The 57,671-nt window shown below is 38.4% G+C and carries 58 protein-coding genes and 3 riboswitches (2 of these 61 running past the window's edge); of the genes, 17 read left to right on the forward strand and 41 right to left on the reverse strand.

What is annotated here, in order from left to right:
• The 5 genes from ACO1DI_RS25830 to ACO1DI_RS25850 form a co-directional block, all read right to left on the reverse strand.
• Positions 1-257, reverse strand: the beginning of a protein-coding gene (locus ACO1DI_RS25830; protein WP_140451585.1) for a 6-phospho-beta-glucosidase. The gene continues 1,060 nt to the left of window position 1, outside the view; the window shows 257 of its 1,317 coding nt (coding positions 1-257); the start codon lies at positions 255-257; its stop codon lies off the left edge, out of view.
• Between the two features lie 16 nt (positions 258-273).
• On the reverse strand, positions 274-540 hold the full coding sequence (locus ACO1DI_RS25835; protein ID WP_115653189.1) for a hypothetical protein: 267 nt from the start codon (positions 538-540) through the stop codon (positions 274-276).
• Between the two features lie 54 nt (positions 541-594).
• On the reverse strand, positions 595-1,896 hold the full coding sequence (locus ACO1DI_RS25840) for a PTS sugar transporter subunit IIC (protein ID WP_014461298.1): 1,302 nt from the start codon (positions 1,894-1,896) through the stop codon (positions 595-597).
• An 80-nt stretch (positions 1,897-1,976) separates the two neighbouring features.
• Positions 1,977-2,282, reverse strand: a complete 306-nt coding sequence (locus ACO1DI_RS25845) for a PTS sugar transporter subunit IIB (RefSeq protein ID WP_013082023.1) — start codon at positions 2,280-2,282, stop codon at positions 1,977-1,979.
• 14 nt (positions 2,283-2,296) lie between these two features.
• Positions 2,297-3,151 carry a MurR/RpiR family transcriptional regulator gene (locus ACO1DI_RS25850; protein WP_423145732.1) on the reverse strand — a complete coding sequence of 285 codons (855 nt, stop codon included), beginning with the start codon at positions 3,149-3,151 and terminating at the stop codon, positions 2,297-2,299.
• Between the two features lie 216 nt (positions 3,152-3,367).
• On the opposite strand from ACO1DI_RS25850, the gene ACO1DI_RS25855 reads away from it, so the two are divergent.
• From ACO1DI_RS25855 to ACO1DI_RS25865, 3 genes are all read left to right on the forward strand, one after another.
• Complete coding sequence (locus tag ACO1DI_RS25855) at positions 3,368-4,918, forward strand: glycoside hydrolase family 10 protein (RefSeq protein ID WP_014461300.1); 1,551 nt, start codon at positions 3,368-3,370, stop codon at positions 4,916-4,918.
• A gap of 89 nt (positions 4,919-5,007) precedes the next feature.
• Positions 5,008-5,499 carry an NUDIX hydrolase gene (locus ACO1DI_RS25860; RefSeq protein ID WP_423145733.1) on the forward strand — a complete coding sequence of 164 codons (492 nt, stop codon included), beginning with the start codon at positions 5,008-5,010 and terminating at the stop codon, positions 5,497-5,499.
• A gap of 142 nt (positions 5,500-5,641) precedes the next feature.
• Positions 5,642-5,824: a CsbD family protein gene (locus tag ACO1DI_RS25865; protein WP_014461302.1), complete on the forward strand. Its 183-nt coding sequence runs from the start codon at positions 5,642-5,644 to the stop codon at positions 5,822-5,824.
• Between the two features lie 31 nt (positions 5,825-5,855).
• On the opposite strand, the gene ACO1DI_RS25870 is transcribed toward ACO1DI_RS25865, so the two are convergent.
• The 3 genes from ACO1DI_RS25870 to ACO1DI_RS25880 all read right to left on the reverse strand — a co-directional run bounded on the left by ACO1DI_RS25870 (position 5,856) and on the right by ACO1DI_RS25880 (position 7,477).
• Positions 5,856-6,515, reverse strand: a complete 660-nt coding sequence (locus ACO1DI_RS25870) for a haloacid dehalogenase type II (protein WP_423145734.1) — start codon at positions 6,513-6,515, stop codon at positions 5,856-5,858.
• Positions 6,516-6,643: 128 nt separating this feature from the next.
• A complete protein-coding gene (locus ACO1DI_RS25875) occupies positions 6,644-7,117 on the reverse strand; it encodes a hypothetical protein (protein WP_014461304.1) in 474 nt (157 codons plus the stop codon).
• Between the two features lie 192 nt (positions 7,118-7,309).
• Positions 7,310-7,477 carry a hypothetical protein gene (locus ACO1DI_RS25880; protein WP_014461305.1) on the reverse strand — a complete coding sequence of 56 codons (168 nt, stop codon included), beginning with the start codon at positions 7,475-7,477 and terminating at the stop codon, positions 7,310-7,312.
• 148 nt (positions 7,478-7,625) lie between these two features.
• Here ACO1DI_RS25880 and ACO1DI_RS25885 point away from each other — a divergent pair, with 148 nt between their 5' ends.
• Positions 7,626-8,075, forward strand: coding sequence for a staygreen family protein (locus ACO1DI_RS25885; RefSeq protein WP_045293206.1), 450 nt, complete (start codon positions 7,626-7,628; stop codon positions 8,073-8,075).
• Positions 8,076-8,101: 26 nt separating this feature from the next.
• On the opposite strand, the gene ACO1DI_RS25890 is transcribed toward ACO1DI_RS25885, so the two are convergent.
• The 6 genes from ACO1DI_RS25890 to pgsB all read right to left on the reverse strand — a co-directional run bounded on the left by ACO1DI_RS25890 (position 8,102) and on the right by pgsB (position 14,487).
• The gene (locus ACO1DI_RS25890; RefSeq protein ID WP_423145735.1) at positions 8,102-9,664 is read right to left on the reverse strand and encodes a gamma-glutamyltransferase family protein; all 1,563 of its coding nucleotides are present in this window, start codon (positions 9,662-9,664) and stop codon (positions 8,102-8,104) included.
• Between the two features lie 123 nt (positions 9,665-9,787).
• A complete protein-coding gene (locus ACO1DI_RS25895; RefSeq protein WP_014461308.1) occupies positions 9,788-9,991 on the reverse strand; it encodes a CapE family protein in 204 nt (67 codons plus the stop codon).
• Between the two features lie 20 nt (positions 9,992-10,011).
• Positions 10,012-11,574, reverse strand: coding sequence for a gamma-glutamyltransferase family protein (locus ACO1DI_RS25900; RefSeq protein WP_423145736.1), 1,563 nt, complete (start codon positions 11,572-11,574; stop codon positions 10,012-10,014).
• A gap of 28 nt (positions 11,575-11,602) precedes the next feature.
• Positions 11,603-12,799 carry a CapA family protein gene (locus ACO1DI_RS25905; RefSeq protein WP_013082012.1) on the reverse strand — a complete coding sequence of 399 codons (1,197 nt, stop codon included), beginning with the start codon at positions 12,797-12,799 and terminating at the stop codon, positions 11,603-11,605.
• A 40-nt stretch (positions 12,800-12,839) separates the two neighbouring features.
• Complete coding sequence (gene pgsC, locus ACO1DI_RS25910; RefSeq protein ID WP_013055707.1) at positions 12,840-13,289, reverse strand: poly-gamma-glutamate biosynthesis protein PgsC; 450 nt, start codon at positions 13,287-13,289, stop codon at positions 12,840-12,842.
• Between the two features lie 16 nt (positions 13,290-13,305).
• Positions 13,306-14,487 carry a poly-gamma-glutamate synthase PgsB gene (gene pgsB, locus ACO1DI_RS25915; protein WP_014461310.1) on the reverse strand — a complete coding sequence of 394 codons (1,182 nt, stop codon included), beginning with the start codon at positions 14,485-14,487 and terminating at the stop codon, positions 13,306-13,308.
• 908 nt (positions 14,488-15,395) lie between these two features.
• Between pgsB and ACO1DI_RS25920 the strand changes: the two genes are divergently transcribed.
• The 5 genes from ACO1DI_RS25920 to ACO1DI_RS25940 all read left to right on the forward strand — a co-directional run bounded on the left by ACO1DI_RS25920 (position 15,396) and on the right by ACO1DI_RS25940 (position 17,670).
• On the forward strand, positions 15,396-16,049 hold the full coding sequence (locus tag ACO1DI_RS25920) for a hypothetical protein (protein WP_028407688.1): 654 nt from the start codon (positions 15,396-15,398) through the stop codon (positions 16,047-16,049).
• Positions 16,050-16,132: 83 nt separating this feature from the next.
• Complete coding sequence (locus tag ACO1DI_RS25925; RefSeq protein ID WP_014461312.1) at positions 16,133-16,723, forward strand: TetR/AcrR family transcriptional regulator; 591 nt, start codon at positions 16,133-16,135, stop codon at positions 16,721-16,723.
• Positions 16,724-16,765: 42 nt separating this feature from the next.
• Entirely contained in the window at positions 16,766-17,107 is a 342-nt protein-coding gene (gene sugE / locus ACO1DI_RS25930) for a quaternary ammonium compound efflux SMR transporter SugE (protein ID WP_014461313.1), read from the forward strand.
• A gap of 1 nt (position 17,108) precedes the next feature.
• Entirely contained in the window at positions 17,109-17,423 is a 315-nt protein-coding gene (locus ACO1DI_RS25935; protein ID WP_013055702.1) for a DMT family transporter, read from the forward strand.
• A 73-nt stretch (positions 17,424-17,496) separates the two neighbouring features.
• Positions 17,497-17,670: a twin-arginine translocase TatA/TatE family subunit gene (locus ACO1DI_RS25940; protein ID WP_013055701.1), complete on the forward strand. Its 174-nt coding sequence runs from the start codon at positions 17,497-17,499 to the stop codon at positions 17,668-17,670.
• A gap of 28 nt (positions 17,671-17,698) precedes the next feature.
• Here the strand turns inward: ACO1DI_RS25940 and ACO1DI_RS25945 are convergent, their stop codons facing one another.
• The 8 genes from ACO1DI_RS25945 to ACO1DI_RS25980 all read right to left on the reverse strand — a co-directional run bounded on the left by ACO1DI_RS25945 (position 17,699) and on the right by ACO1DI_RS25980 (position 24,327).
• Complete coding sequence (locus ACO1DI_RS25945) at positions 17,699-19,231, reverse strand: diguanylate cyclase domain-containing protein (protein ID WP_243548838.1); 1,533 nt, start codon at positions 19,229-19,231, stop codon at positions 17,699-17,701.
• A gap of 366 nt (positions 19,232-19,597) precedes the next feature.
• Entirely contained in the window at positions 19,598-19,825 is a 228-nt protein-coding gene (locus tag ACO1DI_RS25950; protein ID WP_014461317.1) for a helix-turn-helix domain-containing protein, read from the reverse strand.
• A 4-nt stretch (positions 19,826-19,829) separates the two neighbouring features.
• On the reverse strand, positions 19,830-19,976 hold the full coding sequence (locus ACO1DI_RS25955; RefSeq protein WP_013055696.1) for a YvrJ family protein: 147 nt from the start codon (positions 19,974-19,976) through the stop codon (positions 19,830-19,832).
• Positions 19,969-20,580, reverse strand: a complete 612-nt coding sequence (locus tag ACO1DI_RS25960; protein ID WP_014461318.1) for a sigma-70 family RNA polymerase sigma factor — start codon at positions 20,578-20,580, stop codon at positions 19,969-19,971. The genes ACO1DI_RS25955 and ACO1DI_RS25960 overlap by 8 nt, the downstream gene beginning before the upstream one ends.
• 270 nt (positions 20,581-20,850) lie before the next feature.
• Positions 20,851-21,294, reverse strand: a complete 444-nt coding sequence (locus ACO1DI_RS25965; RefSeq protein WP_013055693.1) for a TlpA family protein disulfide reductase — start codon at positions 21,292-21,294, stop codon at positions 20,851-20,853.
• Between the two features lie 119 nt (positions 21,295-21,413).
• Positions 21,414-21,956 carry a peroxiredoxin gene (locus tag ACO1DI_RS25970; RefSeq protein ID WP_014461319.1) on the reverse strand — a complete coding sequence of 181 codons (543 nt, stop codon included), beginning with the start codon at positions 21,954-21,956 and terminating at the stop codon, positions 21,414-21,416.
• Between the two features lie 573 nt (positions 21,957-22,529).
• Positions 22,530-23,516: a Gfo/Idh/MocA family protein gene (locus tag ACO1DI_RS25975; RefSeq protein WP_014461320.1), complete on the reverse strand. Its 987-nt coding sequence runs from the start codon at positions 23,514-23,516 to the stop codon at positions 22,530-22,532.
• A 178-nt stretch (positions 23,517-23,694) separates the two neighbouring features.
• Positions 23,695-24,327: an NAD(P)-dependent oxidoreductase gene (locus ACO1DI_RS25980; protein WP_423145737.1), complete on the reverse strand. Its 633-nt coding sequence runs from the start codon at positions 24,325-24,327 to the stop codon at positions 23,695-23,697.
• 423 nt (positions 24,328-24,750) lie between these two features.
• On the opposite strand from ACO1DI_RS25980, the gene ACO1DI_RS25985 reads away from it, so the two are divergent.
• The gene (locus ACO1DI_RS25985) at positions 24,751-24,948 is read left to right on the forward strand and encodes a cold-shock protein (RefSeq protein WP_013055689.1); all 198 of its coding nucleotides are present in this window, start codon (positions 24,751-24,753) and stop codon (positions 24,946-24,948) included.
• A 47-nt stretch (positions 24,949-24,995) separates the two neighbouring features.
• Here the strand turns inward: ACO1DI_RS25985 and ACO1DI_RS25990 are convergent, their stop codons facing one another.
• Positions 24,996-26,321: an amidohydrolase family protein gene (locus ACO1DI_RS25990; RefSeq protein WP_223260296.1), complete on the reverse strand. Its 1,326-nt coding sequence runs from the start codon at positions 26,319-26,321 to the stop codon at positions 24,996-24,998.
• A gap of 508 nt (positions 26,322-26,829) precedes the next feature.
• A riboswitch (purine riboswitch) is annotated at positions 26,830-26,931 on the reverse strand.
• 211 nt (positions 26,932-27,142) lie between these two features.
• Positions 27,143-27,244: riboswitch (guanidine-I (ykkC/yxkD leader) on the forward strand.
• A 63-nt stretch (positions 27,245-27,307) separates the two neighbouring features.
• Here ACO1DI_RS25990 and ACO1DI_RS25995 point away from each other — a divergent pair.
• The 5 genes from ACO1DI_RS25995 (at position 27,308) to atzF (ending at position 35,739) form a co-directional block, all read left to right on the forward strand.
• Positions 27,308-28,657, forward strand: a complete 1,350-nt coding sequence (locus ACO1DI_RS25995) for an APC family permease (protein WP_221780543.1) — start codon at positions 27,308-27,310, stop codon at positions 28,655-28,657.
• A gap of 124 nt (positions 28,658-28,781) precedes the next feature.
• Positions 28,782-28,886: riboswitch (guanidine-I (ykkC/yxkD leader) on the forward strand.
• A gap of 47 nt (positions 28,887-28,933) precedes the next feature.
• Positions 28,934-29,671, forward strand: coding sequence for an urea amidolyase associated protein UAAP1 (locus tag ACO1DI_RS26000; protein ID WP_115653180.1), 738 nt, complete (start codon positions 28,934-28,936; stop codon positions 29,669-29,671).
• 20 nt (positions 29,672-29,691) lie between these two features.
• Positions 29,692-30,345 carry an urea amidolyase associated protein UAAP2 gene (locus ACO1DI_RS26005; protein WP_115653179.1) on the forward strand — a complete coding sequence of 218 codons (654 nt, stop codon included), beginning with the start codon at positions 29,692-29,694 and terminating at the stop codon, positions 30,343-30,345.
• A gap of 16 nt (positions 30,346-30,361) precedes the next feature.
• Positions 30,362-33,973 (forward strand): urea carboxylase, encoded by a 3,612-nt coding sequence (uca, locus tag ACO1DI_RS26010; protein ID WP_423145738.1) that lies wholly within the window; start codon positions 30,362-30,364, stop codon positions 33,971-33,973.
• Positions 33,974-33,987: 14 nt separating this feature from the next.
• Positions 33,988-35,739, forward strand: coding sequence for an allophanate hydrolase (gene atzF / locus ACO1DI_RS26015; protein WP_423145739.1), 1,752 nt, complete (start codon positions 33,988-33,990; stop codon positions 35,737-35,739).
• Between the two features lie 252 nt (positions 35,740-35,991).
• Here atzF and ACO1DI_RS26020 read toward each other — a convergent pair whose 3' ends face one another.
• The 8 genes from ACO1DI_RS26020 to ACO1DI_RS26055 form a co-directional block, all read right to left on the reverse strand.
• The gene (locus tag ACO1DI_RS26020; RefSeq protein WP_208732694.1) at positions 35,992-36,867 is read right to left on the reverse strand and encodes a sugar phosphate isomerase/epimerase family protein; all 876 of its coding nucleotides are present in this window, start codon (positions 36,865-36,867) and stop codon (positions 35,992-35,994) included.
• Positions 36,868-36,958: 91 nt separating this feature from the next.
• On the reverse strand, positions 36,959-38,407 hold the full coding sequence (locus ACO1DI_RS26025; RefSeq protein ID WP_208732695.1) for an aldehyde dehydrogenase family protein: 1,449 nt from the start codon (positions 38,405-38,407) through the stop codon (positions 36,959-36,961).
• A 151-nt stretch (positions 38,408-38,558) separates the two neighbouring features.
• Entirely contained in the window at positions 38,559-39,515 is a 957-nt protein-coding gene (locus ACO1DI_RS26030; protein WP_208732696.1) for a hydroxymethylglutaryl-CoA lyase, read from the reverse strand.
• A complete protein-coding gene (locus ACO1DI_RS26035; protein ID WP_423145740.1) occupies positions 39,515-40,723 on the reverse strand; it encodes a CaiB/BaiF CoA transferase family protein in 1,209 nt (402 codons plus the stop codon). Before ACO1DI_RS26035 ends, ACO1DI_RS26030 begins: the two co-directional genes overlap by 1 nt.
• A gap of 124 nt (positions 40,724-40,847) precedes the next feature.
• On the reverse strand, positions 40,848-42,152 hold the full coding sequence (locus ACO1DI_RS26040; protein WP_209368338.1) for an MFS transporter: 1,305 nt from the start codon (positions 42,150-42,152) through the stop codon (positions 40,848-40,850).
• 637 nt (positions 42,153-42,789) lie between these two features.
• Positions 42,790-43,686: a shikimate dehydrogenase gene (locus tag ACO1DI_RS26045; protein ID WP_014461333.1), complete on the reverse strand. Its 897-nt coding sequence runs from the start codon at positions 43,684-43,686 to the stop codon at positions 42,790-42,792.
• A gap of 485 nt (positions 43,687-44,171) precedes the next feature.
• Positions 44,172-44,780, reverse strand: a complete 609-nt coding sequence (locus tag ACO1DI_RS26050; protein ID WP_406866654.1) for a DedA family protein — start codon at positions 44,778-44,780, stop codon at positions 44,172-44,174.
• 235 nt (positions 44,781-45,015) lie between these two features.
• A complete protein-coding gene (locus ACO1DI_RS26055) occupies positions 45,016-45,996 on the reverse strand; it encodes a zinc-binding dehydrogenase (protein ID WP_014461335.1) in 981 nt (326 codons plus the stop codon).
• Between the two features lie 171 nt (positions 45,997-46,167).
• Here ACO1DI_RS26055 and ACO1DI_RS26060 point away from each other — a divergent pair, with 171 nt between their 5' ends.
• Positions 46,168-47,049 (forward strand): LysR family transcriptional regulator, encoded by an 882-nt coding sequence (locus ACO1DI_RS26060; RefSeq protein WP_014461336.1) that lies wholly within the window; start codon positions 46,168-46,170, stop codon positions 47,047-47,049.
• Positions 47,050-47,303: 254 nt separating this feature from the next.
• Here ACO1DI_RS26060 and ACO1DI_RS26065 read toward each other — a convergent pair whose 3' ends face one another.
• The 4 genes from ACO1DI_RS26065 to ACO1DI_RS26080 all read right to left on the reverse strand — a co-directional run bounded on the left by ACO1DI_RS26065 (position 47,304) and on the right by ACO1DI_RS26080 (position 50,784).
• Positions 47,304-48,338, reverse strand: coding sequence for an AI-2E family transporter (locus tag ACO1DI_RS26065; protein WP_423145742.1), 1,035 nt, complete (start codon positions 48,336-48,338; stop codon positions 47,304-47,306).
• Positions 48,339-48,506: 168 nt separating this feature from the next.
• Positions 48,507-49,160, reverse strand: a complete 654-nt coding sequence (gene bluB / locus ACO1DI_RS26070) for a 5,6-dimethylbenzimidazole synthase (protein ID WP_034269758.1) — start codon at positions 49,158-49,160, stop codon at positions 48,507-48,509.
• Positions 49,161-49,624: 464 nt separating this feature from the next.
• A complete protein-coding gene (locus ACO1DI_RS26075) occupies positions 49,625-50,044 on the reverse strand; it encodes a hypothetical protein (protein ID WP_014461339.1) in 420 nt (139 codons plus the stop codon).
• A gap of 101 nt (positions 50,045-50,145) precedes the next feature.
• On the reverse strand, positions 50,146-50,784 hold the full coding sequence (locus ACO1DI_RS26080; RefSeq protein WP_423145743.1) for a DUF1643 domain-containing protein: 639 nt from the start codon (positions 50,782-50,784) through the stop codon (positions 50,146-50,148).
• A 383-nt stretch (positions 50,785-51,167) separates the two neighbouring features.
• Here ACO1DI_RS26080 and trhA point away from each other — a divergent pair, with 383 nt between their 5' ends.
• Positions 51,168-51,818, forward strand: a complete 651-nt coding sequence (gene trhA, locus ACO1DI_RS26085; RefSeq protein WP_013055671.1) for a PAQR family membrane homeostasis protein TrhA — start codon at positions 51,168-51,170, stop codon at positions 51,816-51,818.
• A gap of 42 nt (positions 51,819-51,860) precedes the next feature.
• On the opposite strand, the gene ACO1DI_RS26090 is transcribed toward trhA, so the two are convergent.
• The 6 genes from ACO1DI_RS26090 to treC all read right to left on the reverse strand — a co-directional run.
• Positions 51,861-53,048 (reverse strand): NRAMP family divalent metal transporter, encoded by a 1,188-nt coding sequence (locus tag ACO1DI_RS26090; protein ID WP_140451597.1) that lies wholly within the window; start codon positions 53,046-53,048, stop codon positions 51,861-51,863.
• Positions 53,049-53,057: 9 nt separating this feature from the next.
• Positions 53,058-53,813 carry a LamB/YcsF family protein gene (locus ACO1DI_RS26095; RefSeq protein ID WP_140451598.1) on the reverse strand — a complete coding sequence of 252 codons (756 nt, stop codon included), beginning with the start codon at positions 53,811-53,813 and terminating at the stop codon, positions 53,058-53,060.
• A 12-nt stretch (positions 53,814-53,825) separates the two neighbouring features.
• Positions 53,826-54,824 (reverse strand): biotin-dependent carboxyltransferase family protein, encoded by a 999-nt coding sequence (locus tag ACO1DI_RS26100; protein WP_140451599.1) that lies wholly within the window; start codon positions 54,822-54,824, stop codon positions 53,826-53,828.
• Positions 54,814-55,536 (reverse strand): 5-oxoprolinase subunit PxpB, encoded by a 723-nt coding sequence (gene pxpB, locus ACO1DI_RS26105; RefSeq protein ID WP_140452025.1) that lies wholly within the window; start codon positions 55,534-55,536, stop codon positions 54,814-54,816. Before pxpB ends, ACO1DI_RS26100 begins: the two co-directional genes overlap by 11 nt.
• A gap of 348 nt (positions 55,537-55,884) precedes the next feature.
• Positions 55,885-56,601: a trehalose operon repressor gene (treR, locus tag ACO1DI_RS26110; protein ID WP_423145744.1), complete on the reverse strand. Its 717-nt coding sequence runs from the start codon at positions 56,599-56,601 to the stop codon at positions 55,885-55,887.
• 88 nt (positions 56,602-56,689) lie between these two features.
• Positions 56,690-57,671, reverse strand: the 3' portion of a protein-coding gene (gene treC, locus ACO1DI_RS26115) for an alpha,alpha-phosphotrehalase (RefSeq protein ID WP_042992292.1). It continues 704 nt past the right edge of the window; 982 of the gene's 1,686 nt are visible here — the last part of the coding sequence; the start codon falls outside the window, past its right edge — the gene reads right to left on this strand; it ends in the stop codon at positions 56,690-56,692.

Below are 57,671 nucleotides of genomic sequence, written 5' to 3' on the forward strand. Positions count from 1 at the left end.
ACTCTAAGCTGTGTCGTTACAAAATCAGCATTCATTAACGCTTTTTTTCGATCAAGCGTTAAATGAATTTCCATATCAACACCTGCTTTTTTGACCATTCTTCTAGCAAGTGCTCCTACAATTTCAAGCTTCTCTTTTCCTTCTTCAACATCTACAAGCCATAGCTCTCGAATTGGAAGCTCATTATATCGTTTAATAAACCCTTCGACCAATTCCGGTGTATAGCTTGATCCTCCCCCTATTGTCACTACTTTCATTTTTTGACCCTCCTTGTTAAAAAACGGCTAAATATGTAACGGCTGTGCACCCTGCCCCTAGCAAAACAAAGCGTATACAAACAGCGGTTTTAGATAAAGCTGCGGTTGAAAGCCGAATAGAAATAAATGTTGTAAGCAAAGCTGCTGACAGACTTGTAATGACAAATAAACTATGCTGTGCTGACAAACCAGCATACTGCAGCAGAGGTGTAAAAATAACGTTACAAAGAACCATGGTTAATAGAAATAAAAACACTGTTTTATAACGAAACCGAACAAACATTGACCCTCACTCCTATTAAAGAGATAGAAGCCAAACAAGTTGGCTTCTCTTTCTTTACATTTGAACTGAACTATCGGATGGTGTAACCGTTGCTTCATCGCTTTTTTCCATTTCAACCATTTTTCGGTCGTACATTTTAAAGAACGGAAGATAAATGACAACAGAAATAGCAATATTGATAACGACTAGCACAACCGCCCGCCAGTCTCCTCCGGTTGATAGATAAGCTCCGATTGGCGCCGGTAGCGTCCAAGGAACCATTACGTAGGTTGGAGTAATAAGACCTGTCGCCGTTGCTGCATACGAAATAATCGTTGTAATAATTGGGATGATGATAAATGGAATAATTAAAATAGGATTTAAGACAATTGGCAGACCGAAAATAATTGGTTCATTAATATTAAAAACCGCTGGAATAAAAGATGTTCTAGAAAGCGCTTTCGAATACTTAGATTTTGAGAAAAACAGCATCGCTAAAACAAGGCCCAGCGTTGCTCCAGATCCTCCAATCCACACAAACCACTGAAAGAACGTTTCAGGTGCAATATACGGAAGTGTGGAAGCTCCGTCTGCCACCGCTTCAGCATTTTTCGCTAAGTACACTTCCCATACAGGCCGTGCCACTGTCCCAACAACAGAGACGCCGTGTATTCCAAATGACCAGAAAAACGTAATTAAGAAAACCGGTATTAACACTCCTGCTAAACTATCTCCGGCTTCCACAAGCGGAGCAACTAGTTTATCAACTAAATGGTGAAGATCGATACCTAAAACAATCGTAATAATCGTCATAAGTACAACAACAATCGCAACCGGTATTAGTGCTTCGAAAGACCTCGATACCGAAGGCGGCACTTGTTCCGGCATTTTAATGGTGACATTTTTTGCTTTACAAAACCTGAGAATCTCGACCGATAAAATCGATACAATCATCGTTACAAATAAACCGTGACCTCCCAGATTGGCCATTGGAAGCATAAACCCTTCTTCTTCAATCAGCTTTGGAGTCAGCGTAAGAAGTAGTGCAGCTACTGCAATTTGTGCTCCTGACAGCGGATCGAGATTATAGCTTTTGGACAAGTTATACCCTATCCCAAAGGCTATATATAAAGACATAATAAACATCGTTACTCGATACGGTATTAAAATGTTGGCGCTGTTGTCAGCTGCCCATTTCGCAATTGTGCTATCTTGAGGCACAGGCGGAAATGCTAGAATCAAGAAAAAACTTCCGATAATGATAAACGGCAAAGCGGAAATAACACCATCACGAATGGCTTGAAGATGCCGCTGTTCTGATAACCTGGCCATGGGTCCCGATAAATTGTTCTCTAAAAACGACACAAATTTGCTCATATACCCTTTCCCCCTCTATATTCTCCCCTTGTGTAATAAATCCCCTATTTATTTAAAAAGCAGGAATACACCTGCTTTCCTCAGCTAACGAGCTGTTGAACCGTTTTATAAAGCGTCGGACCTCCAAGCGGCGTATAAGCCTGCGGCGGAATGGGCCCGCATGGAACAGAAGCTTTATCCGCTTCCGCTTTCACTGCGTTAAACCGGTGACGAATCTGCGGTGCAACCATTACAACGTCCCAGCCCTTTTGAATTTCCTCTGCCACTTCATTTGTCCCAATTGCCAGCACTTCCATATCCGTTCCGTGCTTTTGTGCTTCCGTTTTTAATGCTTTTACCACAATTGAACTTGACATTCCTCCAGAACATACAAACAATACCTTCATGTTCTCGTTTCCCCCTACCTCTTTATTTTTTGAATTACATTATGTGTATCGATTATGCGTTCAAACACTTGATTGCCTTTTTGAATACATAACCGTATAAACATCGCATCTACAATGGCTAACTGAGCAATACGAGCGCTCATCGTTCCAATTCGAATATGCTGCTCTTCTACTGAAATAGTCAGCAGAATATCAGCTAATCTAGAAGCTGGCGATGAGCCGTGCTGCGTTAGCAAAATAACCGCTGCTCCTTTATCTTTGGCTATTTGCATCAGTTCCACCACTTCTTTTGTTTGACCAGAAGTTGATACTACAAACAGCACATCATCTTTTGTCATATTCGTAGCCATCACCATTTGAACATGACTGTCTAATGAAAACAGCGCTGAAATATCAATTCGAAGCAGTTTATACTGAGCATCTAGTGCAACCACTGATGACCCTCCTGCTCCGTATAAAAACACTCGTTTCGCTCCATGAATAGCTTCCGCAGCTGCATCAATTGCAGAAGAGCTCACTAATCGACTTGTGTTCACCAGTGCGCTCATACTTTTGCTCATGACTTTTTCAAGCACAGCTTCGGTATCGTCTTCAAAATTAACCGGAAGATTCGGCAGCTGCTCGTTATTCACCTTATGGGCATCTTTTGCTAATTCAATCTTTAATTCTTTAAAACTATTGATCCCTACACGCTGACAAAAGCGGATAATCGTAGCTTCGCTGCACTGACACTGCTTAGCTAGCTGTTTGGTCGTTAAGTTCAACGTGGTCGTAGGATTTTCTAACACGTAATCAGCTACTCTTCCTTCAGCAGGACTGTAATGATTCATTTGTGCATCGATTAAAGTAAGTACGGAAAATTGGCGCATGAATTCCTCCATCGTTAAGTAACGTATTTCTAAAATATTCTTTAAATTACCATTATTATATTTTTTCTGAAGTTTAATTTCAATATTTTTCTGATATTTTTAAAACTTTATTTTATTTTTCAGAATATTTTATTAAAATCTATTGTGAATATAACGACCGCATGCTATATTATGAAAGAAATTTTATCTCAACCAAAAAAAGAAGGAGGAACGAACATGCATATTAAAAAATGGGTTGGAGGCATCTTGTTTTTACTGCTGTTTTGTTCGAGCACATTACCTGCTAAAGCAGACGTACCTACTACGTATCAAAAACGGGAGCTTCGAGCGGCTTGGATTGCAAGCGTATACAATATTGACTGGCCTTCTCAGCCTGGTCTTCCCGTTGAGCAGCAGAAAAAAGAGTTTACTTATTTGCTAGATGAAGTACAAAAGATGGGGATGAATGCTGTGGTCGTTCAGATTAAACCTACCGCTGATTCCTTTTATCCCTCAAAATATGGCCCGTGGTCAGAATATTTAACCGGTACACAAGGAAAAAATCCCGGCTACGATCCTCTGGCTTTTATGGTGGAGGAAGCACACAAGCGCAACTTAGAATTCCACGCATGGTTTAATCCTTACCGTATTACAATGAATCATACCGATTTAAACAAACTTGCCGATAATCATCCTGCCAAACAACATCCTGATTGGGTCGTCTCCTACGGAAAACAACTCTACTACAACCCAGGTATTCCAGAAGTGAAAAATTTTATTATTGAAGAAGTGCTCGAAGTCGTAAGAAACTATGATATTGATGCTGTTCATATGGACGACTATTTTTATCCTTACAAAATTGCAGGTCAAACGTTTCCAGATCAAAAAACATATGAAACCTACGGTGCTCAAACGTTTTCGAATATTGAAGACTGGCGACGTGACAATGTTAACCAGCTTGTTCGAGATTTAAATACGTCTATTAAAAAAACAAAATCATACGTGAAGTTTGGCATCAGTCCGTTCGGCGTATGGCGAAACATCGCTAATGATCCAACCGGCTCTGAGACGACTGCTGGACAAACAAACTACGATGATTTGTATGCAGATACGCGTACATGGATTCAAAATGGATACATTGATTACATCACTCCGCAAATTTATTGGAATATCGGATTTGAACCCGCTGCTTACGATACGCTGCTCAACTGGTGGAGAGATGAAGTTCGCGGAAAGCCAGTCCACCTCTATATTGGACAAGCTGCTTACAAAATTAATAACAACGCAGTGGAAGCTTGGTCTGATCCCGATGAGTATCCAAGGCAAATTGCTCTGAATCACCAGTTTCCAGAAGTACAGGGGAGCATGCATTTTAGCCTGAAAGATTTGAACCGAAACCCGCTAGGAATAAAGGACAAGCTGCAAAACGATATTTATAAACATCCTGCTCTTATTCCGTCAATGCCTTGGCTTGATGATACGGCTCCAAAAGCACCAAAATTAAAAAACGCGGGCCCTCATACAAAAGAAGCAGCGTTTGAAATTCGAGATCACCAGCAGAATGATTCCGCATATTATGCCATTTATCGCTTCCAAGGCAATAAAAAAGGCGATATTAACAACGCAGAAAACTTGCTGACAACCGTTCGAAAAACAGGAGAAAAACAATTGTTTGTAGATCAAAACGCACTCAAAAATCAAACATACACATATGTTGTAACCTCTGTTGACCGTTTGCATAACGAAAGTGCTGTTTCCCGTACACTTACTGTAAAAGCATCTCATTAAAAAAGGTTCTATAGCAAAATGTATGGTAGGATAAAGAAATCAAATGATGCTTTATCAAGCCATTCTGTTATAGAAAGTAGTGAAAAAAGATGGAAGCAAACTATGATCGCGCCTTTGGCGTATATGGAATTTGTATGCGAGATGACAAGCTGCTTGTTATTCGAAAAAATAGAGGCCCCTATATTCATCGCTTTGATTTGCCAGGCGGACAGCTAGAACACGGCGAAACATTAACAGATGCGATGAAAAGAGAATTTAGTGAAGAAACAGGCTTTGAAATTACTATTATTTCTCAAGCGGGTACAACGGATTTTCAGTATCCCTGTAAGTGGAAAGAATTTACCCATGTACATCACATTGCCGTTTTTTATCACGTAGACATTGCCGGCGGTGAGCTTGTTTCCAACCCCGTCCAGTTTGAAGGACAAGATTCTTTAGAAGCATTGTGGATCGCACCGCAGGAACTTAACATTGATAATGCTTCTCCTCTTGTTCTAAAAGCAGTGGAATCTTTAAGCTTATTATCATGGCCTTATCAATCTCAGATTTATGATGAATGGGAACTTAAAACCTCCGAATGATGATAGTGACTAAACAGTACTTCTTGAATATGGCAGGCTTAGCTTCTGTTTAAGGCCAAAATCAGAAAATATGTTTAATTTCTTTCTAATGGTGGAATAGACAAGTAACACTACTTAATCACTAATAGAAAGGAAGATTAAAATGAGTAAAGGTTTAGGAGATAAAGTTAAAGGAAATGTATCAAAAGCTAAAGGTGAAGTAAAAGATCAAGTCGGAAATGCAACGAATAACCGCGACCTTCAGCGTGAAGGAAAAGCTGAGAAAGCAAAAGGAAATGCTCAAAAAGCAGTAGGCGAAACAAAAGATACATTTAGCAATAAATAAAAAAAGGACGAGCTTAATGCTCGTTCTTTTTTTATTTAATAAGCTGATTTAAGCTTTTAATGATTACGTTTGGCTGCAACTCTTTATGCTCAGCTACATTTTCTTTTCGGTTAACCCAAGCCGCTGCGAACCCGTAGTTTTTAGCACCGGCAATATCCCATGTATTCGATGACAGAAACAATACTTCTTCTCTTTTTGCATTCATTTTATTTTTTGCATAATGATAGCTTGCCATTGTAGGCTTGTACTGTTTGATTTCGTCTATGGAAATAACATCTTCAAATAAATGATTCATATTGTGATAAGAAACAAGCGGATCAATCATGTGCTTAGGACCATTCGTAAAAATAGCCAGACGATATCCTTTTTCTTTTAAATAGGCGAGCACCTCTTTGACCTCATCGTAGACATTCAGCTTCATGTAAGCACTCATCAGCATTTTTTCTTCATGTTCCGTTAAATCAATATCATTTGCTTCTGCTGCATATTTCAGGGATTGATTTGTTAATGTATAAAAGTCAACGTATCGTCCCATCAGCTGATATTGCATTGCATATTCAATTTGCTTCAAACGCCATAAATGGCTAATACTTTCTCCTCGTTCCGGATACAGCTTATCACACGTTTCAATAACGGTATGTACATCAAACAGTGTTCCATATGCATCAAATAAAATCGTTTTAAATTTCATCTGTGTTCGCCTCCTTCTTTCATTTTACCCACTCGTAAAAAAACATAACGTTTTTTCTGTTAAAAAAGAGGCATATTACCAGCTGAGGTATGCTCATTTCTTATGAAGATAAAAAACAGCAGGCTCTCCTACTGTTTATAATCCCACACGACTTTCCATTCTCCTTTTTCACGAACAGCATACACTTTCTGCACCAAATCAAAGTTTCCATATTTCCCTTTATACGTTTGGATAACGGTCATTTCGTAAACAACAGGAAACGCTTTACGATCATTTTCCATCTTCCAGCTCTTTCTTTTTTCAACATCTTCAATGGAATACGTAAAAGTGTCTACTCCGAAATGATTGAGAAATACGTGTGCTCGATCTTGTATGTATGCACCTTTTGTCCACTTCTTTTTCATGGACGAATGAAAAAGGTTCCATGATTCCGAAAAGTTCCCTTCCTGTTCTAGCGTATAAAATTCTTTTACAGCAGATTTGGCTTGATGACTCGGAGAAAAGAATGTAAATTGAAATATCCAAACTCCCAGCGCAATCACAGCAAGAAACACAGCTACTCCTAAACTTCGCTTCAAAAGCAGTGTTTTTTTTCGATACAAGTAAAAAGCCCCTTTATCAAAAATGCAGTATACAACAGCTTATTCAATATCAGGGCTTTTTAGTATTGCCGGACTAAACTTATCCGGCATATCTTTAAAAAAGGGATTGAGACATAAACATAAAAGATCCGAACGATTCATCGTTCGGATCTTCCTTCAACTAAAATACGTTTGTCACAGTCTCTTTCTGCGCTATACAATGTGAAAAGCCATTTGCATGGCTGCTAAAAAGCCCACGAACACAAGGCCCGTCACGAGACCCTCTTTCCAATCTGGCCGGTCCCCTCGAACAAATTTAGCAATATCATACGATAGCATGGCTGCTAAAAAAATCGTTAAAACAATATACAGCGGCTCCATCTTCTATCACCCACTATTTCTTTTCTTCAGTGTAACAACTTTTTCATAAGTATGCATGTAAGAAAAGCAGCTTAAAATTCTTGACGAATGTGTGAAATTTCTCTTTTTTATGCATAAACTACTTAAAAGCGTGAAAGGAAGATGCCCTTTGTCTGCTTTTAATCCTCAGCAATTTAGCGTCACATACCGGCAAGGAAGCACGCCCACCTTTCCTTTTATTGGGCGACGCTATACGCTCACACATTCTGAACAAACAGACGATTTATTTCTTTGGATCGACGAAAAGTTTGCTGTTGATCAATTAAATGAGCAGCGAAATGAGCTTTTTGCCGAATGGCTCCACAAAGACGGTGTTGATACGCTGTATGTATACGTATTTATTGGAAATGAACAGACGGAAAAGTCTGTGCAAGCCATACGTTATGCTATTTTCAAACAAGAAATGCCTTACTTACTAAAAGCATTGCGCTACGGTGATGCCACCTTTTTCAACGCTCACCCTGCTTTAGATCGTTCCCCCATTTACGTACATTTTCATTCCAGTGACAAAGAATTTCATTCCATTCGATATTTTCAAACGCCTTCTCACTATGCCTAAGCATATGAGAAGGGGTCTTTACTTAGTTAATCTCCTGTTTTCCAAACCCCATTTCTTCTAGGGTCTCCCGCTCCTTCCATTTGTTTATCTTGAAAATTAATGATTAACGCTTGGATACCTCCATAAAAGACGTCGCTTTCCTTTGTTTCTATTCGAAACGCAGAAGGAATATTTTTTGTATTTAAATCGGGCTCTACATAAATAGTCGAATCGTCAAAAATAAATCGCGGTTCGTTTACAGCTTCTTGAAGCGGTTCATTTCCTGCGAGGTTTTTAGACAGTACCTGAGTTAAAATTTGAGGAATCCGCGTTCCGCCCGGAGAACCTATTCCCATCGCCCACTCGCCTTTTTCTCTTATAATAGTTGGAGCCGTAAAGGTTCTTGCTCTTTTTCCTGGCTCGCGATTATTCGGTTCTTTGCTTCCAAACGTATCAGCATTGTTATTAAGAAAAAATCCGTCAACTTGTTCGCCTGTACCAAAGAAGTTACTTAACGTATTGGTTGTAGATACGACGGTTCCTTCTGAATCAATAACTACAAAATGTGTTGTACTTTCGTGTTCTTCATCGCCTTCACCTGAAGAGCGTGTCGGGTGATTGACCAAGTTTGTGATATAATCATCACTAACTAACTCACTTGAGTTTTGATTATGAAAGTCAGGATCGCCGATTTGTTTTAACCGGTCGGAGTAAGCTGCTTTTTTAATTCTGTTCATCGTTTCGTAATAGTCTTTGTCAGGCATTGTTTCAAGATTTTCTTTCTCTGCCATTTTTAACATTTGAATCAGCGTAATTCCAGAAAAAGGCGGAGGCGCCGAAATAACTTCCGTTCCATTGTAAGCAGAAACGACAGGCTTGGTTTCTGTCACTTGATAGGAAGATAGGTCTTTTTTAGAAATAGGCGTTGCATCAGCAAGATCTTGTGCCAAATCCCCTTTATAAAAAGCAGATGCACCTTCTCGCTGAATTTTGATTAGCGTTTTAGCAAGCACTGGCTGCGACAGCGTTTCTCCTTCTTCGATTGCTTCTCCCTTCGGATAAAAAGCAGATAGATCATCCACATCCATCCTTCCTCTAGAATAATACAATCGCGAAGATAAAAGAGAGTCTACTTCAAACCCTTTTTCAGCGTATTCAACAGCCGGCTGAATTAAATCACTCATTGATTTTGTGCCATACTTCTGCTGAATATACTCCATACCAGCAACAAATCCCGGCACGCCGTTTTTACCGCTCATAGAAGTTGGAGCGGTTTCCCGGTAATCGATAAAGGTAGCAGGCTGATCTTTTTTAGCAATCAGCATACCTCCACCTCCGCCAATTCCGGATCCAAAAGGTTCGACTACATTGAGGGCATACGAAATAGCAATGGCCGCATCTACTGCATTCCCGCCTTCTTTTAATACGTCCATCCCTACATTTGCTGCCAGAGAATTAGAAGAGCTCACACCATAAGAATGATTATTATTTTTTTTAAGCAGCTTTTCAGGACTAAGGTCTGTACTTGATTGAGTCATAAAGAAAACGGCTATAACGCCGATTAACAACAAAACAGCAACAATATTAAATAATAGTAATTTTTTATTCACACATTCCCCTCCATTTTTACTCATATGTATATTTTGTGAAGCGCTTTCATTTTTATCCATAAAATACATTGAACACAAAAAAGACATCGCCCCGGACGATGCCTTTTTATTACTATATATGTTTTATTTCCCAGACGCTGCTGCAGCATCATTTACTGCATCTGTAGCAGCTGATTTTGTTTGTTCAATCATTTTTACGTTATTTTCAATTTTTTGCTGTTCATCCGTTGAAAGAGTAGCTGGATGTTTTAAAGCTCCAAGTCCTGCTACTACTCCTGCTACAATAGCAATTGGTCCTACAATCCCTACGATTCGTTTTGCGATCATTTTCTATTCCTCCAATTAAGTTAGTCTGTACTTTTTTCCCATAAACCGTGGCGGCGCGGATCAGCGTCACCTTGAATTTTGTTTTTCTTTAAGTCTTTCACAAGTGCTTGAACGCCTCCGTAAAACATCGCGTTATCATTGTTTTTTAAGTCATAGCCGTACGTTTTTAAACCATCTTTAGTTGACTGTTTAAGCTTAGCTTCTGAATAAAACTTATGAGAATCAAAAATGACACGCTTGTTTTCTACTGCGTTTTTAATGGAATCTTTGTCTTCAAAATAATCCCCAATTACTTGCGTTAATACTTGAGGAATGCGATTTCCTCCCGGTGTGCCAATGGACATTACCCATTCATCACCTTCACGAATAATGGTAGGGGCTGTAAATGTTCTTGGACGCTTACCAGGTTGACGCTTATTAATTCCTTCTCCAAACGTATTGAGCGTATTATTTAAAAAGAATCCATCTACATATTCACCGCTGCCGAAGAAATTACTCAGCGTATTTGTTGTTGATACAACGGTTCCATCACCGTCCATAACAACAAAATGAGTGGTACTTTCATGTTCTTCGACGTCGCTTACTTTGGTGTGATCTGTTTCAGTATTATTTAATTTATTACGAAGTAAATGCACGTAATGATCGTCGATCCAATCATTTGGCGTTTCTTTTATAAAAGCCGGATCAGCAATTTTTTTCAAGCGGTCTTGATAAGCTACTTTTGAAATTTGACCAAGAAAATGATAATAAAGACTAGGATGCGATTCCTTCAGCTTCCAAATATCTTCTTGATCCGTCATTTTTAACATTTGAATGAGCGTAGCACCGGCAAAAGGAGGAGGTGCTGAAATAATTTGATGACCTTTATAATTCGTCGATAGAGGTTTGCGCTCAACAGGCGCATACTTTCGCAAGTCTTTGTGACTTACTTTTGTTTCTTCTGTAATATCGTCTGCAATTTCCCCTCTATAAAAAGCATTTGGTCCTTCTTCCTTAATCTTTTGCAGCGTGTTCGCTAATTCATGCTGTTTGGCAATTTCACCTGTGTTAATGGCGTCCTTATCTGGATAAAAGCTAGGAATTTCATCTTCATTCACATTATCTTTGTATGAAACCAGCCTATCGTGCAAATCTTTGTCCACTTTATACCCATTCTCAGCATAGTTAAGGGCCGGGTCGATTAGTTTGCTCATCGACATAGATCCGTAGTGGTGCTGAATATAATCCATACCAGCAACGAACCCTGGTACGCCAATCTCATCTTCTTTATCATTCTTAGGTGCAATTTCTCGGTAGTCAATAAATGTTGGAGAGGCATCTGCTGGATCAATCAGCATTCCGCCGCCTCCCCCAAGTCCTGATCCGTACGGTTCCACAACACCAAGCGTGTAGGAAATGGCGATAGCTGCATCAACTGCTGTACCGCCTTGTTTAAGGATTTCCATACCTACTTTTGTGGCGCGAGGATCTGAAGTACTTACTGCATATTCTTGTTTTGGAAACATAAATTGATAAACACATACACCTACTATGAGTGAAAAGATGACAATGGAAACAATAATCGTATTACGTTTATTTATCATCTTTTACCTCCTCTGTGTATGACGGCTATTAGTTAGCTTGCGCTTCGTTCTTTTTGCGCTCCTCTGCATGTTTTATAATGCGAGAATGATCTAAGTTTAATTCAAACTTGTTTCGTTCTTTTTCTAACAGCTCAGGGTTTGAAGAAAATTTGTTTAAATCGTTATAAATACGCTTCATGCGCCAAGGGTTATCCGTTGGAGTTGGTGTACCTGCTTTAATAACCATTGGAATAACATCAATTTTAGCTTGGCCCTGCTTGTTTAAATGATACTGAACCATCGCTGTATTTTTTGTACTTGACCATCCTTGGTCAAAAATAAAGTTTCCTAGGCTGTAGAAAATAACCGAACCTTTATATACATCATATGACTGTAGAACGTGCGGATGGTGACCAATGATAATGTCCGCACCAGCGTCTACCATCGCTTTTGCTAGTCCTTCTTGACGAGGACTTGGCTGTGCATCGTATTCTTCACCCCAGTGGGCATTTACTACAACTAAATCAGCATTTGCTTTCGCTTGCTGGATCGTGCTGAAAATAAGATCCGGATCTGCTTTTAAAATACCTGGGTTGTTTTTTCCAGCGGACATTCCGTCTGAATGTACATCCGTAAATCCTACGGTTGCAATGCGGATACCGTCAGCATCTTTATACGAAATATGCTTTGCTTCTTCAGAGTTACGGCCAGCACCAACAAAATCTAATTTGTTTGCTTCAAAAGTAGAGATCGTATCTTCTAACCCTTTTGCACTGTAGTCCATTGAATGGTTGTTCGCTAAGTTTAATACGTCGAAACCTGCATTTTTAACAGTCGCTAGATCAGCAGGCTTACTATATAAATGAATACCTTTTTCCATTGCTTTATATGAATCTACGTCATTTGTTAAAATCGGCGTTTCGTAGTTCCCGCTTACGTAATCCGAATTTTTAAAGAACGGCTCCACGTTGCGGAATACAAAATCTTCTCCGTAGCGTTCAGTTACTTCTCTTACATGGCGACCCATCATAATGTCTCCGACCATAGTCATCGTTAAATCATTATTGGCCTCTGGATTAGCCGTCTCAGGGTTTTCAAGAGCATCCGAACGCTCCATCCATCCTGAAAGAGCTAAAATTACGATTAAAATTGGCGTTAAGATAAGAGCTTGCTTGCCCGTTGTAGGCTTTGTTTTCTTTATAAACATCAATACTTTTTCTTGAAAGTTTAATTTTTTCTCTTTCAACGCTTTCACCTTCCTTTACCAGCTGCGGTTTGTTTGTGTATTAAAATAAATAATAAACTTGCATAATTCCAAATGTTACACCACTTAATAGAACCGTTGTTCCAACTGTTAAAGGAAGACCTTGCTTTTGCATTGTATTTGCAATTAAGCCCGGTACAATGATACCAATTCCGCGTAATTCAAACACTTCAAACGGCAAGATCGGGAAGAAATAATCAAATGCAACTTTAATCACAATACCCGTAATTAACATCGCTGTAAATTTGCGACGTCCATATAAAATAACTACTTTTGAGATTCCGTACACGACAATAACATACGTTAAAATACTAATTAAGAAAATCATTAAAATGGTAATTGGCTGATCAAATACAAGAGCTAAATACCCAGGTACGATAAGACCTGCTGGCAATACGCCCGTTTTTTCTGTAAAAATTAAGCTTAGTGTAACCCCTAACACAAGGGCAATATATAAATCTGATCCGAACATGAAATGGCCTCCTAGATTAAACTGCTTTTCTCATCTTTTTCATTTCAATAATAGCTTCAACAAGCGGCTCGGCTGAACCGTGGATATTTCCGACACCATATACAATACGATCTTTTAAATAAGGCTTCATGCGCTCTAAAATTTCTTCTGTAGAAGCGCCTTCCATATCCCAGAATTCTTTTGTTGGCAATTCGCCTCTTTGGTGTGCAGCAGCGATTGGTGAGGTCGTCTGACCAATTGCAATCATTACGTCCGCTTCAATGTATGGCATTACATCTTCAGCAAATTGCTCCGTGCGATCTACACGGTCCGGACGGCAGTTCATAATGACAATAGGAAGCTTTTCACTATAGTTCATTGAATCTACACGTTCCCAAATACGAAGCGTGGAAGAAGCGTCGTTGGCAGCAAATCCATTCACTAAAAATGCTGGATTTTTTTCATCGCCAAATGTTGTAATTCTCATAGCTCCTGGATCAGGCTGGGCATTTAACATTCCTCTCATCGCTGTTTCAGCATCGATGCCAAGTGCTTCTGCTACTGCTAAACCGATGGAAGCATTATCAGGGAAAACCATATAATCAAATTCACGTAAATACGCTTCAGATACTTTATCATTGTCAGCTACAATAACCTTCGTGTTGCGCTCTGCAGCTATTTTTTTATAGTATTCCAAATATGGGCCTTCAATCGTAACAAGGTGGCCATCATAAGGAATAGTAGCAGTGAACGCTTGAGCAACTTCATCTAGAGTTGGACCCATTACATCCATGTGATCTTCTAGTACGTTTACAATAACGCCTACCTTGGCTTGAATCAGCTGATTTTGGAATGTGATTTGATAATCAGGCTGTACCGCCATACATTCACAAATAAGAGCTTCCGCGCCAATATCGGCAACTTCATTTACCACTCGTCGCTGTTCTCCAATGTTCGGACCTTCTTTACGACGAATAATTGGTTCTTCTTCACTTGTATGCCAGTAGATCATACGCGCTTGTGTTCCTGTCGTTTTCCCTACTGTTTTGTAACCTGCTTCTTTTACAATACCTGTAATCAATCGTGTAACGGTGGATTTTCCTCGAATACCATTAACATTCACTCGTACAGGAATTGAATGCAGCTTGCGTAAATGTCTGCGATACTCCCAAACGCCATACCCTACTAAAAATAGGCAGCATAGGATAATTAAGATCATATTTCATTCTTCTCCTTCCAAACTTCTCCTGTTGGATACGTTATGAATGCTTTTGATTCATAATGATAGATATACGATTTCATAGTTTCACTCCCTATATATATGTATGGGAGCTAATCAATTAACAGCGCTAGCATGCTGCTAAAACACCTGCTTTGAAAAATGGACTCGAGTACCAATTTCAACAGCTCTAAAACTATCATCTGCGCTCATTAGTGGTCAATAGCTCAAATGTTATATATTCTTACAATTCCGATTGTCTATTCACAGAATTAAAAACTCATCGTTTTATTTAAAATTTACAGAATAGGTCTAAAGTTTATTTACCTAGAAAAATCCCATCGATACCTTTTTTTACCATAACAACAGGAATATTTTATACATCACTCTTACAATTAACACACGGAAATATTACGTAATTAAAAATTTCTTAACTTTAGAAAACGTTTTGTAATATAAAGACGGGATAAAAAATATTTTATCCCATTAATTCCTTTTTATGGATATACCAATTGAATTTGTCTAACAACCGTACTTGTAAGGATGATAGATAGATATAAAAGTAAAAAAAATACATTTTCTTATCATTTTCCGCTTACATTTAACTTACTTAGATAGAAAGGACATTAAATATTTTTTTCTAATTATATAAGTATTTAGACTCTATATGTGACTAGTCCTTTTGTTGCTGTTTTATAGATTTCCTTTATTTAATAATCAATTCAGTAAATCTAAATCTCTTGACTATAGCCTCTTTTCCTATTTTTATTTCAATATTTTCTGAATCTTTCTACCGATAAAGGTAGCTTTTGTCCGATAAGATTGCCTAGAAAAATGCATGATTTCTCACTTTTTTGGCATATGATGTTATCATAAAAAGAAGAAGTATCATCAAAAGGAGGAAAACAATGGTTGATACAATCCTTTATTTTCTATTTTCTTTTTGCTATATCGTCCTGTTTTTCTTTAGCATATATGTAGTAAGAAAAAACACTTCGCCGTTTTACATGCTTTTTCTTCCTTTAGTAATAGCTGGACTAATTTACGATAATGTAATGATTGGGATTGGTTCATTTATCGGTGAAGGCGATACTTTACGTTCACTCAGCATGCTTCGCTTTTGGTTTCACGCTTTATTTACCCCTACTTTGGTGCTCTTTGCGTATGGCGTAGCCAAATATTCGACGATTACATGGGCTAAAAAACCTGTTGCCGGCATTCTTTTTTTGCTAACTACGTTTGCCTTAATTAGCTATGAAATAATCGAAACGATTAGTCAGCGCATGGAAGTTGTACGTGAATATGGCATTGTTCGCTATACATTAGTGGGATCATCCGGTCCCCCTCTTATGGTTCTCATTGTGGCGATTATTTTGCTTTTTGTTGGAATTTCCTTATTCCGCAAGACCAGGTGGAGCAGTATGATGATTGGAGTAGCCGTGATGATTGTAGGCAGTGCCGTGTCAATTCCTATACCAAGCACAGCCGTAACAAATACGTTTGAGCTTATTTTTATCTTCTCTTTATTTTTAACTCAGCGTCATTTAGTGAAAATACATTAAAAAGAAGCGATTCCCTTGCTTCTTTTTTTATATTTGATATCTTTTACCTAACGACCGTTAGTTAGATTGAGGAGGAGCTTTTCTTGAGTGAATTATCAACTGTAGAAAAGATTAGAGCTGCAGCAATGGAGCTCTTTGGAGAAAAAGGCTATACAGAAACATCGCTTGCTGATATCTCATCAAAAGTAGGCATAAAAAAACCTTCCCTATACGCTCATTTTAAGAACAAAGACGACTTATTTTTACTAACCGTGCATGATTTAATGAATTTATTTTTAACAAAGTTATCTGTTATATACGAACAGCATAAAACAAAGTCTGCTAAAGAACAGCTTCACTGCTTTGTTGTAGATTTCTGCACGATGATTGAAAAAGATTCTTTTGGCCAGATGTACCGTCGTCTTATTTTGTTTCCACCTGAACATCTACAGTCGGAAGTAAAAGCTATTTTCTTAAGAAGCGAACGATTGTCTGATCAAATTCTGCATGCTATTTTTACACAGGGAATGGCTGAAGGCGAAATAATTGAACGTCCGATTGATTTGTATATCAATAGCTTTTATTGTTTAACCGACGGACTGTTCATTCAGCGCTTTTATTATGAACCAGAGTATTATGACCAAAAAATCCACGATGCTTGGACAATATTTTGGGAAGGCATACGTGCTAAATAGGCCCTGTAAAAAGGGCTTATTATTATGTAAGGAGGAATTAAAATGGCTTGGATTTACCTTATTATCGCTGGTTTACTCGAGATTGTATGGGCAATCGGCTTAAAATATTCACACGGATTCACTGAATTAACTCCAACAATTATTACGATCGTCACAATTGTCATCAGCTTTTATTTCTTTTCAAATGCCTTAAAAAAAATTGCTGTCGGAACAGCTTATGCAGTGTTCACTGGTATAGGAGCTGCAGGCACAGCGATACTTGGAATGACCGTTTTAGACGAAGGCGCAAATATTGGAAAGATTTTATTTTTAGGATTAATGATCTTTGGAATCGTTGGTTTAAAGTTAATTTCTACTGAAGAAACAGAAAGAGAGGAATCTTAACATGGCTTGGATTGCATTAATAGCTGCCGGTTTTTGCGAAGTGGGATTTGTGATTTTCTTAAAACTTTCAGATGGATTTAAGCGATTGTTTCCTTCGATTGGATTTATCCTTTTCGGTGCAGGAAGTTTTTATTTTCTCTCCTTAGCATTAAAGGAAATACCTCTTGGAACAGCTTACGGTATATGGACGGGAGTAGGGGCTGCCGGAAGCGTACTTCTTGGCATGCTTTTCTTTCGCGAAGCAAAAGATATGCGTCGAATTTTATTTATTTTTTGTATTGTAGCAGGTGTAATCGGCCTTAAAATCACTGGATAAGGGTGTACTACTTCCCTTCTTTTCGTGCTATACTAAACTTGTAAACACTTTCAAAAAATAGGAGACGATGACAATGAACCTTGGGTTTGGAGAAATTGCCTTAATTGTATTTGTCGCTCTATTGCTTTTTGGTCCAAAGAAACTGCCGGAATTAGGCAAAGCTGCTGGAAAAACATTAAAAGAGTTTAAAAACGCTACAAAAGGAATTATGGAAGAAGACGAAAAAGAAAAAGCCCCTCCTAAATAAGAGGCTTATATCTCTTTTAAAAGCTGACTCAAACGTTTGAGTCAGCTTCTTTGTGGTGAGAATACTCTGAAATTCGATTTCGACCCGTACGCTTTGCTTCATATAAAGCCTGATCTGCTCCATGGATAATTGAAATCGGCGGTATGTTTTCGGATGGAACGACCGTCATTATTCCAACGCTGATTGTGATACACTTAAACACTTCAGAAGCCTGGTGGACAATTCCACGCTGCTCCACTTGCTGTCTAATAGCTTCTGCCATTTTTATCGCTTCATATTGATTAGCTCGAGTTAACAATATACCAAACTCTTCTCCTCCGTATCTTGCGACAAAAGCCGATTCGTCAAAAACAACGCTTTTAGCAATATTCGCTACCTCTTTTAAGCATTCGTCTCCTTGAATATGGCCATAGGTATCGTTATATGCTTTAAAATAATCAATATCAAATAAGAGAAAAGAAAGCGGCTCTTTTTCTTTCCGTGCGTATTCCCACTCGATTTCCAGCTGTTTATCAAGCGATCGGCGGTTGTTCAGACCCGTTAAGCCATCTTTCATGGACAGCATTTCAAGCTTTTTATTAGCTTTGCGAAGATCACACTCAGCCTTCTTTTTCTCCGTAATATCTCGATATTCCCAATAGTGGCCAATATACACATGACCTTCATAGATTGGAATATAGTCACGCGCATAAATTTTACCGTTAATAAACGTAATTTCTTCATCTACTATTGACTCTTTTGAATAGACGGTGCTTTCTACCGTTTTTAAAAACCTAGCAGGATCTTTCAACATAGGGGCGTGAGATAAAAACAGCTGATTACTTTCTAGTCCAACATATTGATTAGGAGGCCCGGGTATATCAAACATGTCACAAAAAGTTTGATTAATAACGGCTACCTCGCGCTCTGGCGTTTCAATCATGGTACCTGTCTTTGCATTTTGAACCATAACCGAAAACATTTTAGACAGCTTTTTATGCTGACTTGTCGTTACTCGAGATACATATATATATCTACCTACCAGATACACTAAACCCCCACCTATAAAAGAAGCAGGCAGTAAATAGACGATAATTGTAGCAGCGTGCTTAATATCTTTAAAAAGAAAGGACAATGAGAAAAATACGCAAAGCAAGCTGATCGAATTCATTAATTGAAAACGAATAAATGGACGATAAGGTAAGCGAACCGTCCACCCAGACAGTAAAGCCATTACGATAATGGAAACCGCCCCTATTATTCCGCTAATCGTAATTCCAAACAAAAGCAGACGCATTACCCCTATAATACAAGCCGCAATGATAGCAGGTACCATTCCTGCATAAAGACAAACAATTGTCACCGCTAAAAAGCGAAGGTCAAGAATAATAGTAGAATCTATTTTAATTGTATATATCATTAAAATGCTGCCTAATAGTCCGTAAGAACATCCGTAATAAATTAAGCGATACATTTTATACCGTTTTATACCTTCTACTCTATAAATGATTTGCTCTCGAACTATACTCGCAGCAAACAAAAAAGAAATAATTAGCGTAATATTAAAGAGAAGTTGACTCACTTTATTCTTCACCTCTTTCCAAAAGCTAAAACCAATGGCTTCTTAGCTTACGTGTTGTTTACTGCTGCTTTTTTATAAATAGTATTGTTTGATTTATCGAACAGCACTATTTTTTTCTTCATTAAATAAAACGCTTCTATACTATATTCGTTGCAGACAATCCTCTATACGGAAGAAACGACTTCCCTCTTTTTACATAAGAAATTCTACTTGTTAGTATACTACTAAACTCTATGTGTACACATCACCTTTTACCTTTTTTAAAATATTTATCCATTTTCTGTTTTTTGAGTGTTCCACTGAAATGTAAGTAGTCGAACTGCGACAAAAATAAAAAAAGAGCGTCGATAAAACGAGCGCTCTTTTTTATTTTTGATGTAAAAATTCCCAAAGACCTGGCGTTTGAGAAAAATCGAAGGTCTTAACAGCGGAAAGAATTTTAACCTTTAAATCTTGCTTTACGTCGTCTCTATCATGCAGTGAAAAGCTTTGAACAGCTTTATTTATTTTGGGTTCCAGTTTTTTTAATAAACGCCTTGATGCCTCTTCATCTCCAGCTTTCACTTTATTTACAAGTTCGTATAGAGTTTCCATTTCTTCACTTCTTTCTTAAGTCAGTTGTTAATTCTTCCACTTTTTCTTCAAGTCGCTTTATATTATTTTCTACACGCAGTAATAAATAAAAAGAAAGGACAGCGGGAAATCCTACGTTTCCAACAAGTTGAAGCCATTGAGGATCAAACATATCTATCACTCACCTTCATAATTTTTTTCAACTTGCTTAGCGCACGTTGATAATGATTAGAAACCGCTTGCTGAGAAATAGAAAAATAAGCAGCGATTTCTTTATGAGTCCAGCGTTCGACAATAATCAAGTGCAGCATACACTGCTGCTTGGCCGTTAATTGGCGAAATGCATGATGAAGAATACGATTTTCAAGTTGATTTCCTAAAAATTCATGCTCCCATACAGCCCCGTCCTGTACTCCTAGCATATCTTCAACTGTTCGATTTCCATCTAGCGCAGCCGGCTGCTGCAGGCGAAGAGGAATATAAGAACGCTCTTTTTCTTTTACACGCATAACATCTCTGGAATAATGTTTGCAAAGCTTGTTAATATAATGAAGCAATCTAACTTCGCTATAAAACTGATGAAATTCTTTGTTTAGAAGTCTTTGTTCTTTTGTATCATTTTTAACAACCGCTTTTTGTAATCGCTCATAGCGTTCTGGTGTCAAAAATGTATTCATTATATGAGTCTGAAGAGTTGCGCTGTGGTTTGTAAGAAATGTATGAAAGGTACATTCTTTGTCGTGCCGCTTTTCTTGCTGCGAATAGAGCTGAGTCATTGTGCAAATCTCCTCCTTTTTTTCTTATACTTATTAAAAAGGGAGAAAAGAGTAAAATAACAACACCAAAAACGAACATTTGTTCTTATATAAATTTAACTATATTAGGTTTTTTATGTCAATATGATGAAAGGCTTATTAATGATTGAAATGACTCAGTACAAAATAAAAAAACGAACCACTGATCAAACATGTTGATCAGTGGTTCGTTTTTCACTTCGGCTAAAATATTTTTATCCCGACCCTTTTTATTTCTTCTTCATGTAGAGATTATTCTTCTCCTAAAACACGGTTGATACGTTTGCGAAGCATTGGCATTCCATTTCCACCCGCTTGGAAATGACGAAGCTGACCTTCTTTATCAAATACATAATATGCTGGTACATATTTATTTTCAAAAGCGTCTGTTAACTTATGCTCACTGTCTACATAAATTGGCTGAGTAATATCGTGTCCCATTGCCATTGCCTCAATAACACCCATATCTAAGTCATCTTCCGAACGAGGCATATGAACCGCTACAACATTCAATTGATCATCATACTCATCACGAAGATCATTAACTTCAGGCATTGCTTCTTTACATAAATGGCAGCTTACTGACCAAAAGTGGATAAGCGTTGCTTTATCACCTACTAAATCTTCCTTTGTTACTTCGTCGTTAATCCAAGATGTTGCTCCAGTTAATTCAGGCATTTGTTCACGTAATTTCATGTTAATATCCTCCTCCACATTAATTAAACTGAATATTCTGTCTTTTGCAGCTAGAAAACTATCTTTTCTATTTTAATGGCAGCAGTAGAGGAATTCCTCCTCTACTCCACCGCTATTTATTAAAGTGTTTTTTGACCTGGTTTCCAGTTAGCTGGGCAAAGTCCGCCAGTTTGAAGTGCTTGAAGTACACGTAACGTTTCTTCTACGCTGCGACCGATGTTGTTATGGTTTACAACTGCGTATTGTAATTCACCTTCTGGATTAATAATAAACAATCCGCGAAGCGCTACACCTTCTTCTTCAATTAATACGCCGTAATCACGCGCTACTGCATGCGTTGGATCTGCAGCTAATGGATAATTTAAATCTCCAAGTCCATTATCTTTACGATCAGTGTTAATCCAAGCTAAGTGAGTATGAATTGTATCTGTAGAAACACCTACAACTTCAGCGTCTAGATCTTCAAACTCTTCGTAGTGATCTGATAGAGCTGTAATTTCTGTTGGACATACGAATGTAAAGTCCATTGGATAGAAGAATAATACTGTCCATTTACCATTTTTCATATTTTCTTCTAAACTTACTTTTCCAAACTCCTTATTTGCAAGTACCGCTTCCATCTCAAAGCGTGGTGCTTGTTTTCCTACCATACGTTCTGCCATGTCAAAACCTCTCCTTGTGCAATATATTTCACAAGCTTATGCTTGTATGTATTATTTTTAATGCAATCAGCGCTATTTACTATTTGATAACGATTATTAGTATCATTATAAACTAGTAATAACTATTGATTACATTCTTTATTATACACGAACTATTATTATAGTCAATACTTTTTTATAATCATTTTAATCTAGGATTGATTATCGAATATTTTCCACTCTTTTTATTCTTTCCCTTGATCAATCCTATGTATGCAGGGATGAATGAACATAGAAGATACTAAAAAACTTCCCTAATTTCAACATATTTGCTTTTAAAGTGTGCTGCAGCAAGATTTCGAATCTCAATTATGCTCTTTATAACCACGATAAAAGAGAATGAGACATAACGATCAGAATCCAAGTTAGAGACAAACAAATGGTATAAATCATCTAATAAGTATCACTACTTGTTACTTGAAACCTGCTTTTACCCCACCCACGAAAAATCCGACCGAGTTTGATTCTACATCAAGAATCAAACTCGGTCGGATTATCCTTCAACTAAACTATTTTTGTTCCAGCCTCTGTTATTTACTTCTTATCATTTGGATATACAAGACCAATTTGCTCTCGTACTTTATCCATTGCACGCATTGTTAGATACGAATTTTCATACGAATTTGTGTCTGATTCCGTCTTTCCTTGCTTCAACAGCTCTACGAATTCATTTATTTCATAGTACATAGCAGGATAAGGCTGATCGACCGTTAACTCTTCTACACGTCCGTCATTGTATCGAATTTCTACCTTTTCAGCGGTATGTATTTTGTCAATAATCATACTGCCTTTTTCTCCTTGAATTTCACTTGGTAAATGCGAATTTGTAATCTTAGAATACATGATGACCGCGTCGCGATCTTCGTACTCTAAAGCAACTGACCCTTCTCCATCTACTCCAGATTCTAGCATAAACGCCGTTGCCTTTATTTTATGAGGCCCTCCAAACAATGTAATCAGTGGATAAAGACAATATACACCTAAATCCATCAGTGCACCGTTGGCAAGCTCTGGCTTAAAGGCATTAAGCACGATACCTTCTTTATATTTATCATAACGAGAAGAATACTGACAGTAAGATGCAACGTATTTCCGAATTGGACCAATTTTATGTAAGTTCTCTTGAATCACTTTGAAGTTAGGAAGAAGGGTTGATTTCATCGCTTCCATTAGTAACACCTTGTGATTTTTGGCTGTTTGAATCATGCGAGTTACTTCTGCTGCATTGGCTGCGAGCGGTTTTTCACACAGTACATGCTTGTTATTTTTCAAAAATAAGATAGCTTGTTCCGCATGATAAGCATTTGGAGTAGCAATATACACTGCATCAATTTCCGCACTCGCTGCCATTTCCTCTAAATCAGTAAATATATGAGGAATGTCATATTTACCTGCAAATTCTTCTGCTTTTTCAATGGTTCGAGAATAAACAGCTGCAAGCTGAAAGTTGTCTACATACTGAGCTGATTCTAACAATCGATCTGTTATCCAGTTTGTTCCTATTACGCCAAAACGAATCATCTTTTCATCTCCTTTTTATCATCTATGTTGTATTGTATCGTTTTTAAAAAGAAAAACGAAGAAATAATAAAAAATCTATACCGTTTTTCATTGCTTTATATCTATTTTTATTTTGTTCTGTATAAAAAACAGCTCACAACAAATGTAAGCTGTTTCTCAATATGATTCAAACGTAAGCTTATGCTTTCTCACCCACTACAGCAAAACGTTCATTCACATGGTTTTTATTCTCTAACTCATCTATTAAAGCAATCGCATAATCAGCATAGCTAATATAGCTTTCATTTTGACTATTTGTGATCACATGATCTTTTCCTAATTGATAGGCTCCCGTGCGAGCACCTTCTGCATCAAAGAAGGCTGCTGGGCTTAAATAAGTCCAATTTATAGTCGACTTTTCAAGTTCTTTTAAACCTTTTCCCATGTTTGAAGCCGTTGGATAATAAGATGCTGGAAAACCTTCTGTGCTCATTAAAGGCGTTGTTTTTTCTGCATCTACAAATAAACTTCCCGCTCCGCCCACTACTGCGAGTCGCGTTTGAACACCTTGAAATACTTTAATAAGTGATTGTATAGACTCAACGTGGAGCTGTTCACTTCCAGGAGGTGCATTAAATGCATCTACCACAGCATCGAACTGTTCAATGTCTTTTGAAGTAATGGAAAAAATATCTTTTTCAATTACGTTTGTTTGATTTTTTAGTTTAGAAGCATTTCGAACAATGGCTGTTACTTCATGTCCTCTCTGTTTTGCTTCTTCCATAATTAATTGACCTGCTTTTCCTGTTGCTCCAATAACACCAATTTTCATTTTTATTCTCTCCTTTTATTTTCGTTGTAACCATTATAGTTACATTTGACACAAAAAAATTTGAGCTTTTTATAGCACTGCTAATTCTTCTCAGCTAGTTGTAACCATTATAGTTACACTTTATTCAATTTGTCAACCTCGCTATTCATTTTTTTACGAGATAAAAGATTTTAGGGATTGCTAAAAATCCACAAAACAATAGCTTGTTTGCCATTTCAAAATATATCCATATTTTCAACTTATTTTTATCTCAGAGTACTTTTTTATGAAAAAAGGTTTCTTTTTTATAAAAAAGTGTTATACTAGGTATATTATTTCTTGTTCGGTGTTAACAAATAGAAAGACTTTCTTTAAAGTGATTCTTATTGAAATTGAGCAGAGATAGTAATATATTCGTGGATTTTCCACACAGGAGGTACTACAATGGTACAAGGTAAAGTAAAATGGTTTAATGCAGAAAAAGGTTTTGGATTCATCGAAGTAGAAGGACAAGACGACGTATTCGTACACTTCTCAGCTATCCAAGGCGAAGGTTTCAAATCACTTGAAGAAGGTCAAGAAGTTACATTTGAAATCGAAGATGGAGCTCGTGGACCACAAGCTGCTAACGTTCAAAAGTAATTGATTAAGAAGCTGTCACTAATGTGACAGCTTCTTTTTATGCTTATTTAACCAATTAAAATTTGATTTTCCTGCCAAAGGTTGGTCAAGTTTGTATCCGCGAGCCGCTGATGCGTCTCTTTTACGCTAAGCCAGCGATGCTTGTTAAAAACAAAGCGAGTTTCAGGAAGTTCAGTCCATATTTCCTGTACAGACTGCACATTTAATAGAACAAAGTTTGCTTCGTTTCCTTCTTCGACTCCATACTTTTCTTTTCCAATCAGCCGGGCTGGTATACTTGTAATCATGCGGAGCAACTGCCGCTGATCATCCGGACTTCCCATATGTGCAGCATAGGCAGTTAGTAACCCTACTTGCAGCAAGTCTGCTTTTCCAAACGGATGAAAGGGGTCGTTCACGTTATCAGATGCAGTAGCAATTGGAATCGCTGCTTTTTGTATGTCTCGAATACGCGTTACGCCTCGTCTTACAATTCCTTTATCTTCTCTTCCCTGTAAATATAAATTAGAAGCAGGTAATGTGACAACTCCAATTTTTGCCTCTTTCAAAAGATTTAAGATTTCTTTCACTTTTGCATCAGTCATTCCTGCAAGCGAGCAAAGATGCCCCACTACCACTTTTCCTTCCATATTCAGTTCAATCGTTCTATGAGCAATATTAATTATTGTATCAACAGACGGATCATCGCTTTCATCCACATGTAAATCAAGAGGTTTATTGTAGGCTTGAGCCAGCGAAAATAGAGCATCAATCTCTTTTTCTGGATTTCTAGCTAAATGAGGACAACCTCCAATCGCATCAATTTCAAGATTCAATGCTCGTTCAATTTTATTCATCTTATGCATATCATCAATGTCTAGGTTAGAGAATAGCGGAACAACCTGCACGTCCATATATGGGCTTAATTCATCTCTCACTTCGACAGCCGCTTGTAAACTTCGAAATAAACTATCTTCTTCCATGCTGCAGTCAAAATCAATATGCGTTCGAATCGTAGTCGTACCGTTAGCTAATGCCTGCAAAGCAGTTTTAAACATTCGCTGCTTAATTTCTTCTTCTGGAAATGTCGGCAGGCTGCTGCTGTAATTTTTAATGGCTTCTTGAAGAGTTCCAGATAGATTGGGCACTTGAGGAAGCGAATGAGCTTTGTCTAAATGCATATGCATATCTACAAATCCTGGTAATAGCACACGACCCTGTGCATCAAGTGACGTTTCTTTTCCTAACACGGCTGCGTGTAGCGGAAAAAACTCGTCACCTTCAAGATAACCGTTTTGTAAAACGATAGAAGTATACATTCCATTTGAAATTTTCACTTCAAAAAGAGCGTGATCGTGCATAATTGGCAAGCGAACATTAATTAAGTGAAGCAATATAATTCCCTCCTCAATTTTTCAACTTCTTCATTTTTCATAGACCGCTTTATCTTCTCTATCATTTATTGTTTAAAGCATTAATTCGCCAAATTTCGCAAATCACCTTCTCTTTAGAGGCCTTTATTTACAGAGAAAAAAGCAAGAACAAAAAAAGGAGCAGCGTCCCCACGCTGCTCATCAAAGAAAAAATGCTAGAAAATAGATAGAATGTACTTCCCATGGTTAAATGAGGGCTTACAGATAAAGCTTCAGTGAGTGATTTCATGCTTTACATCGCTATTCTCCCCAGAAAGCAATGCAGATACAAACAAGAAATTTTCATTACTCGCTCATACTGTAAATAGACACATAAGAAAAAGCCCAAACAAAGGCAGGTCTCTCAAATACAATGAGCAAAAACCTACCCGCCTGGGCTTTTATCCCTTCGGTGTCATATCCACTTCTTTTTAAAAGTGAATATGTGAATCGCTTGGACCAAACTTTCTACTAACGTAAAAATGGGAACCTAGATTCACTTTTTACTCATAGTCCTATCATTTACGGTGATAAGGTAGAAACGTCTGAGCCATATTCTCAAACATATATGAGTGAACCGTATTTAGCTTTTTCTTGTCTACAAATATACTATAGGTCTCTCTATAAGTCAACTATAAACGAATAATCTTTTTAATTAAATTATATATAGTTCGCCTTTTACAAAAGTTTACTCTTTTAAAAAGTTTGTTAAACTATCTAACACAGTAGTTGCATCTTCCTATAATCCTGCTTATACTTCGAACTACTTACATTATCTATAAAGGTCTTCACTCTGTTGAAGACAAAAAGCGATCTAGGGTTCCGTTTAACACATGTTAAAGGCTGGTCCGAGAGAGAGCGTACGGAACGGTCCGTATACACGGAAGGATAAAAGCCTGGGAGAATGACATCATTCTCCCAGGCTTTTCTTTTTTACTAGTATAAAATAGAGGAAAGAAGGGATTTGTATGAACAACCAACCAGCGTTAAGTAAATCGCTAAAGGTATATCAAATTGTATTTTTGGGTCTTGCCTGGATGACTCCGATGATTTTCTTTACAGTTTACGGAGTAGCCTACGATGCGGCTGGAGGGCAAATGGTCCTTGCTTATTTAATTGCTTTTTTAGCTATCTTTTTTACCGCATATAGCTATAGCCGAATGGTAAAAGCATATCCAATAGCGGGATCTGCTTATACGTATACGAAAAAAGCTATACATCCTCGCCTTGGCTTTTTAGTAGGCTGGGCACTTCTTTTAGACTATATTTTCTCCCCTATTATCGCTATTTTAACATTTGGTATTTTTATGCATACGGAATTTCCTTCTATTCCTGTATACGTATGGGTCATTGTCATGAACATTATCTTAGCTTTAGTCAATATTGTTGGTATTAAATCTGTAGCTCGTATAAGCGGCATCTCTGTTGTAGTTCAGATTCTATTTATAAGTTTGTTTTGTTTATTTATTATCAAAGATATTGCAACAGGTCAAGCTAGTTCTTCTACTCTTTTTTCACTTCATCCTTTTTTGGCTTCAGATGTACCGTTTACGACTATCTTTTCTGGAGCTGCGCTCATTTGCTTTTGCTTTTTAGGATTTGATGCAGTTACAACAATGGCGGAAGAAACGATTCAACCGGAAAGGACAATTCCAAAAGCCATTTTTCTTATTGTTTGTATTGCAGCTGTTATGTACATCGCTATCTCGTATTTTACACAGATTGCTTATCCGGGATTCACATTTACTAATCCTGATAATGCTGCCTACACCCTTGTAAAATTAGTGGGCGGAAATCTTTTAAGCAGTTTATTTATTACGGTCTTAATTATCGCAACCTTTACTCAAGGAGTTTCTTCAGTCACAAGCGTTACTCGGTTTTTATATGCTTTAGGCCGTGAATCCGTACTGCCTCAAAAGGTATTTTCATATATTCATCCAACGTTTAAAACGCCCGTGGTGAATATCTTGCTTGTTACCACTTTTTCGTTTTTGGGAATGTTCATTGATTTAAACACAGCCGTCACTTTTGTCAGTTTCGGTGCCTTAACCGCTTTTACATTTGTCAATCTATCAGTCATTGCCCATTTTTATATTAAGTTAAAGAAACGGTCGTTTACTGAAACAATACTTTATTTAATCTTCCCTTTAATCGGAGCGGCATTTATCGGGTGGCTGCTTACACTGTTAAACAAAGACACTCTTTTGATTGGTGTCGCCTGGCTTACGATTGGATTTCTCTATTTATTTGTAAAATCTCGACTGTCCGCTCCTTTTGTAAAGAGAGATCGTTCAAAAGTGACGGTCCCTGAAAAATAAACTGAAAAATCAGTTTTTGTGTCAGGCATTCTAACAAACTGCTTGTCAACTTATTTTCACACATACTATACTACGATTAATCGAAAGCCACAAATGAATAAAGGTTCTTACAGCCGTTAAGAACAAAAAAGCTGTCTAGGGTTCCGTTTAACATATGTTAAAGACTGGTCCGAGAGAGAGCGATATGGCGCTATGCTGTATAACACGGAAGGATAAAAGCCTGGGAGACTACTCTCTCAGGCTTTTATCCTTTTTTTATTCTAAGGAGGTTATTTTATGAGTTATATGTGGAAGCAAACCATCCCGGCAGGCGGAAAATGGTCAGGACGAATTGGAAGAGGAAAATCGGTGACGTTTACCGCACAAGAATCCGGTGCAAACGTATCCGTACTATTATACAACGCTTATGATTTAACGGAACGATACAACATGCCTGATACCTTAAAAGCTCAGCATACTGCTCACTTAACAAAAGGACACGTTCTGATGAGTGACAACGGCAGAGCATTTGCAAGCATCACTGCCGACACCACCGGCTGGCATGATACGATTTCAGGCTACACTACGCGCAGCTTCACTCAGCAAAAATACGGTGTATCTACTTATCAAGAATCTCGAAACGAATGGAGAAGAAATGGAGAAGAAAATTTTTCAATGGAGCTTCTGCGCAACGGTTTAACAACACGGGATTTAGTCCCTAACCTTAACTTATTTTCAAAAGTATACTGCGACGAACAAGGCAATATGAATTTTGTTTCTTCTCATTGTAAAAAAGGAGATTTTATTACGCTTAGAACAGAAATGGATTTGCTTTTTGTACTGTCTAATACACCTAACCCTCTAGACCCGAGCGGAACGTATCCTTCTGTTCCGATTGAAATAACCGTTGATGAAGCGGCTCCGGTAAGCTCAGACGACTACTGTTTAAATTTTAGACCTGAAAATAAACGAGCGTTTGAAAACACATGGTCTTATGACCTATTGCTTGGAAATAAAACATTATCAACGATTTAAAAATGAAGGAGGCTTCTATAATGGCTGTATTTAATCGAGTGGAAAGCAACAGAAAAATAGAGAACGCAATTTATGATGAAACGGTACTGGCTGGGGACGGCTGGATGCACGAACTTAAACCAGGCCAAACTCTTAGAATAATAGATGTAGAAGGCAATCAAGCAGCGGATACTTTATTCTTTGATGCAGAAAATCCAGAAGATCATTACAGTGCAGTGTCTACGATTGCTAATCAAGGAAATATTTATTTATCCACCGGCACAGTGCTGCTTTCTCAATCTGGCAAAGAACTAGTCAAAATTGTAGCTGACACGTGTGGACGCCACGATACCTTAGGCGGAGCTTGTTCCGCACAAAGCAACACCGTACGTTATGCACATGACACGCTTCCGATGCATAACTGCCGGGATACATTTATGCTGCAGCTATCAAAATATGATAGCCGCTACACCAAAAGAGATTTAGCACCAAACGTAAACTTTTTTATGAATGTACCTGTGACGCCAAGCGGCGGATTAACGTTTGATGACGGGGTATCTGCACCTGGATACTATGTAGAAATGGAAGCTATCAATCCTACACTTGTATTGATTAGCAACTGCCCTCAGCTTAACAATCCGTGCAACAATTATAACCCTACCCCTATCCGCTTAGTTATTTGGGATTCACTATAAAAAGGAGTGTTCATCTATGTTTACAAAAGTATTAATTGCTAATCGAGGAGCAATTGCCGTTAGAATTGAGCGAACATTACGACATTTCGGAGTGAAATCTGTGGCTGTTTATACAGAAGCTGATCAAGACAGCCTGCACGTTGATGAAGCAGATGAAGCTATTTTAATCGGCAGTGGCCCGGTCAAAGAAAGTTATTTAAACGAAGACCTTATTCTAGATATTGCAAAGAAAACAGGCGCGGAAGCTATTCATCCAGGCTACGGTTTTTTAAGCGAAAACGCGGAATTTGCTCGTCGCTGTCGAGCTGAAGGAATTGTATTTATTGGTCCTACACCTCAGCAAATGGAAGTATTCGGATTAAAACATTCAGCTCGTGAAATTGCGCAAAAAGCCGACGTGCCTTTGCTGCCTGGTACATCTCTTATTACAGATGTATCAGAAGCTATATGTGCTGCTGAAGAAATTGGCTATCCCATTATGTTAAAAAGTACAGCTGGCGGCGGAGGAATTGGAATGCGTGTTTGCCAAGATGAAAAAGCGCTTCAAGCCGCTTTTGACTCAGTTTGCCATCTAGCACAAACAAACTTTAAAAACAGCGGTGTTTTTTTAGAGAAATACATTCAAAAAGCTCGCCATGTGGAAGTTCAAATCTTCGGGAATTCTTTTGGAGAAGTAGTGGCTTTAGGAGAACGCGACTGCTCTATTCAGCGAAGAAATCAAAAAGTAATTGAAGAAAGCCCAGCTCCAAACTTCCCTTCATATATACGGGAAAATATGCTGCAAGCAGCTACTAGACTAGCTAAAGAAGTAGGATACCGAAGTGCAGGAACGGTAGAATTTTTATATGACGCCGAAGCGAAGAAATTTTATTTTTTAGAAGTAAATACTCGTCTTCAAGTAGAACACGGAGTTACAGAAGAAGTGTTAAACATCGATTTAGTAGAATGGATGCTTAAAGAAGCATGCGATGAGCTAGTAAACCTTCCTTCTTTTCTTCCTGTTCCTTCAGGTCACAGTATCCAAGCGCGTATTTATGCCGAAGATTGCTTAAATGATTTTCGTCCCAGCGGCGGGCAAATCGATCAAGCCATTTTCTCTAAAAGTTCTCGAGTTGAAACATGGGTGCGAGACGGCATTACTGTAACGTCACTTTATGATCCTATGCTGGCTAAAATTATCGTTCATGGAGAAACACGAGAAGAAGCCCTTTTAAAATTGAGCGCTGCCTTAAAAGAGACAAGACTATACGGCATTACTAGTAATCTTCAATACTTGCAGGGACTGTTAGAAGAAAAAGCGTGCAAAACGGGAGACGTATATACCCGAATGCTTAACTCATACACTCCGAGCGAACAAGCAATTGAAGTATTAGACGGCGGCGTTCAGTCCACTGTTCAAGATTACCCGGGACGCACCGGGCATTGGAATGTAGGAGTTCCTCCGTGCGGGCCAATGGACCCTTTTGCTTTTCGCATAGGAAACAAACTTCTCGGAAATTTACCGGATGCCCCGGGAATTGAAATGACTCTTCGAGGCGGCTCTTATAAATTTAGAGACGATGTATCTTTTTGTATTACAGGCGCCAACATGCATGCTACATTAGACGGCGCTGAAATTCATATGTATAAAACCATTCAAGCAAAGCCGGAACAAATTCTTTCATTTGGTGAAGCAACCGAAGGAATGCGTACGTATTTGCTGATTGGCGGCGGACTTGATATGCCTAAAATATTAGGCAGTTCTTCTACTTTTACACTAGGAAGCTTTGGCGGACACGGCGGAAGAGCACTTCGCACAGGAGATGTACTGCGTGTTTCTGACTACGCTCACGTTGAAAATGAACTTGCTCTTTCCTACCAGCCGACCATGTCTAAAGAATGGACAATCGGGGTGATTCCCGGCCCTCATTGTACAGAAGAGTTTTTGCACCCAGAGTACTTGCAGCAGCTAACAAATACAAAATGGGAAGTTCATTTTAACAGCTCTAGAACAGGTGTTAGGTTAATAGGTCCCGCTCCTTTTTGGACGCGTGAAGATGGAGGAGAAGCCGGTTTGCACCCATCAAATATTCATGATAATGCCTATGCCATCGGCACCTTAGACTTAACTGGAGATATGCCTATTTTACTTGGCCCAGACGGCCCGAGCCTTGGCGGCTTTGTTTGCCCTGTTACGACTGCTTCAGCAGAGTTTTGGAAAATAGGACAGCTTCACCCCGGAGATAAAATTTCGTTTAAATTAATTGATCTTGAACAAGCTGAAAAACTCAAATGTACGCAGGAAGACTTTTTACAGCGTATCGGAACATCTGCATCACTTCCTGTGCTTACAAATCCAGTAGCACAGCCGATCAAAAGCAATTATCCGCTGCTGATCAACGAAACGGAAAATAGACGATTCCCTTTTTCCGTCCGCTGCTCAGGCGATGCGAATATACTTGTGGAGTACGGAGAAATGGAGCTTGATCTGCTGCTTCGCTTCCAAGTGCATGCTTTAATGGAAGCTATTCAAAAGCGTAAGGATTTACCAGTTCTAGATTTAACGCCTGGTATCCGTTCTCTTCAAATTCATATTGATGCAACAAAGATGTCTATTCTTGAACTTTGCCAGCACATTTCAGCTATAGATCGCGCACTTCCTCCACTTGAAGAAATGGAAGTTCCCTCTCGTATTGTAAAACTTCCACTTTCATGGGATGATCCTGCGACTCAATTAGCTATTGAACGCTATCAGCAAAACGTTCGCCCAGATGCCCCCTGGTGTCCAAGCAATCTAGAGTTTATTCGCCGAGTAAACGGTCTAGATCACATTGAAGATGTTAAACGAGTTGTATTTGACGCTAATTATCTTGTAATGGGGCTTGGAGATGTATATTTAGGCGCACCTGTTGCTACGCCTCTAGACCCTCGTCACCGTTTAGTTACAACGAAATATAATCCCGCTCGTACATGGACGCCTGAAAATGCAGTTGGTATTGGCGGTGCGTATATGTGCGTATACGGAATGGAAGGTCCTGGTGGCTATCAATTTGTGGGACGCACGATTCAAATGTGGAACCGACTTCGTCAAACGGAAAGTTTTGAAGCAGGAAAACCGTGGCTTCTTCGTTTCTTTGATCAAATTCAATTTTACCCAGTAGAAGCAGATGAGCTTTTAAGACTGCGCGAAGATTTCCTTCGTGGGAGATTTGAAGCAGATATTACGGAGACAACGTTTAAACTTGGAGAATATTTAGATTTTCTTTCATCTATTGAAGAAAGCACGGCTGCTTTTCGTCACACCCAGCAGGCTGCTTTTCAAACAGAGCGAGAAAATTGGAAAGCACTCGGCTTAGCTGAGTACGTCTCTGAACATGAAACCGCTGAAATTACGGAACAAGAACTGCCCGAAGGTACGGAAGCCGCGCGCTGTACAATGCCGGGAAGCGTATGGAAAGTTCTTGTAGAAGAAGGACAAAAAGTTGAAAAAGGCGATACGTTAATTATCGAAGAAAGCATGAAAATGGAGTTTCCACAGCTAGCACCTATGGATGGATATATCAGTTCTATTCATGTAAAACCCGGCGATGAAGTACAAGCTGGACAGCTGATTGCCGGTATAAAAGCCTTTGCTCCAATTACTAATTAAGGACGGTGGATACAATGAAAACAGTGAGCTTGTCTAAAACATTTTCGGTTCAATGGTTACGTGATATGTATATCAAAAAAGAATTAACTCCGGAAGATGTAGTACATCAAATTCTTACACGTGTAGAAGCTGATAAAGACATGAATATTTGGATTACCCCTCCTACACTCGGTAAGTTAAAACCTTATCTGGATCGCTTAGCTACGCTAAGCCCTGAAGCGTTACCTTTGTGGGGAATTCCATTCGCCGTTAAAGACAATATCGATGTAGCACATGTACCGACGACAGCCGGATGTAAAGAATATACGTATATCCCTTCTGAACATGCTACGGTTGTTCAACGCCTTATTGATGCAGGTGCTATTCCTCTTGGAAAGACCAACTTGGACCAATTTGCTACAGGACTTGTCGGTACACGAAGCCCTTACGGCGAAACGCACAACGCGTTAAAGTCCGAGCTCATTAGCGGTGGATCGAGCTCTGGGTCAGCTGTATCCGTAGCTCGGGGGCATGCTGCTTTTTCTTTAGGTACCGATACAGCAGGTTCAGGACGCGTTCCAGCCGGTTTAAACCGTTTAATTGGCTATAAACCTTCTCTCGGAGCGTGGCCATCTGCAGGTGTAGTTCCGGCGTGTAAAAGCTTAGACTGCGTCACTTCTTTTGCTCATGAATGGAATGATGTAGTGCTCGTAGATTCTATTATTAGAGGAGTAGACGATCAAGATCCATGGTCACGCTCTGTTGTTCGGGCTTCTTCGGCTCTCCCTGAAAAAATTTGTATGGTAAAAGAACCGCTCTCATTTTACGGACCGTTTGCTGAGCAGTACGAGGAAGCGTGGAAGCAAGCAGTGAAAAAGATTGAAGATTTATCTATTCCCATTGAATACATTGACGGCTCGTATTTAAGTGAAGCAGCTGCTTTATTGTATGACGGACCATACGTAGCGGAGCGCTGGGCTGACTTAGGAGAATTTATTACTTCTCATGAAGAAACAGCATTTCCTGTAACCGAGCAAGTCCTTCGTTCAGGAGCTAAATCAGAATATGATGCTGCTGCTTTATTTCAAGCTTCACATAAGCTTCAATCCTTTAAACATAAAGCATATCATCAGCTTAAAAATGCTGTTCTTGTTATGCCAACAGCAGGCGGAACGTGGACGCGGGAACAAGTAAGAGAAAATCCAATTGAAACGAACAGTGACATGGGGCGTTTTACAAATCATTGTAACTTACTCGACTTGTGTGCTGTATCTCTTCCATCTCAAGATGCAGATCTTGATTTACCGTTTGGCATTTCATTTTTCTCTACATTTGACGGCGAACAATTCATTTGCGGACTCAGCGAATTGTTTTTAAATGGTGAACGAACGGCTGATTCAAAAAAAGATACAACATTAGTAGCTGTTTGCGGTTTGCATATGCGCGGGTTCTCACTTGAATCTCAAATGCGTGAACACGGAGCTTCATTCGTACGAAAAGACCAAACCGCTCCTTATTACCAGCTTTTTAAACTGCCTACTTCTCCAGCAAAACCGGGGCTGTTGCGAACACATCAACAAGGAGAAAAAATTGAAGTTGAACTTTGGGAAATGCCTTTATCACTACTCGGCTCTTTTGCCGATTCTATCCCTTCTCCTCTTGGAATAGGCAAAATCACTCTCGAAGACGGCAGTGAAGTAGCGGGTTTTCTTTGTGAAGCTCATGCGACAGAAGATGCGGAGGATATTACGTCTTATAGAAGCTGGCGGGCTCTCTCAACTTACTAATAAATCGATTATTTACTAAGCTGTTGAGTACATTCTCAACAGCTCTTTTTCATCAAACCTTCAATGTATATAAAAATAAGAACTTAGCATTAACTATGACAAAGTGAAGGTATGATCTCACACTTTTATATTTATTCTTAATTCTTACGTTTACCGTTTTAACAGAGAATACCCCCACTTTAGGCTTGCTAAATGGGGGTACTTCAATTAAATAGACCTAAAAGGTAAGCTGCACAATACTCTCCAGAGCACCTATCTTGTAGAATGAAAACGCAGCTGATCTTGTCCCACAGCGTCATGAGAAACATACTTCTTGCGCGGATGCTTATCTAAGTATTGTTTAGCCGTTTGTAAACATTGGCGCGCAAACTCTTCATACCCTAATTCGTTGGCACGTTTTACATTTGGCAACTCTATGGAATAAGGAACCTGCGGGATACGATTAATAATACTTGCAACATCAATACCTTCTTCATTTAAGTACAATCGTTCTTCTCTAAGAACTCGCGTCATCTCCTCCTTTGAACTTGGAATCTCCGCAGAAGCATTGCAAAGATGAAGATAGCGAAACCACTCACGAGGCACGTCGTCCAAATCTTCCACCTTATCTCCTGATCGATGAAAATGGTGAATATCAATCATAAGACCTGCATTTTCACGGTTAGCGGTATGAAGAACATCCATTGCGCCTTTAAGGTTGTATACGCTTGCAATAGGAACAAATTCTAATTCAATGGTTAACCCAAAAGGCTTAGCTAGATCACAGAGTTCAGCAAAGCATTCGATACCAAAATTGCGATCGTCCGTCCAAATGCTGCTAAGGACGTGACGTCCTCCAAGTTCAGCAGCTGCTTCCATTGCAGGTAAGTAACGTTTTGGATCAACTCCTTCATAGATACGTGCTAACTCTATATCAAGGAGCTTCACTCCTGTCTCTGACATGGCAGATTTTGTTTCTAGCATCAGCTGCTTATTTTCAGCTAACGCATAATTAGGCTCTCCAGGCAACCCCATGTAAATAGGCCTTAAACTAACAAAATCATACCCTGCCTTTGCAGCCATATACGTCATTTCAGGCGGTGAACATCCAAGAACAGTAAGATATGCAAGGGAAAATTGATTAGACATTTTATAAATTCCTCCTTTATTCAAACGGATTAGATCGATCTAATCAAAATGACGATATATATTTATAAACGTCCTACATATTGATTTGGTTTTAATTCTCCGTAGGCAGTCTTAATACAATCATCTTCGTTTCAGTCATTTCTTCAACGGCGTAACGTGGGCCTTCTCTGCCAATACCGCTGTTTTTCACTCCGCCATATGGCCAATGATCTAATCTAAAGTTAGATGTTCCATTAATAACTACACCGCCCATTTCAAGAGAATGAGCCACTTTATAAGCCAAATCCATTTTGTTCGTAAAAATCCCTGCTTGAAGACCAAAAGCAGAATCATTTGTCTCTTCAATAGCTTCTGCAATCGTACCGTACGGGACAATACTAATAATAGGACCAAATACTTCTTCACAAATAACTTTACTTTCTTTAGAAGGGTTTAGTAGAACAGTAGGTTCCACCGTAGCTCCGCGGCGCTTTCCTCCGCATATCACTTGTGCTCCCGATTGTACGGCCTCATCAATCCAGCTCGTCACTCGTTCAGCTGCATGGACATCTACTACACACCCTACATCCGTATCAGGCAATAAAGGATCTCCGATTTTAAGTTTCAGCACCTCGTCTTTTAAAAGATTGGTAAACTCAGAGACCACAGATTGATGTACATAAATTCTCTGAACAGAGATACAGCTCTGGCCAGAATTGCTAAATCCGGTTTTAGCACACATAGCCGCAGCACGATTTAAATCTGCGTCGTTATGGACGATCGTTGCAGCATTTCCTCCTAGCTCGAGCAATACTTTTTTCATTCCAGCTAGCTCACAGATGTTCTTACTAGCTACTGTTCCACCTGTAAATGAAATAATATTCACACGATCATCTTTTACAATTTGCTGTGCAACCTGTCTTCGACCAAGCACCATATTTACAGCATTTTTAGGGAAGCCTGCCCGCAGCAGCAGCTTTAAGAGCTCTGTTGCAATTAAAGTTGTTTGCGAAGATGGCTTTAAAATCACGCTATTCCCAGCAGCAAAAGCCGGCCCAATTTTATGGCATACAAGATTTAAAGGGGCGTTAAATGGTGTGATAGCCGCTACAACACCAACAGGCACTCGGAAAGTAGATGCAATAGCTTGTGCCCCCCGTTCTGAAACGTCGCCAGGCAATGTTTCACCAATCAATCTTTTTGCCTCTTCCCCTGACAGTTCCAATGTTTCGATTGAACGGGCCACTTCGTCCAGCGTGTTTTTCAAAGGCTTTCCTAATTCTAAAGAAATAAGTCGAGCAAATTTTTCTTTCTCTTGTTCTAGTAATAGAGCCGCTTTCTTTAAAATTTTAGAACGCTGGTAAGAAGAAAGGGCGGCGACATGTTTTTTTGCTTCATAGGCTGATGCTAATGCTTTTTCAACATCTTCTTCATTTGCTAATAGCTGCTCACCTATGACTTCTCCAGAATAGGGGTTTTTTATTAAAGCTACTTCTCGATCTTCAATAATCCATTCACCGTTAATATAAGGCTGTGATTTCTTTTCAATAGTTTCTATCATGTTTAGCACCAACTTTTCATTTTTATTAAACAAACTTTTATATAAAACAAGGCCTGAACGTTTTTACATGAGAGGAAAATAGATCGATCTAATTCATTTTAATTTAAACGCTATCATCACCTCCTAAAAGGCTATCATGTTCACGGCTTAGTTATACTAATTTCTCTTGAACCTTTGGCTTGGCATGAAGTTCTGAACAAGGACCTGCTTGTAGCATGTAGCTTCCACCGTCATGACCAATTACGTGCTTCACCTCTTTTGCTGCTTGAATAAGCTTGTTAAGATCAATACCCGTATGAATTCCCATTTCACTTAATCCATGAACCAGGTCTTCTGTAGCTATATTTCCAGTGGCGCCTGGAGCGTAGGGACACCCTCCTAAACCGATAATAGAACTATCAAAATGAATAACACCCTGCTGCAAAGCAGCCACTACATTAGAAAATGCCATTCCTCTCGTATTGTGCAAATGCATAGAGAAAATAGTGCCGGGATAATTTTGTTTAAGAAACCCTAGCATACGATACACTTGCTGAGGATTTGCCATCCCGGTTGTATCCGCTAAAGAAATTTCTTCGACACCCATCATTCTGTATCGTTCTACAATAGAAGAAATGCGTTCTATAGCAACTTTACCTTCATAAGGACATCCAAACGCTACCGAAATTGAACCTCCCACTTTAACGTTATGCTTTTCTGCTAATTCGATAATAGGGTAAAAACCTTTTTGGGCTTCTTCTACAGAACAATTTGCGTTAGATAAGCTGTGAGAATCTGTAGCTGAAAGCATAAGCTTTAACTTTTTCACTCCGGCGTCAATGGCTCTCTGTGCACCTTTTACATTTGGCACTAACGCGCGAAATTTGATATTGGTTAAATCTTGAACACTTTCTACGACCTGCTCGGCATCCTTTAACTGAGGAATCGCTCTCGGATGTACAAAAGACGTGATTTCCATTGATTGAATGCCTGTCTTGGCTAGCTGACGAATAATAGATATTTTTTCTTCTGTAGGAATCCACTCATGTTCAGCTTGAAACCCATCCCTTGGAGCTACTTCACAGATTATGACTTTTTCCGGTAATTCTATTTTTTGAATAGTATTCATTAAATAACCCCCTTTTCTTTTAACACCGCTAAGTCTTCACTTGATAACCCCAGTTTTCCACCTAGAATTTCTTCATTATGTTCTCCCAATTCAGGGGCACGATGACGAATTGCTCCCGGTGTATGTGAAAACTTTGGCACTACTCCCGGAACCTTAATTTTTCCTAGGCGGGGGTGCTCTACTTCTACAATGTTTTCTCGTTCTCTATATTGAGGATCATTAAATATATCTTCAATGCTGTAGATAGGACTAACTGGCACACCAAATGAATCTAACTTTGCCTGCAGCTCATCTTGAGTGAAGGACTTAATCCAATTTGACACAATTTCCTGAACTTCATGATCATGCTTTAGACGCTCTACGTTTGTATAGTATCGCGGATCCTTTAACATATCTTTTCTTTCCATTGCCTCTGCAAGACGATCAAAGGTAGAGTCTGTACTGCATACTAATACAACAAACTTTCCGTCTTTTGTTTCATATGTGCCTGCAGGGCTTGAGTGACCTGCAAGTCCAGGGCTTCTCTCTCTTACTTTTCCGTTTTGATCATATTCAGCAATTAAAAACTCCATCATTCGAAAAATAGATTCATATAATCCCATTTCTACTACTTGACCTTCCGGCTGTTTGTGTACATCTCTATGATAAATAGCGCTTACACAAGCGAACGCAGTATATATGCCCGTTACATAATCTAGTAAAGAGTAAGAAGGACTGACGGGCGGACGATCTGAATACCCTTGTAAATAAGTATGTCCGCTAAATGCTGTCCCCGGTGTACCGAATCCAGCTTTTTCTCGATAAGGACCTGTTTGTCCATAACCTGATACGCGCACCATTACTAGCTTAGGGTTAACTTTTTTAAGCTCTTCATATCCTAAGTTCCATTTTTCCAGTGTACCGGGGCGAAAATTTTCAATTAAAATGTCTACTCCACTAATTAGCTTTTTGAAAATTCCTGCTCCTTCTTCTGATCGAATGTCCAGCGTAACAGACTTTTTATTGCGAGCAAGTCCGGGCCACCTTAAGGGTTCAGTCCCTTTCCAAGGCCCTACAGTCCGAAGCGTATCTCCTTTTCCTGGAAGTTCAATTTTGGTTACTTCCGCCCCTAAGTCTGCTAGTAAAGTAGCTCCAAAGGGAGCAGCAATCATAGTAGAAATATCTAGTATTTGAACTCCTGTTAAAGGTCCATAATTTTTGGTTAACACGTTGAATCCCCTCCGGTAATAACTGTTTGTATGCTTAATTAAGATGCTTAATTAAGATAATTAATTAGTAGATTTCCTTTGATATGTTAAAAATGAATACCATTAGTCAAAATATTAAGATTATTTATTTTTCTAAAGTTAACTCTTTTTCTTCTAATAGGATAGACTCTTTGCTTTCAATCGGGTCTAAATCTGTTAATAAAAACGTATAGCTTAAAATTCCAATCACTAAAAAAGCAGCCGCTAAAAGGAAAGCATACATAAATGAACCCGTGGCCTGAACAATAAACCCAGTCGTAATAGGTGCAACAATAGCCATCGAGTTGTTCCCAAATGTTAAAAGTCCCGTTAATGTTCCTACCGTTCCTTTTGGTGCAATAAATGTAGGAATACTGTAGGCAACAGCAGATGTGACAACAAGACCTCCAAGTGCTGTTGAAATCCAAAATACAGCTACATTTGCACTGTGAGTAAACGCTGCCCCAATAATTGACAAACCAAATACCATACCTATTACTAGAAAAAACTTGCTGACACGCGTCCGGTTATACCCTTTGTTAATAAGACGATCAACAAGCCAGCCCCCGATTACTATTTCAGTAATGGTACCTACAATCCAAGGTATAGCCGAGTACCAGCCTGATTTTAAAATAGACATGTTCATTTCTGCTGCTAAATATCCAGGAAGCCAAGTCAAGAACAAAAACCATGAATAGCCGTATGCCGCAAACCCAATGAATACTGCCCAGACTTTTCTTTTAGTTAGCAAATATCGAATGTTCTCCATTGCACTGCCTTTAACTTCTTCTGAACTTTGAGAACCGCCTTGAACAATGTAGTCATATTCTTCTTTCGTCAAACGCTCATCTTCATGAGGTTCACGATACCAGATCCAATAAACAATAGCATATATGAAACTAAGAATAGCAGTTGCTAAGAAACCACCTCGCCAGCCCCACTCTGTTACAATTAGCGCTAATATAGGCGCCCCGATGGCGTTGGAAAGTTTGGATTGAGAATCATAAGCTGCGATAGCTTTTCCGCGTTCCTGACGCGGAACCCAATGGCTAACTGCTTTAGCAGCAGATGGAAAAAATGGTGCTTCTCCAACTCCTAACAGCACTCGAGATAAAATAATTAACCCCCATCCATTTGCTACTGCAGTTAAAAGACAAGATACTGTCCATATCACGGTCGCTACACGCGTTACCCATTTTACGCCTATTTTATCTAGCAAAGGCCCTATAGGAAGTTGAAGTAAAGCGTAAGACCATGCAAATGCTGATAGGAAAATCCCCATCTGACCTGCTGTCAAGTTAAATTCTTTTTGTAACAATGGCATAGCAATGGACATATTAATTCGATCAAAATAGTTTACAACTACACCAACCGCAATCAAGAATACAATCGACCAACGATGTTTTTTCATTATCTTCCCTCACTCATAAGATTTTAAGTATGCGCTTTCATTTTTATGAAATATTTCTTTGCTCAGATCCCATTTACAATTGCTTACTTACATAAAGTCTGCCTGAACTAAAGTTGAAAGATGGCAATGCTGAAAACCTAATCCTCTAGCTATTTACTTGTTCTCTTATCCTTTCCGTAAAACTTTTATTAGTGGAATTAAAAAGATTAATAGAAAGTTCTAATTAGAACGATCTAATAAATTTTTATTAGAACGATCTAATTTCAGTGGGAATCTCTTCACATATTGCGGAACGATGCCGTATATTTTATGATCTACTCAAATATCCGAACATGATGTGATTAATGTCTGCTTTTTTAATTTCTCATTGTAACACCTGCCTTTTTTTACTAAGCGTCGTCTTTTGACACAGCCTAATGTAAAATTAATTCAAACTTGAGTTTTAGTATACTGAATTACATTTTTCTGCGCAATATATATTTTTAATTTTTAGAAAATTGAAATATATACTTTTTTAATATAACAAAACCTTTTATATATTAATCGTCTAGAATCATTTTTTTATTGTGCTAGAGGAAAAGAAGATATAGTCCCTTCATTTATACAAATTTCTAGCAAAGTTAAAAAATACGCGTTTTTAATACTGTAAGCTCGGTTCAAACATTTGTTCCTTAATATACTCCACAGGCATCTCTTTTCCTGTCCACAATTCAAACGCCATGGCCCCTTGCCAGATCATCATTCCTATTCCATTAACGGTGTGACATCCGATTGATTCAGCTTGTTCTAACAGTTTTGATTTCATAGGCATATACACGACATCTGTTACAATTAAATCAGGACGCAGCATTGATATATCTTCAATAATGCTGAATTCTTCTAACGGTTTCATTCCTACTCCTGTTCCATTTGTCAAAATATCGCTCGTTCTAATTTCTTCTCTTAACCTGTCTGTATCCTCAAGAGAATACAGCTTCGCCTTACATGAAACATGTTTCATCTCTTCATTAATAATTTTTACGTTTTCTACAGCTTTTGAATAAAATTCATCATGACGAGCAAAAATTGTTAATTCTTCAAGGCCTTCCAAAGCCGCTTGAATAGCAATAGGCGTTGCTGCTCCGCCCGAACCGACCAACGTCATTTTTTTCCCTGTGATATCCACGCCGTTCTCTTTTAAATTTCGAATGTAGCCCATACCGTCTGTGCTATGCCCAACTAGTACGCCATTATCGTTTACGACGGTATTGACAGCTCCTGAAAATTTGGCGCTGTCTGCTAATTCATCAAGAAACGGGAGAATTTTTGTTTTATTTGGCATGGATACATTAAAACCTTTAACATTTAACGCTCTCAGTCCTTTAATCGCATCTTCTAACGAGTCATTTCCTACCTCAAAAGCTAAATAAGCATAATTCAATCCCAGTTTTTTAAAGGCCATATTATGCATAGATGGTGACAATGAATGTCCAATTGGAGTTGCTAAAAGGCCTATGAGCTGAGTTTTGCCATTAATACGCCCTACGTTCTTCATGATTTTACCTCCTGTTTTATTAAAATTTCAGAAATACTTGGGGTACCTAACCTGTAATTTTTAAGCTTATTTTCATTTACGATCAAACACATTTCACATTCATATAGTACGGGTAATTAGATCGATCCAATTTTAAGCTATATTCATTATTTAACCAATCTGTAACAAGCTGCATTCAAAACGAAAGCTGCTCTACTCACATGTAAAAAGAAAGAAATCGCTTACAAATTTATGGTTTTAATAACATACGTTGGACGCGTGCTGTACGTCTTACCTCCCTTCGCAAGGCAGCATTTCTCAACATTACTAGAAACAAAGCTTTCACCTATACCTAGCTTCTTTTATTAAATGACTGCAGTAAACACCCGGTGAACCAAGACAACTTTTAGCGACCTTATGTACCATAGTATCACATTTTTTTAAAAGGAAAAATGTTTTTTTGTAACTTTTCAGAAAAATGTTTTTATTTAAATAATTTCTTTATATTAAAATAAAGCTATAACCATCATTATAGCTTTATTCTTGAGCTTGGCTTTCTCTTTTTTTTTCATCCACCAGCCTGCACCAACTATCACTCCGATTATAAGAATAACAAATATTAAACGATCTACATCATGCAAATATTTTTGGATTTTTTCAATATCTCCAAGTCCTCCTACATAGAGCAAAAAAACAAACCACGGAAAAATTCCTAAGGTGCTGTATAAAACAAAGTCCTTAGATTTGATTTTACTAAGTCCTGCCAAATAGGTTATATAGTTTGCGATACTGATGGGACGAGAAATCGTAATACTCCATTTTCCATATTTATGAAACCATTTTTGGGCACGCTTTATATTTTTTTCACCAAACCAGCGCTTGGTAATAGATTCAAACCTGTATCCCATAACGAACGGAATATAGTTGAATGCGATATAAATAACGGTATTGACAGCTGAAACAATAAGGATTTTCCATATTGAAAGCTGCAGCACCGAGCCAATGAGCAAAATCGATAACGTACACGGAAAAGGAATTGCCGCAGCTTCGATTGCTGTAGCAATAAAGATGCCCACTATGCCTAAATTTTGTACAAAATCAATAAACCCTTGCACCTTTTTTCTCCTTTCAATTATACAAATTTCACGTTCTTTCATCATAACTCAAACTATTCAAAATTTCACGATTTCAAAGCAATTTTACTAGTAAAAAAAGCTCATACGCACCCGTTTGCTATATTTGATTATCTTCTATCATATGCAGCTCATAAGTGAAGTAACGCAAAAAAAGAAAATAGCAGAAAAAAACTCTTTTATTAGTTGTAATAAAAGAGTCTTTTCTGTCCTGCTATTATTTAACTTTAGCAATGATTTTCCCTTTCACATGGCGTTTTGAAAGCTCTTCTAATGCACTGGGCACTTCTTTTAACGAGATGATGCGCTCAATCATTGGAGCTACTTTCTTCTCTGCTACTAATGCTAAAAGCTCATCGCCCATTTTTGCTAAATCCGCTTGCGCCATCATGTCATCAATGTGGTGTGCAGCATTTAAAGCTACTTCATGATAAGAAATCACCTTTGTAAAAGGCTTTACTTTTGTATAATCAGGTGCACCAGCAATATGTGCTAAATGTCCTCTATAGGCAATCATATCTAAAGAATCCGTTGCGTTCTTTGCGCTCACCGTGTCAAGCACAGCATCTACACCGCGGCCATTTGTCAGCTCCAATACTTTTTCTGCGACGTTTTCCTCGCGATAATCAATTACATAATCAGCTCCTAACGACTTCACATACTCATGATTATGTGCTGAAGCTGTTGAGAAAACGGTTTTTCCAGCGTTTTTAGCAAGCTGCACGCCAAAGCCCCCTACGCCTCCAGCTCCTCCGTGAATTAAGATGGTTTGAATATGGTTCATTGGAAGTTTACGAAATAGTGCTTCATACGCCGTGTAGCCTGCAGTAGGCAATGCAGCAGCTTCTTCAAATGTAACGGCATCAGGAATGCGCGAAATTGAATGAGCAGTTGTAACCGAATATTCAGCATATCCGCCCTTTTTCATAAAGTCCCCGTGATAGACGACGCGGTCTCCTTTTTTCCAGTCAACTACTCCTTCTCCAACTTCATCAATTGTCCCAGCTACATCTAAACCTAGAATGTGAGGATATGTCCAATGAGGGTTTCCATTAGTAGCCGTCTTATAATCCACTGGATTAAGTCCCACTGCGTGAACTTCAACTACTACTTCTCCTTTATTTGGAAGAGGTTTTTCCACTTCTTCTACTTTCATTTCTGTCCATTTATTTTTATCTTGCAATAATAATGCTTTCACAGTCTAACTCTCCTTTTTAAGTCATGTTTAAGTTATATGGTGGTGTTGCTTTTATTATTTTATCTAAAAATGATTTGCTTACTATTTTTATTTTAAAGAGAGCTTGTCTATAATACAAATTAGAAAATAATTAGATATCCATAAATAAATTTATAAGAAAGGGTAGCGTAAATGATTGATTTTGAATGGTATCGCAGCTTTATTAGCATTTATAAATATCGATCCGTTTCTGAAGCAGCCAGAGCGAGGATCTTAACGCAGCCGGCCATGAGTCAGCACTTAGCTGCTTTAGAAGCTGAAATAGGCGAAGATTTATTTATCCGTGCACCGAGAAAGATGATTCCAACCGAAAAAGGCAAAGAACTGTACACGCGTATCGTCCCGTTAGTTGAAAGTCTAGAAGCTGCTTCACTTCAATTAAAAATGAGCGCATCATCTCCCGACGCACTGCCAGTCGTAAAAATTGGTTCTCCCGTAGAGTATTTTACCGAACGAGCTTTAGAAAGAATAAAAGATGCAGGTATCCGCTGCTACAGCCAGTTTGGTATTGCTTCTGTTTTACTTGAAAAGATACAAAACGATGAAATTGATATTGCTATTACAACCCAAAGATTACAAATACCAGGAGTCGAATATACGGTCATTGAAGAAGAAGAGTTTGTCTTAACCGTCCCTCCTTCTTTTGAAATGACAGCTAGTAAAGACGTAGAAGATTTTTTATACAATCAGCGGTGGATTAGCTATGGCCTTGAACTTCCTATTATCAGGAGATTTTGGCGGCAGCATTTTAAAAAACGGCCTGAAATTCAGCCTCATCATGTGATTCCAAATCTTCAAACGGTGTTAAAAGCCATTCAGCAACACATGGGAATCAGCCTGCTTCCCCGCTATTTGATTCAAGAAGCGCTCCGAGAAAAAAAGGTGAAAATCGAACTTGAACATTTAGCGGTAAAAAATCAGATCTTTCTTGCTTATAAACTTAAGCATCGAGATCATCCTGTCATTCAAAAAACGATACGCTCGTTAAAAAAAGAAGAGGTTGAGAAAGAATGACATGAATCCATTCTAAAGACGAACAAATAGGATATGAGCTGAACCGCTTGTGACACCGCAGTTGATTTCCATGCAAGGCTTCGCTTTCTGCGGGGTCTCACGTGTTCCGCTTTTCCCGCAGGAGTCTTCACCTTGCCCTCCAATTAACTGCTAAAAGGAACGAAAACAGATGAAACCTACGTTCACTATAAAAAAAAACCCGAGCCATTAGTCAAACATCTTGACTAATGGCTCGGTTTTCACCTCGTCTAAAATCATTTTGTCCCAGTCTCTTCTTTTTTTGACAGCTGCTGTGCTGAATCTACTCCTACTAGATCTAAAAAGAAAATAAAAATAGGAATACCAAGAATCAGCCCCCATACGCCCAAGAAGTGTTCACCAAATACTAAAATGATAAACGTAATGAACATCGGCAAGTTGGTTTTAGATGACATAAGCTTTGGATTTAATACATAGCTTTCAAGTGCATGAAGTACTACCACCATTATTAACACAGATAGTACTTTTACACCGCCTCCTAAACTGTAAGCGATTGTACAAAGCGGAATGAGTGAAACAAATACCCCAAGAACCGGCACTAGCCCTAGTAGAAAGACCATAACGCCAAGCGCAAGCAAATTAGGAAACCCTAACACCCACAGCGCAATAACGGATAAAATGCTGTTCACAAAAGCAATAATAAACTGAACTTCTATTACCTTGCCGAAGGAATTAACAAATTTTCTTCCCAAATAGCCAGCTTCTTTGAAAAACCAGCCCAGCCTAGATTGTTCCAGTTGGACAAATAATCGGTGAATCCGCGACTTTTCAAGTAAAAAGAATAGGCTTAACAATAGTGCTAAGAAAACTTGTGCACTTACTTTTCCAATATTGGATAAATAGCTGTATACTAAATCAATATTCTGCTGAATATTTTCTGGTGATTTGAATCTCTTTAAATTATCGATAATATAGGTGACGAATGTATTATCAGGGGGGTGTTTGTAAAAATACATCAGCTTCTGTACAAGCTCAGTAACTTGCGTCATAATAACCGGGATATATACATATCCTACAATACCGAGGGCCCCAATCAGTGCGATATAGATGACGATGAGTATAAGCGTTGAATTAAGCGGAAGCTTTCTTCTTAACGCTTGTTGAAGACGACCAATTAAAAAGGTAAAAATAAACGTAAATAACAGCAGCTGAAGCATACTTCTAATGCTGACAAGTAAAACTGTAATGATAATAAGCGTAATGATGCGAACAGTAAGTTTGTTGTGAAGCCAACTTCTTGCAATATTCATGAAACCTTCAATTCTCCTATCTCTCTTTTTCCCAAGTCATTTGTATACATATAAATAAAACGGATACGCTAGACGCTCATATCCGCTTTCGCTATATATAGTGTATCATTTAATATTCAAATTTTACTATATTTCGGCGCTTTTTAGTATGTCTTTATTTTCTCTCCGCTATTCTTTTTCATTTTCCCATATATTATGATAAATTAGCTTGTCTAAATCCCTTCTTTTTTCCCAGTTAGCTTGTTCTAAGATTGGTTTCTCAGGGTATTTATCTGTATAGCCAATTGACATGAGCGCTACAGGATCAATATGAGGAGGAATATGTAAAATGTCACGTACATCATTTTTCTTATAAAAACTTACCCACCCCATTGCCAGTCCTTCTGCATATGAAGCAAGCCACATATTTTGAATCGCACATGCAGTTGACATCATATCGGTTTCTGGAATTGAGTTTCTTCCGAGAACATGAGAGCCTCCTCTTGTTGGATCACACGTTACGCAAATAGTTAACGGCGCTTCTTTTAACCCTTGAATCTTTAGCTCTAAAAAATCTTCTTTCTTTTCACCTTCATAATGAATAGCCAGTGCTCTTCTCTCTTTATCTGCTGCCCAGGCAAGTTTATTTTTCACTTCTGTATCAGATACTAGTATAAAATTCCAAGGCTGCATAAACCCGACGGAAGGTCCGCTGTGAGCAGCCTGTAAAATGTTATAAACGGTTTCATTCGGAATCTCATCAGACAAAAATGTTCGTACATCTCTTCTTCCGTAAATCGCTTTATATACCGCTTGCTTTTCGTCGTTTGTAAACGAGTTCATCTTCTTCAACCTCCATTAAACTCTCTTTTTAACTATTTTTCTCAAAAAACATTTAAAAAATGTGATCCAAACTTTATGTTTTCTCGTAGTACTATATGAATCTATCATAAAGGAGGTTGCAAACATGTTCAACGACGTTTTAATGAACTTATTTAACGCGGTAAGCAGCATCATTAACACAATTGGATAATTTGATTGTACATATTTAGTAAGAGAGGAGGCATATTACATGCTAAACGAGGTACTTATGAACTTTTTTAACGCAGTAAGCAGCATCATCAACACAATCGGATAAAAAAAGCACAAAGAAAAGGGTAACTGCCATTACCGCCGTCTTTATGCTTTACTAGTTCAAAATCATATATTTTACAATAAAAAGAACTCTTTGATTAGGAGTTCTTTTTACTTATCCTAACATGTTCCCTTTTATTTGTATATATGCCCTGCCATTTCAACAGATTCACTTATATGTTGCAAGCATACACATAGGTCTGCAGCTCGTAGTGCAGTTCTTTTAAGTCTTCAGCTGCTTGAGTCAATAACTTCTTTCGCTGAGCTGTATACACATCTAGAATAGCTCTTTCTACTTTTACCTTTTCTTCATATAAAATATCTAACTTATCTTCATTTCCTTCAAGGGAAATAGGCTTTAACATAGCAAATTGATAAATGGGTTGTCCATAATCCAATTTTGTTAAAATAGAACCTACTAATACATCCTGCGAGCATTCATATACAAAGTTTAACAGCGTACTTAATTCTTCTAGACGAGAAATATCCAGCTCTGCATTTTCGTTGATCACAGCCCCTATATATTGAAAGCACTCTTCTTCTAGCTCATTATAAATAGTTGTGATGCGGTGCAACACTTCATTCAACTTCATAAAGTTCCCCCTTCACACACGCTTCTTGATACAACCATATGACAAAACTTGGTGTTTTATACTAACGAAAAAGCGAGGAATATAAACCTCGCTTTTTCTCTTTATCGATACATACTGGCAATGTCTTCAATAAACATAAGCGGTTCTTCTTCTGTTAGTTGTTTAATTGGAGAATAATCCTCTCCACCAAAACTTTGATCTATGTCTTCAATAAACGAAGAAACTTCTTCTGACTCTTCACGATTAGCCGGCACTTCGTATTTCTGTAATTCTGTACGGTGCACGACGGATAAAATATGGCGAGGGAATTGCTGCTTCGTTTTTCCAAAACAGTATACCGGCTTGTGTTTCAAAAAGCGTTTTACTTCCTCTTGCCGGTTATAAATGCTTCCATGATCACCCCAAGCTACCACAACCAGTTCAGCATCTTCCACTGCTTTTTGAATATATTCACCTGTTCTTGTTCCAACAGCTTCTTCTTTTGAAAGCATGCGTAAAAACGAAACATGGTCGGTTTGATAGCTGAATAAATAAACGATTTCTAAGACTCCAAATCCCCACTTTTGTGCCAGTTCTATGCATTTGGATACAGCGGTATCGTCGCTGTATTCATACGTATTTTCTGGAAATGACAAGATAAACGTAAGTTTACGTTCGTTTACTTCACTCCATTTGCATAATAGAGAGTATTTGTATGTGCCTGTTTCATCAAAAATAACTTCTTTTTTCACTGCGTCCATCCCCCTGCCTTCTTACAATCTTGTTACTTATCTATTGCAAATGAGCTAAGCAGTAATCGTAACCTTGACTGTTAAAAGTTTTATTTTATATGTATTTCAAAATCATGCCTTCATGACAACTTTTCTGCCATTTTTTCAAAAAGCAATTTTTTTCTTCTATACATGCTTTTTACAGCTAGTGAACATTCACATATACATCTTTCCTCTTTTCGGACCTCCAGTCAAAATAGATAAAATCAAAAGAATGGTCTATAATAAAGAAATAACCAATGACTTTTTCACTCATGTTTTTGACCGTTACGGATTTTTTCTCAGCAGGTATGTTCAAAACTGATCCTCTGAGAAAATAGAAGATAAATTTGTGTAAAGAAAGGATTTTGTAAATGGCTACTACACACACATTTACAAGAGGAGAAGAAATTGCAAATGCGATTACACACGGCGTTGGAGCCGTACTCAGCATTGTTGGATTAACGCTTTTAATCGTACTTTCTTCGTTAGAAGGAACGCCTTGGCATGTTATCAGTTTTACTATTTACGGAGTAACCATGCTGCTTCTCTATGTCTCCTCTACGCTTGTCCATAGTTTTCCGGAAGGTAAGGTAAAAGACCTTTTTGAGATATTTGACCACTCTTCTATTTATTTGTTTATTGCCGGGACGTACACTCCATTTTTATTTATCGCAGTTAAAGGAACCACCGGCTGGACACTTTTTGGAATTGTATGGGGCATCGCTCTTGCAGGAATTGTATTCAAAGCTTTTTTTGTGAAGAAATTCCTTTTTATTTCCACCATTCTTTACGTATTTATGGGATGGATGATTGTGTTTGCGTGGGATTCGTTAACTCAAAACATTGCCCATCAAGGAATTGTCCTTCTCGTAGTTGGAGGCGTATTGTATACAATCGGGGCCGTTTTTTACGTATGGCGAGGATTTCGTTTTCATCATATGATTTGGCATATGTTTGTTCTTGGCGGAACCGTACTCCACTTTTTAGCAATCATTTTATATGTATTGCCTATAACCAATTAAAAAAGGGCCAGAAGGCCCTTTTTTAATTGGTTATAGAATTCCTTACCACAGTTTTGCCATTTGAGTCACAAGCGTATAGACTCCTAGCACAGCCATAATAACAACCACAAAACCGCCAAAAACGGTAAGCCAAGTCGGATGCTTGTAATCGCCTACTATCTTCTTTTTATACGCCGCAATAAGCATTGTACCGAGTGTAATAGGTAAGATTAACCCATTTAATGCTCCAGCTAAAATGAGCAGCGTGACCGGCTGACCAATCGTTAAGAAAACCAGGGTTGAAATTGTAATAAATGCAATGATAATCCAGTTTTCATATTTCTCAATCCTTTTGCTGAAGGATTTAATAAAGGAAACCGATGTATATGCCGAACCAATAACTGAAGTGATAGCCGCCGCTGCCATAACGACACCGAATAATTTATAGCCAATATCTCCTGCGGCTAACTGAAAAACAGAGGCAGGTGGATTATCAGGATTCAGTTTTAACCCTTGACTCAACACACCTAATGTCGCTAAAAATAGAAAAATTCGAATGATCGAAGCAATGGTAATACCGGATACTGCTCCTCTTGTTACTTCAGGAATCGCGGCTTTTCCTTTGATTCCTGCATCTAATAAACGGTGACCTCCTGCAAATGTAATATATCCTCCTACCGTTCCTCCTACAAGCGTAACAATCGCCATGACGTCAATTTTATCTGGCCAAAATGTTTTAGATACCGCTTCTCCTACTGGAGGAGCGGAAGAAACAGCAACATATACCATTAAAACAATTAATATTCCGCCCATTAATTGAGCAAAACGATCCATTAATTTTCCGGCTTCTTTGACTAAAAAGATTGCGATAGAAATGATGGCTGTAATGACTGCACCCGCTTTAGGAGAAATACCAAATAGCGCATTAAAGCCAAGACCCGCGCCTCCTACGTTTCCAATATTAAATGCTAAGCCTCCAATTACAATTAGAATAGCAATAAATAAGCCGAGACCTGGCAAAACACTGTTAGCGATATCCTGTGCTCTTTTTTCTGAAACGGCAATAATACGCCATACGTTTAGCTGAACGCCAATGTCTAATAAAATCGACAGTAAAATGACAAAACCAAAACTTGCGGCGAGAGCTTGTGTAAAGACCGTTGTTTGAGTTAAAAAACCTGGACCCACTGCTGAAGTAGCCATTAAAAATGCTGCGCCGAGCAGCACGCTCCAGTTGCGTTCTTTTTTCATGATGTCACCTCATTGTGGTTGAATAATAATTTGTTCTTCTTTTAGCTTGTCACAAATAGCTTTGGCAAATTCAACAGCATGTGCACCGTCTCCATGAATACAAACGGTATCTGCTTGAATGGAAATCTCTTCATTTTGCACAGTGAATACTTTCTTTTCTTTGACCATTTTAATTACTTGAGAAATAGCCGCTTCTTCATCTTGAATCACGGCGTTTTCAACGTTTCTCGGCGTCAGCATGCCGTTCTGTTGATAGGTTCGATCTGCAAATACTTCCTGAGACGTACGCAATCCCATTTCGTTTCCGGCTTTAATCAATTCACTTCCAGCCAAACCATATAGAATAGCTTCCTCACTAACATTATAAACAGCTTCAGCAATAGCTTTAGCTATGTCTCGATCCCCTGCAGCCATATTATATAAAGCACCATGAGGTTTCACATGATGAAGGGTCCCTCCTTCTGCACGTATAAAAGCTGAAAGAGCCCCCATTTGATACACCATTAAATCATAAGCTTCTGGAGGCGTAATTTTCATATATCTACGTCCAAATCCAGCTAAATCTTGCAATCCGGGGTGCGCGCCAATCGCCACATTTTCACTCAAAGCCAGCTTCACTGTTTCTCTCATAACCGAAGGATCTCCGGCATGAAAGCCGCAGGCAATGTTTGCTGACGTTACATAGCGTAAAATTTCTTTATCATTTCCTAATCTATAGTTTCCAAAGCTCTCCCCTAAGTCACAGTTCAAATCAACGGTAGCCATCTTCTTCTCTCCTTATATTTTCATTCGAAGTGCTCTTTTAATATGATTTATTTTCTTTTCCTGCTCCATATATAAATGCTGCGCTTCATCCAGTGAAATTGCTTGAAAAGAAACCTTTTTCCCTGGAGAAATTTGCGCAAGCGCTGAAAAATCTGCAGTTGCTACCTGTCCGATTCTAGGATATCCTCCTGTGGTTTGATGATCTGCTAATAAAACAATGGGCTGTCCTTCTTTTGGTACTTGAATCGTACCGAACGTCACAGCGCTAGAAAGTAGCTCTTTTTCCTGCTCAAGGACTAGTTTCTTCCCTTTTAGCCTATAGCCCATGCGGTCAGATTGAGGGGTAACGTCAAATTCTTGATTAAAGAAATGCTGTTGACTTTCTTTTGTAAACCAATCAAATTCCGCACCCTTCATCGTGCGGATAATAGGCGTCTCGTATGAAGGAATAAGTTTAGGATGAATCGTCCAAAAAGCCTGCTGAAAAGAGCGGTCCGTTTGCTGTTTCAACAGTTTCTTTATAATTGCTTCCCCTGTTTCTGTAGGAGGATGGCTTAATATTTCGTCTCCTGACTGTAATGCTTTACCATGCAGCCCGCCTATTCGAGCGCGAAGTGAAGTAGATGTACTTCCCATAACTGCCGGAACATTAAAAGCACCGGAAACCGATAAATAAGAACGGCACCCTAAAGTCGGAACACCAAACTGCAGCACGCTCCCTTTTTTCACATATAAAGGCCGCCACATCTTTACGGCTTCACCATTAACAGTTGGCGATAAATCCCCTCCTGTCAGGGCAATCAAAGCATCTTGCTGAAATTCCATTTTTGGTCCCATTAACGTAATTTCAATAACCGGCTGATTTTCTTGATTTCCTACTAATAAGTTGGCAATCCTTAAAGCAACTTTGTCCATTGCCCCGCTGACAATCATGCCGTCCTTTTGATATCCATGTCTGCCGATATCTTGAATCGTTGTTAATAAACCGGGACGTATCACTTTAATACTCATCTTCATCCACCTCGTTTTGGGCTTCATATTCCGTTTCAGAAATGGAAACAAATCGAATACGATCACCTGCTTGAAGCAAGCTTGGCGAATCTTTTTTTGGGTTAAATAGTGTAAGAGGAGTACGCCCGATTAACTGCCATCCTCCAGGTGTCTCAATTGGGTACACGCCGGTTTGCATTCCTGCAATGCCAACTGACCCTTTTGGTATGCTGCTTCTCGGTGATTCTTTTCTTGGAGTCGCAATTTCTTCGCTCATCCCTCCCAAGTAAGGAAAACCAGGAGCAAAACCTATCATATACACTAAATATTCTCCACTCGTATGAATGGAGATAACTTCATCAGGCGTTAAGGAATGAAAAGCAGCTACTTTCTCTAAATCCGGTCCATACTTTCCTCCGTAACACACCGGAATATCAATTTGTCTAGCGACCGCTTCAGATTTTTCTTCCTGATTGGAAAGCAGTTCTTCAATATATGTAGATATTGCTGTGTAAGGATTTCTTCTTCCTTTTTCACTCATTATCCAAGGGTCATAATAGATTGTAACTGTTGTAAAAGCCGGCACATATTCAATCATTCCCTTACATAATGATTGCTCTAGTACCTGAGTAAACTGCTGAATGCGTTTATGTATACCGAAATTAATTTCGTCTCCAAATGAAACGACAATGCCGCTGTCACCAAGAGGATAAAGTCGATAATCGTTACTCATTCCGTCTCCTCCTTTTTACTTAGTATTGTTTGAGCAGCTCTCTTTAATGCTGTAGATAAATACCTTTATTAGAATTACTAATGAAATTATCGTTTTCAAATAACAATTTCTTATATATCTAATAAAAAAAAGAACAATAAACCCCTATTCTGTATGAATAACATTATACAAATATAAAATAATCTTATGTTCTACTAAAACAAATTCTAAAGAAAAATTCAACCCTTTTAAAATTTTATCGTCAAAAGGATGATGCTTTTTCAATTTTTTACATAAAAAAACTGCTTTGTTTCCTATACCAAAGCAGTTTTTTGTGTAAGTATCTATAAATTCATAGGGAGTAGAACATTATACGCCTCTGCGAGCAAAATCTACAAAACGGAATTTATCAAGACGATGACGTGATTCCGTATATTGAAAAAGGCTTGCATCTTCTAGATACACATAGTTTCTTACTACCACAATATGTTCATATTCTTTCAAATCTAAGTAACATTTATCTTCGTCCGTCAGCTCGTCAACGGAAATTTCTTTTTTAGCAAAGCTGATTTTTAGCCCAAGATCTTTTTCTAAGTATTCATAAATAGAGCCTTTGCATATGTCTTTTGTGAGGTGAGGAACATACTTTTTATGAAAAAAATCTTTATCTAAAATAATTTTTTCTCCATCGATTTCACGTGCTCGAATTACTTTCCATATGAGATCTTTTTTTGTCACCCCAAGCTGTGTGCACAGATCTTGATCGGCCTTGACTAATTCAAATTCTTCTACAATAGTAGTCGATGTATGTCCTAGCTTTTCCGCCACTTCTTTGAAGCTAACAAGTCCTGATACTGGAAAATCAAAGCGTGATACGTCTAATACAAAAGAACCTTTTCCTTTCATTTTTTGAATGTATCCATTTTGTGAAAGTAAATTTAACGCTTTCCGTATCGTTTCACGAGACGTTTGATACTGTTCAACAAGCTCATTTTCAGAAGGAAGTTTTGTATTAGGACGCCAGTCACCACGTTTAATTTTATCGACTAACTGTTCGTAAATGCTGATAAATTTATTTTCTTTCAATTGCCATCACCTATTTTACTTTCTATATATACCCAATTGTATAAAAAGAACGATAGATTGTCACCCATCGTTCTTTTTACTTTTTTCTCTATTTTTTTAAATGATACACGATTGATTCATACGGCCGAAGTAAGACTCGCTTGAATTCCTTTGATGAATCTTCGTAGTTAGACAGCAATATTTCACTATGATATCCTTCAAAAGTTATATCTTCTGGCAGTTCAAAAATTGTTTCGCTGCCGTAGAAATTATTTATCACGAGCAGCTTTTCGTCTGCTCCATTTCGGATATAAGCGAAAATCTGCTCGTCTTCTCCAAGAATCAATTCATAGTTTCCATAGGTGATAATCTCGTACTGCTTGCGTAGTGCAATAAGCTTTTGATAAAAGTAAAAAATTGAATCTTTATCATCTAGTGCTTTTTCCACATTAATTTCACGGTAGTTATCAGCCGGATTAATCCATGGCTTTCCTTTTGTAAAACCTGCACTTGGCTCATCGCTCCATTGCACCGGTGTACGGGAATTGTCTCTTGATTTATGTTTTAAAATCTCCAAAATTTCAGTTTCGTCCATTCCTTGTGCACGTTTTATCTCATACACATTTAATGACTCCACATCTCTATATTCATCAATAGAGGAAAATTTCGGGTTTGTCATACCTATTTCTTCCCCTTGATAAATATAAGGTGTTCCCTGCATCAGATGAATTGTTGCAGCGAGCATTTTAGCAGATTTATTATGATAGAGTTCATCGTTTCCATAGCGTGAAACAACGCGAGGCTGATCATGGTTGCACCAAAATAGTGCATTCCAGCCTCCTCCTTTATTCATTTCGGTTTGCCAAGTTGATAAAATCTCTTTTAATTTAATAAAATCAAAATCTGCTAGCGCCCACTTTTCTCCGTTTGGGTAATCAACTTTCAAATGATGAAAATTAAACGTCATGCTAAGCTCGTCCCGATCCGGATGAGAGTACTGAATGCAGTGGTCAACGGTTGTCGATGACATTTCCCCAACGGTCATACTATCATATTTTGAAAAAACTTCTTGATTCATTTCCCGCATATAT

This window comes from Priestia sp. 40, from assembly GCF_049368575.1.
Classification (GTDB): domain Bacteria; phylum Bacillota; class Bacilli; order Bacillales; family Bacillaceae_H; genus Priestia; species Priestia zanthoxyli.

Coding starts and splice junctions, on each gene's coding strand:
- ACO1DI_RS26025 (WP_208732695.1), bottom strand. CDS start 38,407: ATGATAGAAACTATTGAAAAGAAATCACAGCCTTATATTAACGGTGAA.
- ACO1DI_RS25940 (WP_013055701.1), top strand. CDS start 17,497: ATGAACCTTGGGTTTGGAGAAATTGCCTTAATTGTATTTGTCGCTCTA.
- ACO1DI_RS25960 (WP_014461318.1), bottom strand. CDS start 20,580: ATGACTCAGCTCTATTCGCAGCAAGAAAAGCGGCACGACAAAGAATGT.
- ACO1DI_RS25965 (WP_013055693.1), bottom strand. CDS start 21,294: ATGAAATTACGTGAACAAATGCCTGAATTAACTGGAGCAACATCTTGG.
- ACO1DI_RS26090 (WP_140451597.1), bottom strand. CDS start 53,048: ATGAAAAAAGAACGCAACTGGAGCGTGCTGCTCGGCGCAGCATTTTTA.
- ACO1DI_RS26040 (WP_209368338.1), bottom strand. CDS start 42,152: ATGAAAAAACATCGTTGGTCGATTGTATTCTTGATTGCGGTTGGTGTA.
- uca (WP_423145738.1), top strand. CDS start 30,362: ATGTTTACAAAAGTATTAATTGCTAATCGAGGAGCAATTGCCGTTAGA.
- ACO1DI_RS26065 (WP_423145742.1), bottom strand. CDS start 48,338: ATGAATATTGCAAGAAGTTGGCTTCACAACAAACTTACTGTTCGCATC.
- ACO1DI_RS26005 (WP_115653179.1), top strand. CDS start 29,692: ATGGCTGTATTTAATCGAGTGGAAAGCAACAGAAAAATAGAGAACGCA.
- ACO1DI_RS25860 (WP_423145733.1), top strand. CDS start 5,008: ATGGAAGCAAACTATGATCGCGCCTTTGGCGTATATGGAATTTGTATG.
- ACO1DI_RS26060 (WP_014461336.1), top strand. CDS start 46,168: ATGATTGATTTTGAATGGTATCGCAGCTTTATTAGCATTTATAAATAT.
- ACO1DI_RS25985 (WP_013055689.1), top strand. CDS start 24,751: ATGGTACAAGGTAAAGTAAAATGGTTTAATGCAGAAAAAGGTTTTGGA.
- ACO1DI_RS25870 (WP_423145734.1), bottom strand. CDS start 6,515: ATGAAATTTAAAACGATTTTATTTGATGCATATGGAACACTGTTTGAT.
- ACO1DI_RS26020 (WP_208732694.1), bottom strand. CDS start 36,867: ATGTCTAATCAATTTTCCCTTGCATATCTTACTGTTCTTGGATGTTCA.
- ACO1DI_RS25895 (WP_014461308.1), bottom strand. CDS start 9,991: ATGATCGCAAAACGAATCGTAGGGATTGTAGGACCAATTGCTATTGTA.
- ACO1DI_RS25880 (WP_014461305.1), bottom strand. CDS start 7,477: ATGGAGCCGCTGTATATTGTTTTAACGATTTTTTTAGCAGCCATGCTA.
- ACO1DI_RS26045 (WP_014461333.1), bottom strand. CDS start 43,686: ATGAAGAACGTAGGGCGTATTAATGGCAAAACTCAGCTCATAGGCCTT.
- ACO1DI_RS26030 (WP_208732696.1), bottom strand. CDS start 39,515: ATGAATACTATTCAAAAAATAGAATTACCGGAAAAAGTCATAATCTGT.
- ACO1DI_RS25850 (WP_423145732.1), bottom strand. CDS start 3,151: ATGCGCCAATTTTCCGTACTTACTTTAATCGATGCACAAATGAATCAT.
- ACO1DI_RS25950 (WP_014461317.1), bottom strand. CDS start 19,825: ATGGAAACTCTATACGAACTTGTAAATAAAGTGAAAGCTGGAGATGAA.
- ACO1DI_RS25865 (WP_014461302.1), top strand. CDS start 5,642: ATGAGTAAAGGTTTAGGAGATAAAGTTAAAGGAAATGTATCAAAAGCT.
- ACO1DI_RS25840 (WP_014461298.1), bottom strand. CDS start 1,896: ATGAGCAAATTTGTGTCGTTTTTAGAGAACAATTTATCGGGACCCATG.
- ACO1DI_RS25995 (WP_221780543.1), top strand. CDS start 27,308: ATGAACAACCAACCAGCGTTAAGTAAATCGCTAAAGGTATATCAAATT.
- trhA (WP_013055671.1), top strand. CDS start 51,168: ATGGCTACTACACACACATTTACAAGAGGAGAAGAAATTGCAAATGCG.
- ACO1DI_RS25975 (WP_014461320.1), bottom strand. CDS start 23,516: ATGATTCGTTTTGGCGTAATAGGAACAAACTGGATAACAGATCGATTG.
- ACO1DI_RS26080 (WP_423145743.1), bottom strand. CDS start 50,784: ATGGACGCAGTGAAAAAAGAAGTTATTTTTGATGAAACAGGCACATAC.
- pxpB (WP_140452025.1), bottom strand. CDS start 55,536: ATGAGTAACGATTATCGACTTTATCCTCTTGGTGACAGCGGCATTGTC.
- ACO1DI_RS25970 (WP_014461319.1), bottom strand. CDS start 21,956: ATGGCAGAACGTATGGTAGGAAAACAAGCACCACGCTTTGAGATGGAA.
- ACO1DI_RS25920 (WP_028407688.1), top strand. CDS start 15,396: ATGGTTGATACAATCCTTTATTTTCTATTTTCTTTTTGCTATATCGTC.
- ACO1DI_RS25955 (WP_013055696.1), bottom strand. CDS start 19,976: ATGTTTGATCCTCAATGGCTTCAACTTGTTGGAAACGTAGGATTTCCC.
- ACO1DI_RS25935 (WP_013055702.1), top strand. CDS start 17,109: ATGGCTTGGATTGCATTAATAGCTGCCGGTTTTTGCGAAGTGGGATTT.
- ACO1DI_RS25900 (WP_423145736.1), bottom strand. CDS start 11,574: ATGATAAATAAACGTAATACGATTATTGTTTCCATTGTCATCTTTTCA.
- ACO1DI_RS25855 (WP_014461300.1), top strand. CDS start 3,368: ATGCATATTAAAAAATGGGTTGGAGGCATCTTGTTTTTACTGCTGTTT.
- pgsB (WP_014461310.1), bottom strand. CDS start 14,487: ATGATCTTAATTATCCTATGCTGCCTATTTTTAGTAGGGTATGGCGTT.
- ACO1DI_RS26095 (WP_140451598.1), bottom strand. CDS start 53,813: ATGGCTACCGTTGATTTGAACTGTGACTTAGGGGAGAGCTTTGGAAAC.
- ACO1DI_RS25845 (WP_013082023.1), bottom strand. CDS start 2,282: ATGAAGGTATTGTTTGTATGTTCTGGAGGAATGTCAAGTTCAATTGTG.
- ACO1DI_RS26075 (WP_014461339.1), bottom strand. CDS start 50,044: ATGAAGTTGAATGAAGTGTTGCACCGCATCACAACTATTTATAATGAG.
- atzF (WP_423145739.1), top strand. CDS start 33,988: ATGAAAACAGTGAGCTTGTCTAAAACATTTTCGGTTCAATGGTTACGT.
- ACO1DI_RS26000 (WP_115653180.1), top strand. CDS start 28,934: ATGAGTTATATGTGGAAGCAAACCATCCCGGCAGGCGGAAAATGGTCA.
- bluB (WP_034269758.1), bottom strand. CDS start 49,160: ATGAACTCGTTTACAAACGACGAAAAGCAAGCGGTATATAAAGCGATT.
- pgsC (WP_013055707.1), bottom strand. CDS start 13,289: ATGTTCGGATCAGATTTATATATTGCCCTTGTGTTAGGGGTTACACTA.
- ACO1DI_RS25980 (WP_423145737.1), bottom strand. CDS start 24,327: ATGAAAATTGGTGTTATTGGAGCAACAGGAAAAGCAGGTCAATTAATT.
- sugE (WP_014461313.1), top strand. CDS start 16,766: ATGGCTTGGATTTACCTTATTATCGCTGGTTTACTCGAGATTGTATGG.
- ACO1DI_RS26100 (WP_140451599.1), bottom strand. CDS start 54,824: ATGAGTATTAAAGTGATACGTCCCGGTTTATTAACAACGATTCAAGAT.
- ACO1DI_RS25835 (WP_115653189.1), bottom strand. CDS start 540: ATGTTTGTTCGGTTTCGTTATAAAACAGTGTTTTTATTTCTATTAACC.